Annotated in this window: 63 protein-coding genes (2 of these 63 cut by a window edge); 39 read left to right on the top strand and 24 right to left on the bottom strand. The window is 71.9% G+C overall.

Annotated elements, in window-relative coordinates:
- The 6 genes from ACFY0O_RS21910 to ACFY0O_RS21885 form a co-directional block, all read left to right on the top strand.
- Positions 1-829 carry the 3' portion of an acetoin utilization protein AcuC gene (locus ACFY0O_RS21910; protein WP_388948914.1) on the top strand. It extends 320 nt beyond the left edge of the window, so the window shows 829 of its 1,149 coding nt (coding positions 321-1,149); its start codon lies beyond the left edge, outside the window; its stop codon occupies positions 827-829.
- 92 nt (positions 830-921) lie between these two features.
- A complete protein-coding gene (locus tag ACFY0O_RS21905) occupies positions 922-1,752 on the top strand; it encodes a phosphatase (protein ID WP_388948859.1) in 831 nt (276 codons plus the stop codon).
- 116 nt (positions 1,753-1,868) lie between these two features.
- A complete protein-coding gene (locus ACFY0O_RS21900) occupies positions 1,869-2,078 on the top strand; it encodes a helix-turn-helix domain-containing protein (protein WP_162688852.1) in 210 nt (69 codons plus the stop codon).
- 133 nt (positions 2,079-2,211) lie between these two features.
- Positions 2,212-2,310 (top strand): 30S ribosomal protein bS22, encoded by a 99-nt coding sequence (locus ACFY0O_RS21895; RefSeq protein ID WP_003948845.1) that lies wholly within the window; start codon positions 2,212-2,214, stop codon positions 2,308-2,310.
- Between the two features lie 95 nt (positions 2,311-2,405).
- A complete protein-coding gene (locus ACFY0O_RS21890) occupies positions 2,406-3,455 on the top strand; it encodes an NAD-dependent epimerase/dehydratase family protein (RefSeq protein ID WP_358895568.1) in 1,050 nt (349 codons plus the stop codon).
- Complete coding sequence (locus ACFY0O_RS21885; RefSeq protein WP_388948855.1) at positions 3,455-4,480, top strand: lysophospholipid acyltransferase family protein; 1,026 nt, start codon at positions 3,455-3,457, stop codon at positions 4,478-4,480. Before ACFY0O_RS21890 ends, ACFY0O_RS21885 begins: the two co-directional genes overlap by 1 nt.
- Positions 4,481-4,535: 55 nt before the next feature.
- Here ACFY0O_RS21885 and ACFY0O_RS21880 read toward each other — a convergent pair whose 3' ends face one another.
- From ACFY0O_RS21880 to ACFY0O_RS21870, 3 genes are all read right to left on the bottom strand, one after another.
- On the bottom strand, positions 4,536-5,759 hold the full coding sequence (locus ACFY0O_RS21880) for a DUF5667 domain-containing protein (RefSeq protein WP_388948852.1): 1,224 nt from the start codon (positions 5,757-5,759) through the stop codon (positions 4,536-4,538).
- A 210-nt stretch (positions 5,760-5,969) separates the two neighbouring features.
- Positions 5,970-6,776, bottom strand: a complete 807-nt coding sequence (locus ACFY0O_RS21875; RefSeq protein ID WP_388948850.1) for an ECF subfamily RNA polymerase sigma factor, BldN family — start codon at positions 6,774-6,776, stop codon at positions 5,970-5,972.
- Positions 6,777-7,116: 340 nt separating this feature from the next.
- The gene (locus ACFY0O_RS21870) at positions 7,117-8,118 is read right to left on the bottom strand and encodes an HAD family hydrolase (protein WP_388948847.1); all 1,002 of its coding nucleotides are present in this window, start codon (positions 8,116-8,118) and stop codon (positions 7,117-7,119) included.
- Between the two features lie 99 nt (positions 8,119-8,217).
- Here ACFY0O_RS21870 and ACFY0O_RS21865 point away from each other — a divergent pair, with 99 nt between their 5' ends.
- From ACFY0O_RS21865 to ACFY0O_RS21825, 9 genes are all read left to right on the top strand, one after another.
- A complete protein-coding gene (locus tag ACFY0O_RS21865) occupies positions 8,218-8,496 on the top strand; it encodes a glutaredoxin family protein (RefSeq protein WP_358895573.1) in 279 nt (92 codons plus the stop codon).
- A 273-nt stretch (positions 8,497-8,769) separates the two neighbouring features.
- Positions 8,770-9,633 carry a redox-sensing transcriptional repressor Rex gene (locus ACFY0O_RS21860; protein ID WP_388948844.1) on the top strand — a complete coding sequence of 288 codons (864 nt, stop codon included), beginning with the start codon at positions 8,770-8,772 and terminating at the stop codon, positions 9,631-9,633.
- Positions 9,630-11,378, top strand: coding sequence for a glutamyl-tRNA reductase (locus ACFY0O_RS21855; RefSeq protein ID WP_388948842.1), 1,749 nt, complete (start codon positions 9,630-9,632; stop codon positions 11,376-11,378). The genes ACFY0O_RS21860 and ACFY0O_RS21855 overlap by 4 nt, the downstream gene beginning before the upstream one ends.
- The gene (gene hemC, locus ACFY0O_RS21850; RefSeq protein ID WP_388948839.1) at positions 11,375-12,331 is read left to right on the top strand and encodes a hydroxymethylbilane synthase; all 957 of its coding nucleotides are present in this window, start codon (positions 11,375-11,377) and stop codon (positions 12,329-12,331) included. The genes ACFY0O_RS21855 and hemC overlap by 4 nt, the downstream gene beginning before the upstream one ends.
- On the top strand, positions 12,328-13,998 hold the full coding sequence (locus ACFY0O_RS21845) for a uroporphyrinogen-III synthase (RefSeq protein WP_388948836.1): 1,671 nt from the start codon (positions 12,328-12,330) through the stop codon (positions 13,996-13,998). The genes hemC and ACFY0O_RS21845 overlap by 4 nt, the downstream gene beginning before the upstream one ends.
- A 164-nt stretch (positions 13,999-14,162) precedes the next feature.
- Positions 14,163-14,519 carry a hypothetical protein gene (locus ACFY0O_RS21840; protein WP_388948833.1) on the top strand — a complete coding sequence of 119 codons (357 nt, stop codon included), beginning with the start codon at positions 14,163-14,165 and terminating at the stop codon, positions 14,517-14,519.
- Between the two features lie 65 nt (positions 14,520-14,584).
- Positions 14,585-15,586, top strand: coding sequence for a porphobilinogen synthase (gene hemB / locus ACFY0O_RS21835; protein ID WP_388948830.1), 1,002 nt, complete (start codon positions 14,585-14,587; stop codon positions 15,584-15,586).
- 147 nt (positions 15,587-15,733) lie between these two features.
- Positions 15,734-16,219 (top strand): carboxymuconolactone decarboxylase family protein, encoded by a 486-nt coding sequence (locus tag ACFY0O_RS21830; protein WP_388948827.1) that lies wholly within the window; start codon positions 15,734-15,736, stop codon positions 16,217-16,219.
- 57 nt (positions 16,220-16,276) lie between these two features.
- Entirely contained in the window at positions 16,277-16,549 is a 273-nt protein-coding gene (locus ACFY0O_RS21825) for a DUF1876 domain-containing protein (protein ID WP_388948824.1), read from the top strand.
- Here ACFY0O_RS21825 and ACFY0O_RS21820 read toward each other — a convergent pair.
- Both ACFY0O_RS21820 and ACFY0O_RS21815 read right to left on the bottom strand, forming a co-directional pair.
- On the bottom strand, positions 16,539-16,778 hold the full coding sequence (locus tag ACFY0O_RS21820) for a DUF397 domain-containing protein (protein ID WP_388948821.1): 240 nt from the start codon (positions 16,776-16,778) through the stop codon (positions 16,539-16,541). The two genes, ACFY0O_RS21825 and ACFY0O_RS21820, sit on opposite strands and share 11 nt — an antisense overlap.
- Positions 16,775-17,599, bottom strand: coding sequence for a Scr1 family TA system antitoxin-like transcriptional regulator (locus ACFY0O_RS21815; protein ID WP_388948819.1), 825 nt, complete (start codon positions 17,597-17,599; stop codon positions 16,775-16,777). The genes ACFY0O_RS21820 and ACFY0O_RS21815 overlap by 4 nt, the downstream gene beginning before the upstream one ends.
- A 140-nt stretch (positions 17,600-17,739) precedes the next feature.
- Between ACFY0O_RS21815 and ACFY0O_RS21810 the strand changes: the two genes are divergently transcribed.
- Together ACFY0O_RS21810 and ACFY0O_RS21805 are read left to right on the top strand one after the other, a co-directional pair.
- Positions 17,740-18,123: an ATP-binding protein gene (locus tag ACFY0O_RS21810; protein WP_388948817.1), complete on the top strand. Its 384-nt coding sequence runs from the start codon at positions 17,740-17,742 to the stop codon at positions 18,121-18,123.
- The gene (locus ACFY0O_RS21805) at positions 18,120-18,569 is read left to right on the top strand and encodes a hypothetical protein (protein ID WP_388948814.1); all 450 of its coding nucleotides are present in this window, start codon (positions 18,120-18,122) and stop codon (positions 18,567-18,569) included. The genes ACFY0O_RS21810 and ACFY0O_RS21805 overlap by 4 nt, the downstream gene beginning before the upstream one ends.
- An 18-nt stretch (positions 18,570-18,587) precedes the next feature.
- Here the strand turns inward: ACFY0O_RS21805 and ACFY0O_RS21800 are convergent, their stop codons facing one another.
- From ACFY0O_RS21800 to ACFY0O_RS21785, 4 genes are all read right to left on the bottom strand, one after another.
- Entirely contained in the window at positions 18,588-19,385 is a 798-nt protein-coding gene (locus tag ACFY0O_RS21800) for a VOC family protein (protein ID WP_388948911.1), read from the bottom strand.
- A 253-nt stretch (positions 19,386-19,638) separates the two neighbouring features.
- The gene (locus ACFY0O_RS21795; protein WP_388948811.1) at positions 19,639-20,091 is read right to left on the bottom strand and encodes a hypothetical protein; all 453 of its coding nucleotides are present in this window, start codon (positions 20,089-20,091) and stop codon (positions 19,639-19,641) included.
- Positions 20,088-20,600 carry an RNA polymerase sigma factor gene (locus ACFY0O_RS21790; protein WP_388948808.1) on the bottom strand — a complete coding sequence of 171 codons (513 nt, stop codon included), beginning with the start codon at positions 20,598-20,600 and terminating at the stop codon, positions 20,088-20,090. The genes ACFY0O_RS21795 and ACFY0O_RS21790 overlap by 4 nt, the downstream gene beginning before the upstream one ends.
- Entirely contained in the window at positions 20,597-21,034 is a 438-nt protein-coding gene (locus ACFY0O_RS21785; protein ID WP_388948805.1) for a DUF3995 domain-containing protein, read from the bottom strand. The genes ACFY0O_RS21790 and ACFY0O_RS21785 overlap by 4 nt, the downstream gene beginning before the upstream one ends.
- Positions 21,035-21,195: 161 nt before the next feature.
- On the opposite strand from ACFY0O_RS21785, the gene ACFY0O_RS21780 reads away from it, so the two are divergent.
- On the top strand, positions 21,196-21,432 hold the full coding sequence (locus tag ACFY0O_RS21780; RefSeq protein ID WP_388948802.1) for a type II toxin-antitoxin system VapB family antitoxin: 237 nt from the start codon (positions 21,196-21,198) through the stop codon (positions 21,430-21,432).
- Positions 21,429-21,833: a PIN domain nuclease gene (locus ACFY0O_RS21775; RefSeq protein ID WP_388948799.1), complete on the top strand. Its 405-nt coding sequence runs from the start codon at positions 21,429-21,431 to the stop codon at positions 21,831-21,833. Before ACFY0O_RS21780 ends, ACFY0O_RS21775 begins: the two co-directional genes overlap by 4 nt.
- Before the next feature lie 20 nt (positions 21,834-21,853).
- Here the strand turns inward: ACFY0O_RS21775 and ACFY0O_RS21770 are convergent, their stop codons facing one another.
- The 5 genes from ACFY0O_RS21770 to argS all read right to left on the bottom strand — a co-directional run bounded on the left by ACFY0O_RS21770 (position 21,854) and on the right by argS (position 26,567).
- A complete protein-coding gene (locus ACFY0O_RS21770; protein WP_388948796.1) occupies positions 21,854-22,390 on the bottom strand; it encodes a hypothetical protein in 537 nt (178 codons plus the stop codon).
- Between the two features lie 73 nt (positions 22,391-22,463).
- Positions 22,464-24,008: an alkaline phosphatase gene (locus ACFY0O_RS21765; RefSeq protein WP_388948793.1), complete on the bottom strand. Its 1,545-nt coding sequence runs from the start codon at positions 24,006-24,008 to the stop codon at positions 22,464-22,466.
- A 151-nt stretch (positions 24,009-24,159) separates the two neighbouring features.
- Positions 24,160-24,354 carry a hypothetical protein gene (locus ACFY0O_RS21760; RefSeq protein WP_388948792.1) on the bottom strand — a complete coding sequence of 65 codons (195 nt, stop codon included), beginning with the start codon at positions 24,352-24,354 and terminating at the stop codon, positions 24,160-24,162.
- Positions 24,351-24,698: a DUF6247 family protein gene (locus ACFY0O_RS21755; RefSeq protein WP_388948789.1), complete on the bottom strand. Its 348-nt coding sequence runs from the start codon at positions 24,696-24,698 to the stop codon at positions 24,351-24,353. The genes ACFY0O_RS21760 and ACFY0O_RS21755 overlap by 4 nt, the downstream gene beginning before the upstream one ends.
- A gap of 96 nt (positions 24,699-24,794) precedes the next feature.
- On the bottom strand, positions 24,795-26,567 hold the full coding sequence (argS, locus tag ACFY0O_RS21750) for an arginine--tRNA ligase (protein ID WP_388948787.1): 1,773 nt from the start codon (positions 26,565-26,567) through the stop codon (positions 24,795-24,797).
- A gap of 190 nt (positions 26,568-26,757) precedes the next feature.
- On the opposite strand from argS, the gene lysS reads away from it, so the two are divergent.
- A complete protein-coding gene (gene lysS / locus ACFY0O_RS21745; protein ID WP_388948785.1) occupies positions 26,758-28,521 on the top strand; it encodes a lysine--tRNA ligase in 1,764 nt (587 codons plus the stop codon).
- Between the two features lie 74 nt (positions 28,522-28,595).
- On the opposite strand, the gene ACFY0O_RS21740 is transcribed toward lysS, so the two are convergent.
- The 3 genes from ACFY0O_RS21740 to ACFY0O_RS21730 form a co-directional block, all read right to left on the bottom strand.
- Positions 28,596-30,185 carry a DUF2637 domain-containing protein gene (locus ACFY0O_RS21740; protein WP_388948908.1) on the bottom strand — a complete coding sequence of 530 codons (1,590 nt, stop codon included), beginning with the start codon at positions 30,183-30,185 and terminating at the stop codon, positions 28,596-28,598.
- 86 nt (positions 30,186-30,271) lie between these two features.
- The gene (locus ACFY0O_RS21735; protein WP_388948783.1) at positions 30,272-31,084 is read right to left on the bottom strand and encodes a DUF3558 family protein; all 813 of its coding nucleotides are present in this window, start codon (positions 31,082-31,084) and stop codon (positions 30,272-30,274) included.
- A gap of 144 nt (positions 31,085-31,228) precedes the next feature.
- Positions 31,229-32,119 (bottom strand): DUF3558 domain-containing protein, encoded by an 891-nt coding sequence (locus ACFY0O_RS21730; RefSeq protein ID WP_388948905.1) that lies wholly within the window; start codon positions 32,117-32,119, stop codon positions 31,229-31,231.
- 190 nt (positions 32,120-32,309) lie between these two features.
- Between ACFY0O_RS21730 and ACFY0O_RS21725 the strand changes: the two genes are divergently transcribed.
- Both ACFY0O_RS21725 and ACFY0O_RS21720 read left to right on the top strand, forming a co-directional pair.
- Positions 32,310-33,503 (top strand): RtcB family protein, encoded by a 1,194-nt coding sequence (locus ACFY0O_RS21725; RefSeq protein ID WP_388948780.1) that lies wholly within the window; start codon positions 32,310-32,312, stop codon positions 33,501-33,503.
- A 130-nt stretch (positions 33,504-33,633) separates the two neighbouring features.
- Positions 33,634-34,305: a polysaccharide deacetylase family protein gene (locus ACFY0O_RS21720; RefSeq protein ID WP_388948777.1), complete on the top strand. Its 672-nt coding sequence runs from the start codon at positions 33,634-33,636 to the stop codon at positions 34,303-34,305.
- Here ACFY0O_RS21720 and ACFY0O_RS21715 read toward each other — a convergent pair.
- Complete coding sequence (locus tag ACFY0O_RS21715) at positions 34,302-35,069, bottom strand: SDR family oxidoreductase (protein ID WP_358895601.1); 768 nt, start codon at positions 35,067-35,069, stop codon at positions 34,302-34,304. The two genes, ACFY0O_RS21720 and ACFY0O_RS21715, sit on opposite strands and share 4 nt — an antisense overlap.
- Positions 35,070-35,281: 212 nt before the next feature.
- On the opposite strand from ACFY0O_RS21715, the gene ACFY0O_RS21710 reads away from it, so the two are divergent.
- Positions 35,282-35,749, top strand: a complete 468-nt coding sequence (locus ACFY0O_RS21710) for a hypothetical protein (protein ID WP_388948776.1) — start codon at positions 35,282-35,284, stop codon at positions 35,747-35,749.
- 4 nt (positions 35,750-35,753) lie between these two features.
- On the opposite strand, the gene ACFY0O_RS21705 is transcribed toward ACFY0O_RS21710, so the two are convergent.
- The gene (locus ACFY0O_RS21705; RefSeq protein WP_388948774.1) at positions 35,754-36,488 is read right to left on the bottom strand and encodes a Mut7-C RNAse domain-containing protein; all 735 of its coding nucleotides are present in this window, start codon (positions 36,486-36,488) and stop codon (positions 35,754-35,756) included.
- 41 nt (positions 36,489-36,529) lie between these two features.
- The gene (locus tag ACFY0O_RS21700; protein WP_388948771.1) at positions 36,530-36,937 is read right to left on the bottom strand and encodes a winged helix-turn-helix transcriptional regulator; all 408 of its coding nucleotides are present in this window, start codon (positions 36,935-36,937) and stop codon (positions 36,530-36,532) included.
- Between the two features lie 129 nt (positions 36,938-37,066).
- Here ACFY0O_RS21700 and ACFY0O_RS21695 point away from each other — a divergent pair, with 129 nt between their 5' ends.
- On the top strand, positions 37,067-37,966 hold the full coding sequence (locus ACFY0O_RS21695; RefSeq protein WP_388948903.1) for an NADP-dependent oxidoreductase: 900 nt from the start codon (positions 37,067-37,069) through the stop codon (positions 37,964-37,966).
- A gap of 243 nt (positions 37,967-38,209) precedes the next feature.
- Here ACFY0O_RS21695 and ACFY0O_RS21690 read toward each other — a convergent pair whose 3' ends face one another.
- Positions 38,210-38,647 carry a hypothetical protein gene (locus ACFY0O_RS21690; protein ID WP_045949392.1) on the bottom strand — a complete coding sequence of 146 codons (438 nt, stop codon included), beginning with the start codon at positions 38,645-38,647 and terminating at the stop codon, positions 38,210-38,212.
- A 424-nt stretch (positions 38,648-39,071) separates the two neighbouring features.
- Here ACFY0O_RS21690 and hemL point away from each other — a divergent pair, with 424 nt between their 5' ends.
- Genes hemL through ACFY0O_RS21655 form a run of 7 tightly spaced genes read left to right on the top strand, consistent with a single transcriptional unit; the run spans position 39,072 to position 45,850 of the window.
- A complete protein-coding gene (hemL, locus tag ACFY0O_RS21685; protein ID WP_388948769.1) occupies positions 39,072-40,394 on the top strand; it encodes a glutamate-1-semialdehyde 2,1-aminomutase in 1,323 nt (440 codons plus the stop codon).
- Positions 40,391-41,065 carry a histidine phosphatase family protein gene (locus ACFY0O_RS21680; protein WP_388948766.1) on the top strand — a complete coding sequence of 225 codons (675 nt, stop codon included), beginning with the start codon at positions 40,391-40,393 and terminating at the stop codon, positions 41,063-41,065. Before hemL ends, ACFY0O_RS21680 begins: the two co-directional genes overlap by 4 nt.
- Before the next feature lie 60 nt (positions 41,066-41,125).
- Positions 41,126-41,755 carry a TlpA disulfide reductase family protein gene (locus tag ACFY0O_RS21675; RefSeq protein ID WP_358895607.1) on the top strand — a complete coding sequence of 210 codons (630 nt, stop codon included), beginning with the start codon at positions 41,126-41,128 and terminating at the stop codon, positions 41,753-41,755.
- A 4-nt stretch (positions 41,756-41,759) separates the two neighbouring features.
- Positions 41,760-42,536 carry a cytochrome c biogenesis CcdA family protein gene (locus ACFY0O_RS21670; protein WP_388948763.1) on the top strand — a complete coding sequence of 259 codons (777 nt, stop codon included), beginning with the start codon at positions 41,760-41,762 and terminating at the stop codon, positions 42,534-42,536.
- A gap of 14 nt (positions 42,537-42,550) precedes the next feature.
- Complete coding sequence (locus tag ACFY0O_RS21665; protein ID WP_388948760.1) at positions 42,551-44,251, top strand: cytochrome c biogenesis protein ResB; 1,701 nt, start codon at positions 42,551-42,553, stop codon at positions 44,249-44,251.
- Positions 44,248-45,333, top strand: a complete 1,086-nt coding sequence (ccsB, locus tag ACFY0O_RS21660) for a c-type cytochrome biogenesis protein CcsB (RefSeq protein WP_388948757.1) — start codon at positions 44,248-44,250, stop codon at positions 45,331-45,333. Before ACFY0O_RS21665 ends, ccsB begins: the two co-directional genes overlap by 4 nt.
- Before the next feature lie 25 nt (positions 45,334-45,358).
- Entirely contained in the window at positions 45,359-45,850 is a 492-nt protein-coding gene (locus tag ACFY0O_RS21655) for an SRPBCC domain-containing protein (protein WP_358895611.1), read from the top strand.
- On the opposite strand, the gene ACFY0O_RS21650 is transcribed toward ACFY0O_RS21655, so the two are convergent.
- Positions 45,847-46,185, bottom strand: a complete 339-nt coding sequence (locus ACFY0O_RS21650) for a PLD nuclease N-terminal domain-containing protein (RefSeq protein ID WP_388948755.1) — start codon at positions 46,183-46,185, stop codon at positions 45,847-45,849. The genes ACFY0O_RS21655 and ACFY0O_RS21650 overlap by 4 nt on opposite strands.
- Before the next feature lie 90 nt (positions 46,186-46,275).
- On the opposite strand from ACFY0O_RS21650, the gene ACFY0O_RS21645 reads away from it, so the two are divergent.
- Genes ACFY0O_RS21645 through mqnP form a run of 3 tightly spaced genes read left to right on the top strand, consistent with a single transcriptional unit; the run spans position 46,276 to position 49,117 of the window.
- Positions 46,276-47,733, top strand: coding sequence for a menaquinone biosynthesis decarboxylase (locus ACFY0O_RS21645; protein WP_079427842.1), 1,458 nt, complete (start codon positions 46,276-46,278; stop codon positions 47,731-47,733).
- Positions 47,730-48,200 carry a hypothetical protein gene (locus ACFY0O_RS21640; protein ID WP_358895614.1) on the top strand — a complete coding sequence of 157 codons (471 nt, stop codon included), beginning with the start codon at positions 47,730-47,732 and terminating at the stop codon, positions 48,198-48,200. Before ACFY0O_RS21645 ends, ACFY0O_RS21640 begins: the two co-directional genes overlap by 4 nt.
- A complete protein-coding gene (mqnP, locus tag ACFY0O_RS21635) occupies positions 48,197-49,117 on the top strand; it encodes a menaquinone biosynthesis prenyltransferase MqnP (RefSeq protein ID WP_388948753.1) in 921 nt (306 codons plus the stop codon). Before ACFY0O_RS21640 ends, mqnP begins: the two co-directional genes overlap by 4 nt.
- Here mqnP and ACFY0O_RS21630 read toward each other — a convergent pair.
- Entirely contained in the window at positions 49,114-49,719 is a 606-nt protein-coding gene (locus ACFY0O_RS21630; protein ID WP_388948751.1) for a rhomboid family intramembrane serine protease, read from the bottom strand. The genes mqnP and ACFY0O_RS21630 overlap by 4 nt on opposite strands.
- Before the next feature lie 82 nt (positions 49,720-49,801).
- Here ACFY0O_RS21630 and ACFY0O_RS21625 point away from each other — a divergent pair, with 82 nt between their 5' ends.
- A complete protein-coding gene (locus ACFY0O_RS21625) occupies positions 49,802-50,473 on the top strand; it encodes a UbiX family flavin prenyltransferase (protein WP_362145683.1) in 672 nt (223 codons plus the stop codon).
- Here ACFY0O_RS21625 and ACFY0O_RS21620 read toward each other — a convergent pair.
- Entirely contained in the window at positions 50,470-50,604 is a 135-nt protein-coding gene (locus ACFY0O_RS21620; RefSeq protein ID WP_351882586.1) for a hypothetical protein, read from the bottom strand. The two genes, ACFY0O_RS21625 and ACFY0O_RS21620, sit on opposite strands and share 4 nt — an antisense overlap.
- A gap of 121 nt (positions 50,605-50,725) precedes the next feature.
- Between ACFY0O_RS21620 and ACFY0O_RS21615 the strand changes: the two genes are divergently transcribed.
- From ACFY0O_RS21615 to ACFY0O_RS21600, 4 genes are all read left to right on the top strand, one after another.
- Entirely contained in the window at positions 50,726-51,181 is a 456-nt protein-coding gene (locus ACFY0O_RS21615; protein WP_042811055.1) for an Lrp/AsnC family transcriptional regulator, read from the top strand.
- Positions 51,182-51,242: 61 nt separating this feature from the next.
- Positions 51,243-52,406, top strand: coding sequence for an aminofutalosine synthase MqnE (gene mqnE / locus ACFY0O_RS21610; RefSeq protein WP_358895619.1), 1,164 nt, complete (start codon positions 51,243-51,245; stop codon positions 52,404-52,406).
- Positions 52,407-52,512: 106 nt separating this feature from the next.
- Complete coding sequence (locus ACFY0O_RS21605; protein ID WP_388948747.1) at positions 52,513-53,037, top strand: GNAT family N-acetyltransferase; 525 nt, start codon at positions 52,513-52,515, stop codon at positions 53,035-53,037.
- 92 nt (positions 53,038-53,129) lie between these two features.
- Positions 53,130-53,295: the 5' portion of a DUF4229 domain-containing protein gene (locus tag ACFY0O_RS21600; protein ID WP_388948900.1), read on the top strand. The gene runs 143 nt beyond the window's last position; the window shows 166 of its 309 coding nt (coding positions 1-166); it begins with the start codon at positions 53,130-53,132; its stop codon lies off the right edge, out of view.

Raw genomic sequence — 53,295 nt, 5'->3', positions numbered from 1 at the left:
CGTGTGGCGGGGCGAGGCCGGTCATGCGGTGAACTTCGCGGGCGGGCTGCACCACGCGATGCCGGGCGGGGCGGCCGGGTTCTGCGTGTACAACGACGCGGCGCTGGCGATCGCGCGGCTGTTGGAGCTGGGGGCGGAGCGGGTCGCCTACGTGGATGTGGACGTGCACCACGGGGACGGGGTGCAGGCGGCGTTCTGGGACGACCCGCGGGTGTTGACGGTGTCGCTGCACGAGCATCCGCGGACGCTGTTCCCGCAGACGGGCTGGCCGCAGGAGACGGGCGGGCCGAACGCCGAGGGGAGCGCGGTGAACGTGGCGCTGCCGGCCGGGACCGGGGACGAGGGGTGGCTGCGGGCCTTCCACGCGACGGTGCCGGAGCTGCTGGCGGACTTCCGGCCGCAGGTGCTGGTGACGCAGCACGGGGCGGACACGCACTTCGAGGACCCGCTCGCGCACCTGGCGGTGTCGCTGGACGCGCAGCGGGCGGTGCAGGAGGCATGTCACGCGTTGGCGCACGAGTACGCGGGCGGGCGGTGGCTGGCGCTGGGCGGTGGCGGGTACGCGGTGGTGGACGTCGTGCCGCGGTCGTGGACGCATCTGGTGGGGATCGCGGCTCACCGGCCGGTGGATCCGGCGGCGGCGGTGCCGCAGGAGTGGCGGGACGAGGTGTACGCGCGGACGCGGCAGCGGGGGCCGGCCCGGATGACGGACGGGCGTGAGGTCGCGTGGCGGGCTTGGGACGCGGGGTACGACCCGGCGGACCGTACGGATCAGGCCGTTCTGGCGACGCGTCGGGCGGTGTTCCCGTTGCGTGGGATGCTGATGTGACGGAGGGTCAGAGTGGGGGTCTCGTTACGCCAACTGTGCGGCGCTTACCGATAACTGATGATCCGGCAGGTGTGGTGCGGCAGCATCGGAGGGTGTTGAGCGAGGGCGCGCTGCGCGCGCATCTGCTGGCGGCCCGGCTGGCCGGGCCGGTCGCCACCACGCGGGAGGAGAGCCTGCGCAGCTACCGGCTGTTCGCGGCGCGGGATCCGCGGGTGCTGCTGGGGCTGGATCCCGATGACCGCTGGGACGAGGGTGCGCTGCTGGGGCTGATGGCGGACCGGTGCGGGGTGTCGGCGGATCCGGCGCAGGTCGGCGGGTGTGACGTGATCGATCCGGGGCGGACGGTCGCGGCGCTGGGGGTGTTCGCGGAGCGGCTGCGGGAGGCGGCCGGGGCGCGGTCGCCGGTGCTGTTGGGTACGGGGCACCCGCATCGGCTGCTGGGGTTCTACGCCGGTTTGGCGGGGGCGTTGTCGGCGGCGGGATGTGTTGTCCTCACCCCGGCGCAGGGGGTCCATGTCGACATGGCGACCCGGTTCGGCGTACGCGGGCACCGGATCGATTACGTACGGGGAGTCGCACTGGTGCGGGAACCCGGCGCGCGGGGGGCGGCGAGTGCCACCGGCGCACACACCCATTCGCCGCTGCCGGTTCGGGTCGCGCTCGAGGCGCTGGCCCGGTCCGGGGGGCCGTTGCCGGAGCTGGTCGTGGGTGATCACGGGTGGGTCTGCGGTGCAGGTCAGCTGGGTGTGGAGGCGATCGGGCTGGCTGATACGGACGATCCCGCGCTGTTCGTGGGCGAGGCCGAGGGGCGGGTGGCGGCGGTGGTTCCGCTTGATGACGGGGTGCGTTCGGCGGCCTATGGGCCGCTCGCGCGCTTCGTGGTGCAGCGGGCGGGGCTGCCGGTGCGTCAGGAGTGGCCGTAGCTCCTCTTCCCCAGCCGTATCACGCGCCCCTACTCTGGGGAGTGAGCGTGCGACGACGAGGAGTAACCGGAGGGGAAGCCGGTGCCCGTCATGCGCGGAAGGTCAAGGTGGGTGTCATGGCTGCTGGCGAGAGGCCTCTCAGTGAGGTTCAGTTCCTGACCGTGGCGGAGGTCGCCTCGGTGATGCGAGTGTCGAAGATGACCGTGTACCGCCTGGTGCACAACGGTCATCTGCCCGCGATCCGGGTGGGCCGGTCCTTCCGGGTCCCCGAGAACGCGGTCCACGAGTACCTCCGGGAGTCGTTCGTGGGGGTGGAGTCGGCCTGAGAATGAGGCTCGGGCAACGCCTGCGGAAGCCTCGGATTACAAGCTCGGAGCTCGGGCGGGTAGGCTAGGCCGACGTAGGTCGTGTGGGCCCAGACGCCCCGCACCGAGTGAAGAGAAGTGAGCGAGGGTAGTCGTGGGCTCTGTTATCAAGAAGCGGCGTAAGCGGATGGCCAAGAAGAAGCACCGCAAGCTGCTCAAGCGCACCCGCGTCCAGCGCCGTAACAAGAAGTAAACGGCAGCTGTACGTGTTTTCCGCAGCCCCTCCACCATTCTGGTGGGGGGGCTGCGGTGCAGCCGGGGGTACTTCTCGAGGGAGGCGCTGAGCTCGTGGGGAAGGTCGTGCTCGTCACCGGGGCTGCCCGGCAGCTGGGAGGCCGCTTCGTGCGCCGCGTCCAGCGCGACCCGGAGGTGGAGCGGGTCATCGCGGTCGATGCCGTGCCCCCGCCGCACCGGCTCGGCTCGGCCGAGTTCGTGCACGCGGACATCAGACAGTCTTCGATCGCCCGGGTGCTCGCCGAGCACGCGGTGGACACGGTGGTCCATCTGGCGGTCACCGGGGGCGCTCCCGGCGTGCCGGGCGGGCGCAGCGCCGTCAAGGAGACGAACGTCATCGGGACGATGCAGCTCCTGGGCGCCTGCCAGAAGTCCCCGACGGTGCGGCGGCTCGTGGTGAAGTCGAGCACCAGCGTGTACGGGGGCACGGCGCGCGATCCCGCCGTCTTCACGGAGACCACGCAGCCCAAGTCGCTGCCGTCGGCCGGTTTCGCGAAGGAGGCCGCGGAGGTCGAGGGGTACGTGCGGGGGTTCGCGCGCCGGCGGCCGGACGTGGCGGTGTGCGTGCTGCGCTTCGCGAACATCCTGGGGCCGTTCGCGGACTCGGCGCTGGCGGAGTACTTCTCGATGCCGGTGATGCCGACGGTCCTCGGCTACGACCCGCGGCTGCAGTTCGTGCACGAGGACGACGTGGTGGACGTGCTGCGGCTGGCGGCCGGGGAGCCGCGGCGGGGGACCCTGAACAGCGGGACGTTCAACATCGCGGGGGACGGGGTGCTGCTGCTGTCGCAGTGCGCGCGGCGGCTGGGCCGTCCGGCGGTGCCCCTGCTGCTGCCGGCGGTGACGTGGGTGGGGCAGGCGCTGCGGGCGGTGGGGGCGACGGACTTCTCGCCGGAGCAGATTCGGCTGCTGACGCACGGGCGGGTCGTGGAGACCGCGCAGATGCGCGAGGTCCTGGGGTTCCGGCCGCGGTACACGACGGCGGAGACCTTCGCGGACTTCGCGCGGAGCCGGGGGAACGGGCTGCTGCCGCCGGAGCGGGTGGGGCGGGCCGTTGACCGGGTGGCGGGGCTGTTGAAGGTGGACGAGGGAGTGGAGCGGTAGTGGCGGACGCCAAGGTCATTCCGTTCGGCGAGGACCGGCCGCGCAGGCGCGGCGGTGGTGCGCGCGGTGCGCGGGCGGTGGACGCGGTGGCGGCCCCCGCGCGGCCGCCGGAGTCCGGGCCGCAGGCCGCCCCGGTGGAGCCGCTCGCGCCCGTGGAGGCGTCCGCGGTGCGGGCGGGCGGTGCGGGGGAGTGGGACCGGCGGATCGCGGGCGGGCTGGCGTTCCTGCGGCGGCGGATCACGGGCGAGTACGAGGTCGACGAGTTCGGCTACGACAAGGAGCTGACGGACCAGGTCCTGATGTCCTTGATGCGGCCTTTGTTCGACAGGTACTTCCGGGTCGAGGTCAAGGGTGTGGAGAACATCCCCAAGGAGGGCGGGGCGCTGATCGTGGCGAACCACTCGGGGACGCTCCCGCTGGACGGGTTGATGCTCCAGGTCGCGGTGCACGACCACCATCCGGCGGAGCGGCACCTGCGGCTGCTGGCGGCGGACCTGGTGTTCATGCTGCCGGGGGTCAACGAGCTGGCGCGCAAGGCCGGTCACACGCTGGCGTGCGCGGAGGACGCGCAGCGGCTGCTGGAGGCCGGTGAGCTCGTCGGGGTGATGCCGGAGGGCTTCAAGGGGATAGGGAAGCCGTTCGGTGAGCGGTACAAGCTCCAGCGGTTCGGGCGGGGCGGGTTCGTCTCGACGGCGCTGCGGGCGGGGACGCCGATCGTGCCGTGCTCGATCGTGGGGGCGGAGGAGATCTACCCCATGATCGGGAACGCGAAGACACTGGCGCGGCTGCTGGGGCTGCCGTACTTCCCGCTCACGCCGACGTTTCCGTGGCTGGGGCCGCTGGGGGCGGTGCCGCTGCCGACGAAGTGGACGATCCAGTTCGGGGAGCCGATCCCGACGGACGGGTACGCGCCGGAGGCGGCCGAGGATCCGATGCTGATGTTCAACCTGACGGACGAGGTGCGGGAGCGGATCCAGCACACGCTGTACAAGCTGCTGGTGCAGCGGAGGTCCGTGTTCTTCTGAGGGCATGACGTAGGGGGGCGGGACCACGCGGTGGTCCCGCCCCCCTACGCACGTCCTACTCGGCGTCTTCCGCCTTGATGCCCAACCCCGGGAGGAGGTTGGGGAGGAGGGGCGGGATGGTGATGTCCGGCTGGGGGAGGCCGGGGGCCACCGGGGGGGCCGGGGTGGACCGGCCGCCCTGGGACGGCGGGTGGAGCAGGTCGCCCGTGCCGCCGAGGAGGCCGGTGCCGGGCGCGGGGGCCTGGCTGCCCTGGGAGCTGGGGGCCGCGGGGGTGGAGGGCTGGGCGGGGGCGCCCGACGCGGTGCCGGGCGGCTGGTGCTTGCCCGGTGCCGTGGGGGTGTCCGCCGTGGACGGGCCGGAGCCCGGCCCGCCGCGGTTCTGCTCCGGGGGCTTCGGCAGCAGGCCCTGGAGCGGCTCCACGTCTTCGTCTATGGCCTGGAAGACCGAGGTCACCTGGTCGCCGACGTCGTGGAGCTGGGGCGGCAGGTTGGAGCGGAGCCGGCCCCACGCGTCGCGGTGGGAGCGGGAGAACGAGGACAGCGTCTGGATCGGGCCGAGCGAGCCGTCCCGTTCGTAGGCCGCCTGGAGGAGCCGGTGGCCCTCCGCCGCGTCGTGCTGCATGCCCGCCAGGGCACGCCGGATCTCGCCCAGGACCTCGTGGTCCAAGGGGCCGGAGCGGCCGCGCTCCATCAGCCGGCGCGCTTCCGACAGGCGGTTGGAGGCCTGGTCGAGGTAGAGCTCGCCCCGGTCCGCGTCCTCGTCGGCCAGGCCCAGCTTGAGGTCCTCCATGCCCAGTTTGACCGGGTAGAGGGAGTCACCGGGCAGGGCGTCGGTGCTGGCAGCGGCCACTCCGCTGAAGGCCCCGGCGGCCACACCCACGGTGAGGCCACCCGCCGCGATGCCCTTGGACCAGCGGGAGCGGGGCCGCAATTTCCGGAGCGAGGTCGCCCGGTGGGCGCCGCGGCCGGTCCGCTGCTCGGGCACCTGAGGGTCCGCGGCGGCACCGCCCCCGGCCCTCTCCTCCATCACCATGGCCTCCATGGCGGCCACGAGCTGTGCTCGTTGCACCACTTTGACCTCGGGGTCCAGCACCGGGCGCGGCATTCTTTCGCCGAGCACGCTCGCCAGGGCCAACAACCGGTCGTGGTCGGCAGATTCGGCAGGTGCCTCGGACTGCTCGGCCGCCGGTTCCGGTTCCGAAAGGTCGGAAGGGGTCCGATCTTCCAAGGCCTGGGCGAAGGCGTTCGCCCGCCGGTGCGGGGTCACGTTCGCGATCACTGGCGGCACCTCCTCTCGTCATGACGATCGACTCCCCCAGGTGTCCGGAAGGTTGCCTTCCTTGAGCACATCCACACTTTCGAGTGAGCGGCTTCGGGCAGGGCGTGTCCACAGGGAGCCTGCATTCCGCACAACGAGCGTCGCGGCACTTGGGTTACGGACGAAGGATGATCGGACCACAGCGTCATCGAGGGGTCACCGGGTGTGAGGTCAGCGGGCGTCGTCGGGGAGCAGGCGGGCCAGGGTGCGGACCGCCCGGTACTGGAGCGTTTTGATCGCGCCCTCGTTCTTCCCCATGACCCGGGCGGTCTCCGCGACCGAGAGGCCCTGGAGGAAGCGCAGGGTCACGCACTCCTGCTGCTGCGGGTTGAGCTTGCGCACGGCTTCGAGCAGCGCCGCGTTGGACAGGGACTCCAGGACGGAGTCCTCGGGGCTGCGCTCCACCTCGTTGGCGTCGAGCATCTCGCCGGTGGTGACCTCCAGGCGGAAGCGGCTGGACTTGAAGTGGTCCGCCACCAGGTTCCGCGCGATGGTCACCAGCCAGGCGCCGAAGTCGCGCCCCTGCCAGGTGAAGGTGGAGATGCGGCGCAGCGCGCGCAGGAAGGTCTCACTGGTGAGGTCCTCCGCGGTCGCCTTGCCGCCGACGCGGTAGTAGATGTAGCGGTACACCGTGTCGCTGTACTGGTCGTAGAGGCGGCCGAAGGCCTCGGCCTCGCCCGCCTGGGCGCGTTCGACCAGGTCCATCATGCGGGCCTGGTCGCTGTCCGCCGTGGGGCGGCGGGCGGTGGGCGCGCTCGTCCCGCCGCCGGCGGCGGGCGCCGCGCCGCGACCGCGTCTGCCCACCGTCGCTCCGCCGTCGGTGAGGGCGTAGCACGGGCCGGCCGGGCCGAGGCCGGCAGGGACGGCGGCGAGGGCGGGGACGGCGTACGCGGTGGGGACGAAGCCGCGCAGGTGGTCGAGGACCGTTGCGCGCAGCGTAGCCAGGCCCGAGGCGTCAACCCCGACAGGTGGGTACACGGGACTCCCAGAGGCAGAGCTTCCATCACGTGCAGTGCGGGACCGTTCACCCGTCGTGGCGACAGGCGGGCGGCGGCATGCGTTTGAGGAGAATAACGCTTCGTACAGGCAGCGCTACACCCAGTTGCTGAAATCACCGGTTCCGACACTTCCGTTGCGTGTCGAGGGCATATTCAGTCCTGGTTGGTGATCGATTACTGATCATTTGGGTGCGCGGAATGGACGCTTCCAGGGTGTCCCGCGACCGAGTCGGGCAGCCCGGAGTGCCGCGCCGACGGCGCGGGTAGAGGGGAGCGAATGGCCGCCGCCCCGCCGCCGGCGGGGGCGGGGCCCGGAGTTGCTACTTGCGGCGGCGGTGCAGGGCGATCGCGGCGGCCGCGCCGCCCGCGATCGCGCCGACGCCGGCGGCCGCCGGGACGCCGACCTTCACGGCCTTGCGGCCGGTCCGATAGTCGCGCAGCCGCCAGTCGTGTGCACGGGCATGCTTGCGCAGTTTTGTGTCGGGATTGATCGCGTACGGATGCCCGACCAGCGACAGCATCGGGATGTCGTTGTGCGAATCGCTGTACGCGGCGCAGCGCGCGAGGTCCAGGTCCTCGGCGGCGGCCAGGGCGCGCACCGCCTCGGCCTTGGCGGGGCCGTGCAGGGGCTCGCCGACCAGGCGGCCGGTGTAGACGCCGTCGACGGACTCGGCGACGGTGCCCAGGGCGCCGGTCAGGCCGAGGCGGCGGGCGATGATCGTGGCGGTCTCGACGGGGGCGGCGGTGACCAGCCAGACCTTCTGGCCGGCGTCGAGGTGGGCCTGGGCCAGGGCGCGGGTGCCCGGCCAGATCCGCTCGGCCATGTACTCGTCGTAGATCTCCTCGCCGATCGACATCAGTTCGGAGACCTTGTGGCCCTTGACGATCGACAGGGCGCTGTCGCGGGCGTCCTGCATGTGCTCGGGGTCCTCGACCCCGGCGAGCCGGAACCAGGCCTGCTGCCAGGCGAAGCGGGCCAGTTCGCGGCGGCGGAAGAACTCGCGCTTGTAGAGGCCGCGGCCGAAGTGGAAGATCGCGGCGCCCTGCATGACGGTGTTGTCGAGGTCGAAGAAGGCGGCGGCGAGGTCGTCGCCGGGGACGGGGAACTCGGGCTCGGGCTCGGCCGCCGCGGCGGCGGCGGTTCCGGTTCCGCTCGCGGTCCCGGGGGCCTGCTGCGGCGCCGGCGCGGTGTGCGGCTCGGCGTGCGGTGGGGCGTCGGGCCGCGCGCTCTTGCGGGCGGCCTCGGCCGAGGCCTCGCCTGCCAGCACGCTCCGCGCTGTCGCGGAGCGTCTACGGGGGGTGAGCCATCCCAGAGCGGCCATGACGCGAGCATAGCCATTGTGTTCGGGAGTTCCCGAACCGCCGGGAAACGGGGCGGTTAACTCTTCGGGCAGGTGGGCCCGGCGCGGGACAATGGCGGCATGAGCCCTTTGCTGCGACGTAAGGAAAAGAAGAGTCCCGGGGAGCGGATGGTGACGCTCATCGGGAAGCCGGGGTGCCATCTCTGCGACGACGCCCAGGAAGTGATCGAGAAGGTGTGCGCCGAGACGGGTGCGCGGTGGGAGAAGAAGGACATCTCGCAGGACGAGGAGCTCTACCGCCGGCACTGGGAGCAGATTCCGGTCGTGCTGGTGGACGGCGAGCAGCACACCTTCTGGAGGGTGAACCCGGACCGTCTCCGACGGGCGTTGGGAGCCTGACCCTCCGGGCCGTTACCATCATGGGCGATTTATGGGGTCTCGGGGGCGTATCGATGAGGAGTGTGTACCGTTTTGCCCCCCTCGGGAATTGAACGGGTTCGGCCCGTTCCCGGGTCAGGCCCCGTACGCCCAGCCCGCGTGACCCCGGTCACTTTGCTCGGACAAAGCGGACACAATCTTTGTGCACGCGTTCACAAAGACATAGCCTGCTTCCGACGGGGCGGTCCTGGGACACGAGGCCGCCTGCAGCCCCGCTCATCCCGCAGGAGCATCGTGGCAACTGGCCGAACTCACCGACCGGCGACCCGCAGCCGAGGTATTCCCGAGGCCACTGTCGCCCGGCTTCCGCTGTACCTGCGCGCGCTCACCGCGCTCTCCGAGCGCTCGGTGCCCACGGTCTCCTCCGAGGAGCTCGCGGCCGCCGCCGGAGTCAACTCCGCGAAGCTGCGCAAGGACTTCTCCTACCTCGGCTCCTACGGCACCCGTGGTGTGGGCTACGACGTCGAGTACCTCGTCTACCAGATCTCCCGCGAGCTCGGGCTGACCCAGGACTGGCCCGTCGTCATCGTCGGCATCGGCAACCTCGGCGCCGCCCTGGCCAACTACGGCGGTTTCGCCTCCCGCGGCTTCCGCGTGGCCGCGCTGATCGACGCCGACCCGGCCATGGCCGGCAAGCCGGTGGCCGGCATGCCCGTGCAGCACACCGACGACCTCGAGAAGATCATCGAGGAGAACGGCGTCTCCATCGGGGTCATCGCGACCCCGGCGGGCGCCGCGCAGCAGGTCAGCGAGCGGCTGATCGCGGCCGGGGTCACCTCCATCCTGAACTTCGCGCCCACCGTGCTGTCCGTGCCGGACGGGGTGGACGTGCGGAAGGTCGACCTGTCGATCGAGCTGCAGATCCTCGCCTTCCACGAGCAGCGCAAGGCCGGCGAGGAGACCGGGGCCGCGGCCGAGGGCGCGGGTGCGTCCGCCGAGGGTGCCGCGGGTTCCGGCGCGGGTGCCGGTGTCGCTGCCGGTGCCGGTGGGACCGGGGCCGCTCCGGCCGCCGCCGTCGAGCCGCCGGCCGGGCGGGGCGCGGCCGCCTCGCGCAAGGGCGGGCCCGAGGGTGACGTTCCGGCGGTGATGCCGGCATGAGTCTGCTCGTCGTTGGCCTGAGCCACCGCAGCGCGCCGGTGAGCGTGCTGGAGCGGGCCTCGCTGTCCGTCGACGCCAAGGTCAAGCTGCTGCACGACACCCTGGCCGCCGAGCCGGCGGCCGAGGCGACCGTGCTCGTCACCTGCAACCGGATCGAGCTGTACGCCGACGTGGACAAGTTCCACGCCGGTGTCGCCGAGCTGTCCACGCTGCTGGCCCAGCACAGCGGGGTCGCGCTGGAGGAGCTCACCCCCTACCTGTACGTCCACTACGAGGACCGGGCGGTGCACCACCTGTTCTCGGTGGCGTGCGGGCTGGACTCGATGGTCGTCGGCGAGGGCCAGATCCTCGGGCAGATCAAGGACGCCCTGGCGCTGGGGCAGGAGCTCCACACCGCCGGGCGGCTGATCAACGACCTCTTCCAGCAGGCGCTGCGGGTCGGCAAGCGGGCGCACTCCGAGACCGGGATCGACCGGGCCGGGCAGTCGCTGGTGACCTTCGGTCTGGAGCAGCTGGCCGTGCGGGAGCCGGTCGCGGACTGGGCCGCCGGGAAGCGGGCGCTGGTGATCGGCGCCGGGTCGATGTCCTCGCTGGCCGCCGCCACGCTCGCGCGGGTGGGGGTCGCGGAGATCGCCGTGGCGAACCGGACCGCGGAGCGGGCGGAGCGTCTCGCGGAGATTCTGGTTGCCTCGGGCACCGGTGTGGTGGCGCGGGCGGTGCCGATGTCCGCCGTCGGCGATGAGCTGGCGGTCGCGGACGTGGTGGTGTCCTGTACCGGGGCCACGGGGCTGGTGCTGACCGGTGACGACGTCGCGGCCGCGGTGTCGGGCCCTGCGGGGCATTCCCCCACCCCGCCCCTTCCCGAAACCGGGGCTGCGCCCCGGACCCCCTCCCAGGGCTCGGCCCCGGCCGTCTGGGGGCTCCGCCCCCAGACCCCCGCGCCTCAATCGCCGGCGGGGCTTGAATTGGCCGATGCCGATGTTCTGGCGCGGCTCGTCGCGGCTGCTGAAGGCGGGCAGCGGCGGCTCGCCGACGCCGGGGCGGCTCGGACCATCGCTCCCGCGGCTCTCGCCGAAGACGTCTGTCCCGTCGGCGACGGGCGGTCCGCGCTCGCCGGGGTGGACGCCGGGTCGCTGGAGCTGCACGGGGCCTGGGCCGATCAGGGGGAGGCCGCCGCGCAGCGGCAGCCGCGCCGGGTGGTCCGGAGCCAGGGGGACGGGGCCGTTCCCGTGCGGCTGGCCCTGCTCGACCTGGCCATGCCGCGGGACATCGACGCCGCCGTGCACCGCATCCCGGGCGTGCGGCTCGTCGACATCGAGAGCCTGGCGGAGGCGTCCGCGGACGCGCCCATGGCCGCCGACGTCGACGCCGTGAAGGGGATCGTGGCCGAGGAGGTGGCCGCGTTCGGGGCCGCCCAGCGGGCCGCGCACATCACCCCGACCGTGGTCGCCCTGCGGGCGATGGCCGCCGAGGTCGTCGCCATGGAGGTGGCACGCCTCGACGGGCGGGTACCCGACCTCGACGAACGCCAGCGCGCGGAGGTCACCCAGACCGTGCGCCGCGTCGTCGACAAGCTCCTGCACGCGCCGACCGTGCGCGTGAAGCAGCTCGCGAGCGAGCCCGGCGGCGCCGGGTACGCCGAGGCGCTGCGTGAACTCTTCGACCTCGACCCTCAGACGGTGGCATCCGTCAGCCGGGCGGACGCGGCCGATCCGAAGAACGACGACCCAGGACGGGCATCATGAACTCACGTCCCGACCAGCCCCTCCGGCTTGGCACGCGGCGCAGCAAGCTGGCCATGTCCCAGTCCGGGCACGTCGCCGAGGCGGTCCGGGCGGTCACCGGCCGGCCCGTGGAGCTCGTGGAGATCACGACGTACGGCGACGTGTCCCGTGAGAACCTCGCGCAGATCGGCGGCACCGGTGTGTTCGTCACCGCGCTGCGCGACGCCCTGGTGCGCGGCGAGGTCGACTTCGCCGTGCACTCGCTGAAGGACCTGCCGACCACCCAGCCCGACGAGCTGGTCATCGCGGCCATGCCGAAGCGGGAGGACCCGCGTGACGCCCTCGTGGCGCGCGACGGGCTGACCTTCGAGCAGCTGCCGGACGGGGCCCGGGTCGGTACCGGCTCGCCGCGCCGGATGGCGCAGCTGAACGCGTACGCGAGGAACCTCGGGAAGAGCGTCGAGTGCGTGGCCATCCGCGGCAACGTCGACACCCGGATCCAGTTCGTGCGTGACGGGGAGCTCGACGCGGTCGTGCTCGCCGCCGCCGGGCTGAACCGCATCGGCCGCGGTGACGAGGCGACCGACCTGCTGTCGGTCGACAACGTGCTGCCCGCGCCCGGTCAGGGAGCCCTGGCCGTGGAGTGCCTGGCGTCCGACACGGAGCTGATCGCCGCGCTCGGTCAGCTGGACGACCCGTACACCCGGGCCGCCGTGACCGCCGAGCGTGCCCTGCTCGCGGCCCTGGAGGCCGGCTGCAGCGCGCCCGTGGGCGCCCTCGCCGACGGCCAGATTGTCAATGAAATGCGCCTGCGTGGTGTCGTCGGGACCCTCGACGGTTCCACGCTGGTGCAGCTGTCCACCACCGGTCCCGTGCCCCAGTCGTACGACGAGGCCATGGCGCTCGGCCGCGAACTCGCGGACGAGATGCTGGCCAAGGGCGCGGCCGGTCTGATGGGGGAGCGATCCCTTTGAACCCCTCAAGCCCCACCCCCTCCGCATTCCCGGCCGTCGCGGTCCAAGGGCTCGTCACCTTCCTGGGTGCCGGCCCCGGCGACCCGGGTCTGCTGACGCTGCGCGCCGTGGAGGCGCTCGCGGCCGCGGACGTGCTGATCGCCGAGCCCGAGGTGCTCGACGTCGTACGGACCCACGCGCGTGCGGGCGTCGACACGCCGCAGCTGACGGTGGCTGACGAGAAGTCAGCCGCCGCCGGGGTCCCGGTGATCCGCGACGCCGCCAATCTTGTCATGGAGGCCGCGCGCTCCGGCAGGCGGGTCGTCCGTGCCGTCACCGGCGACCCGGGGCTCGACGGGAACGCGGCCGCCGAGATGCTGGCGTGCGCCAACGAGGGCATCCCCTTCGAGGTCGTCCCGGGTGTCGCGACCGCCGTCGGCGTGCCCGCGTACGCGGGTGTGCCGCTGCGCGGCGACAAGGGCGCGGACGTGCGCTTCGTGGACGCCAGGCACGCCTCGCCGCGCTGCTGGGCCGAGGTGGGTGCCAGCGAGGGCAGCGTGGTGGTCGTCTCGGCCACGCTGGAGACGGTCGCCGCCGCGGCCGCCGAGCTGGTGTCGGCCGGGCGCAAGCCGGAGACCCCGCTGACGGTGACCGTGGGCGGTACGACGACCCGGCAGCGGACCTGGACCGCGACGCTGGGCACGATCGCCCAGGTGTTCAAGCAGGGCAAGGTGCTCCCCTCCCCCGAGGGCTCCCGTCCTGTGATAGCCGTGGTCGGCGAGCAGGGCGCCGCCGCGCGCCGCGAGGAGCTGGCCTGGTTCGAGTCGAAGCCGCTGTTCGGCTGGCGGGTGCTCGTGCCGCGCACCAAGGAGCAGGCCGCTTCGCTCTCCGACCAGCTGCGTTCGTACGGCGCGGTGCCGCACGAGGTGCCGACCATCGCCGTGGAGCCGCCGCGCACCCCGCAGCAGATGGAGCGGGCGGTCAAGGGTCTGGTCACCGGCCGCTACGAGTGGATCGCCTTCACCTCGGTGAACGCGGTCAAGGCGGTGCGGGAGAAGTTCGAGGAGTACGGCCTCGACGCGCGCGCCTTCGCCGGGATCAAGGTCGCCGCGGTCGGCGAGCAGACCGCCGCCGCGCTGGTCGAGTTCGGTGTGAAGCCGGACCTGGTGCCCAGCGGTGAGCAGTCGGCCGCCGGTCTGCTGGAGGACTGGCCGCCGTACGACCCGGTCTTCGACCCGATCGACCGCGTGTTCCTGCCGCGCGCCGACATCGCCACCGAGACGCTGGTGGCCGGGCTGATAGAGCTGGGCTGGGAGGTGGACGACGTCACCGCCTACCGGACCGTGCGCGCCTCGCCGCCGCCGGCGGACACCCGTGAGGCGATCAAGGGCGGCGGCTTCGACGCCGTTCTCTTCACGTCGTCGAGCACCGTGCGGAACCTGGTGGGTATCGCGGGCAAGCCGCACAACGTGACCGTCATCGCCTGTATCGGGCCGGCGACGGCCAAGACGGCGGAGGAGCACGGCCTGCGCGTGGACGTGCTGTCGCCGGAGCCGAGCGTGGGCAAGCTGGCGGAGGCGCTGGCCGCGTACGGGGAGGCCCGGCGCGAGGCGGCCAAGGAGGCCGGCGAGGCAGTGGCCCGGCCCAGCGAGCGCCGGCCGGGCGCGCGGCGCCGTCGCACGACGTGAGTGCCTTAGCGGCGCCGGCCGCTTTAGGGACGGGAGGGGCCCGGGTGCGCAGAGCACCCGGGCCCCTTCGGCGTATCCGGGGGCGGGCGTCGGTGCGGGGCTGAGTAGCGGGTTGAGTAGGTGTGCGGATTCCGGTGAGGGGCCGGGCGGGGTTGGCTGGGGGCATGACCGAGAACCTGTCCGCCGGTGACGCTCCGGCCCGGCGGGCCTTCGTGGCCCCGCTGGTCTCCACCCTGTTGACTCTGCCGATGGCGCTGGTGGCGCTGTTCTACGCCGGGATCTCGCCGATGGCCTGCGACTCCTGCGACACCGAGGCCGCGCACGCCTTCGACGCCGGCTTCCGGATCGCCTGGCCGGTGTTCACGGCGGGGCTGGTGGGGGTCCTGGTGCTGCTGGTGTGCTGCTGGGCGCTGCCGTGGCGGGTGCGCAACACGGCCCGGCGGGTGGGGCTGGCGTTCGCCGCGCCGGGACTGGTCGTGCTGGACACGGTCGTCTTCACGGCGCTGGTCGACTGGCCGTGAGGGCGGGGGCCCCACCCCCTAGGCTTGGGGCGACTGCTGTCGATGCTCGAAGAGGCGACTAGAAGATGAGCGCGTACGGATCCTTCCCCGGCTCGCGGCCCCGCCGGCTGCGCACCACCCCGGCGATGCGGCGGATGGTCGCGGAGTACCGGCTGCACCCCTCGGACCTGATCCTGCCGGCGTTCGTCCGGGAGGGCATCAGCGAGCCGCTGCCGATCTCGGCGATGCCGGGCGTGGTCCAGCACACCCGGGACACGCTGCGGAAGGCCGCCGTCGAGGCCGTCGAGGCGGGCGTGGCCGGCATCATGCTCTTCGGCGTCCCGGCGGACGAGAACAAGGACGCGCTGGGCACGGCGGGCACCGAGCCGGACGGCATCCTCCAGCTGGCGATCCGCGACGTGAAGGCCGAGGTCGGCGACGACCTGGTGATCATGTCGGACCTGTGCCTGGACGAGTACACCGACCACGGCCACTGCGGCGTCCTGGACGCCGACGGCCGCGTGGACAACGACGCGACGCTGGAGCGGTACGCGGAGATGGCCCAGGTCCAGGCCGACGCGGGCGTCCACGTGGTGGGCCCGAGCGGCATGATGGACGGCCAGGTCGGCGTGATCCGCGACGCGCTGGACGAGACGGGCCACGAGGACGTGGCGGTCCTCGCCTACACCGCCAAGTACTCCTCCGCCTTCTACGGCCCCTTCCGCGAGGCCGTCGCCTCCTCCCTCCAGGGCGACCGCAAGACCTACCAGCAGGACCCGGCGAACGCCCGCGAGTCCCTGCGGGAGCTGGCGCTGGACCTGGAGGAGGGCGCCGACATGGTGATGGTCAAGCCGGCCGGCCCCTACCTGGACATCCTGCACCGGGTCGCGGAGGCCGTGGACGTGCCGGTGGCGGCGTACCAGATCAGCGGCGAGTACGCGATGATCGAGGCCGCCGCGGAGAAGGGCTGGATCGAGCGCGACCGCGCCATCCTGGAGACCCTGCTCGGCATCAAGCGGGCGGGCGCCGACACGATCCTGACGTACTGGGCGACCGAGGTCGCGGGCTGGCTGCGCCGCGAGCGGTGACCTCCGGTGGTCGAGGGGGGCCGGTCAGGCGGGCCGGCCCCCCTCGGCCCCGGGGACATTTTTCGCCCGGGCTGTCACATCCGCCTCGCGAGACGGGTCAGTGCAGTGAGAACCACACCCTGACACCGACTTGAGAAGAGGCCGATCATGACCGAGACCCCCCGCTCCCGCATGTCCAACCCCGTCAAGACGCTGCCCGACCTGGGCGCGCTGACCGGGATGCTGTTCAAGGTGATCGGCAACGGCACGGTCCCGCAGTCCACGATCTCCCTGGTGCACCTGCGGGCGGGCCAGATCGTCGCCAACACCTACCTGACGACGATGCACACCGACGCCCTGCGCGCCGCCGGCGAGAGCGAGGAGCGCATCACCGCCGTCTCCTCCTGGGTGGACGCCCTGTGCTTCACGGCGGCCGAGCGGGCGGCGCTGGCCCTGGTCGAGTCCGTCCTGACGGCCCCGCCGGCCGGCACCGAGCGGGTCTCGGACGCGGTGTTCGCGGCGGCGGCCGAGCACTACGACGAGAAGGCGCTGACGACCCTCGTCCTCGCGATCAGCCAGGTCAACTTCTTCATCCCGCTGGCACTGATCGGCAAGCCGCTGCCGGGCCAGGCCGCCTCCAAGCAGTGGACCTGATGCGCGGGCGGGCCGCCGGGTGCACCCTGGAATTCAGCGGCCACGGAGGTGATCGCCATGAAGGATGCCGTCGGATGGCATGTGGAGATGGAGTTCCAGGAGGACAACAAGCGCACCCGGGCGGCGGCCCTGGTCCGGCTCCCGGACGGTAACGAGGTCCGCGGGCACGGGTACGCCAGCCGTCACCCCAGTGACGGTAATCAGGCCCGGGTGGGCGAGGAGATCGCGGCGGCCCGCGCGCTGAACGATCTGAAGGAACAGTTGCTCAGCAAGGCGCACGACGAGATCGACGACGCGTCGGGCCGCACGTCGTACCCGATCACCCGCTGACCCAGCCGGTGAGCGCCGCCCAGCTGGCGGGGGCGAGGTCGAGGACGGGACCGTCCTCGACCTTGCTGTCCCGGACGTGGATGGCGGTGGGGGTGGTGGCCACTTCGATGCAGTCGCCGCCGTCGCTGCCGCTGTAGCTGGACTTACGCCAGGTGACGGCGACTTCGAGGCATTGGCCGCCCTCGCTGCCGCTGTAGCTGGACTTGAACCACATGAGTTCGGTGCTCATAGCTCTCCTAGCAGGCGGTCCAACAGCCCTCGCGTCTGCTGTGTGTTGAGTGCCTGCGTCCGCAGCATCGCATACTTGCGCGCCAGGATGCTGACCTCGTCCTGGTCGGTGACGAGATGGCTGCCTCGCTGGCTCTCGGTGTAGCCAATGTGCTGGTGGTCGGCGGTTTCCAGGAGGGTGAAGGGGCCATCGAGGGCCGCGTGCATGGGTTGGTCGAGTGGCATCACCTGGATGGAAACGTCGGGGAGTTCCGCGCAGGCGAGTAGGTAGCGCAGCAGTTCCTCGTGCACCCTGCGGCCACCGATGCGGTGGCGGATGACGGGCTCCCAGATGACGAAGCTCAACGTCGGAGCGGTCGAGCGGTGCAGTATCTTCTGGCGGTCCAGCCGGTCGGCGGTCAGTGCGTCGATCTTCTCCTGGTGGTAGGCCGGGACGCGGCAGGCGAAGACGGCACGGGCGTAGCACTCGGGCTGGAGCAGACCAGGGATGACCTGGTTGTCGTACCAGGACAGAGCGATGGCCCGCTTCTCCAGCTCCATGTACTCCTCCGCCCAGGGCGGGATCACGTCCACGGCAGGCATCTCGTTGGCCGCGACGGTCAGCGTGCCGGGCAGGCCCAGATGGAGGTCCAGCAGTTCAGCGACGTGCGGCATGAGCGCCCGTCGGCCCTGTTCGATGGAGCCGATGCTCTCCTCATCGACGCTGATCAGGTCGGCGAGCTGCTTCTGGGTCAGGTTCTTCGCGATCCTTGCAGCGGCCACCTGGCGGCCGACCATCTTCATGGTCGTCGCGTTGGGGCGCGGGCGCTTCTTGGCTGGCATGGCGATGAACTCCCCGCCTTCGGACGTGGAATATCCCCTGACCGCCCGTACTCGTTGCAGAGTACGGGTCGGCGCTCTGTCGCAGGCTAGTCACGCCACGCGACCCTCGTCCCGTGGATCTAAATACTCAACCCGGGCTGATGCGCGAGCGGTTGTTCCCCCGGGCCTATCAAACGGTCTCCGCGGCGCGGGATTTCGTTCGGGAGACGCTCGATGCGTGGGGGCTGGCGGATCGGCGGGACGACGTCGTGCTCTGTGTCAGTGAGCTGGCGGCCAACGCCCTGCGGTACGGGGTGCCGCGCGGCCGGTCGTACCGGGTGCGGCTGCTGAGCTTCGGGTGCTGCCTGCGCGTCGAGGTGCACGACAGCGGCCCCGGGCGGTCGCGGATGCTGGGGCGGGCCCCGGGGAACGGGCTGCGGATCGTGGAGGGCGTCTCCGACGTGTGGGGGGTGCTGCCCCGGTCGCCGGGGAAGGTCGTCTGGGCGGAGTTCCGCTGCGACGGCCGTGACACGATCGGGTCGTGACGTGCGACGTGTGTGGGCGCGAGATGCGGGCGTGGCCCGTGAGGGAACCGGTCGAGGCGTGGCAGCTGCCCGTGAGGGAGCGGTGGTTCTGCGGCTGGTGTTACGCGTGGACCGAGCTGGGGCACGACCCCCGCGAGGCCTCGCGGCCGCAGTACGCGCCCGTGGACGAGCGGTGGGAGCGGGCGGAGTCGCCCCGGCTGCCCGAGGGCGTGGCCCACGCCTACGACCTGGCCTACGCCTACACGGGTTCCGGCGCGACCCTGTGCGGAATTCGGCACGAGGGCCTCTCGGCCTCCCCGTATCCGTGGATGCCAGGGTGGGACAGTGCCTGCGGTGCCTGCAAGGAGGCAGCGGCCGTCATCGACCGGCGCTGGCCGCCGCACATGCGCGACGGTCAGCGGGAGAACCCGACGCCTCCGCCGGGCTCTCCCTGGCCCCCCTTCTGAGGCCGGGCCGGGGGTCGGTCAGGCCGGCTGTTCCTGCATGGAGGCCGTGATGACGGAGAACGCTCCGCCCTGGGGGTCGGCCAGGACGGCCATGCGGCCCGCCGCCATGTCGAAGGCCGGGGCCAGGACCGTGCCGCCGGCGCGGACGGCTGCCGCCTGGATGTCGTCCACGCTGTCCACGTGGAAGTACGGCTGCCAGTGCGGCGGAACGCCCGGCGGGAGCTTGCTCAGGTCCATCATCCCGCCCACGGCGCGGCCGGCGACCTGGAACTCGAGGTAGTCCTCGGCACCGGGCAGCTCGGAGCGGGCCGTGGAGACGGGCAGGATCGAGGAGTAGAACGCGGACGCGCCCGGCAGGTCGGGGGTGGTCAGCTCGTTCCAGATCAGGGCGCCGTGCTCGTTGACGATGGCCGCGCCGTCGAAGGTGCCGGGCTGCCAGAGGCCGACGACGGCGCCGGCCGGGTCGGCGATCACGGCCATGCGGCCGAGGTCCATGACGTCCACCGGGCCCATCATGACCGTGCCGCCGGCGTCGGTGACGGACTTGAGGGTGGAGTCGATGCCGTCCGTGGAGAGGTAGGTGGTCCACACGGTGGGGGGCATGGGGTCCGGGGTGGTGCCGTCCGGGTTCATGGCCTTCATGATCCCCGCGACCGGCTTGCCCTTGAGGGTGCAGACGGAGTAGCCGCCCTGCTCGGGCGGGCCCACCTCGCCCTGCCAGCCGAAGAGGTCGCAGTAGAAGTCGAGGGCGGCCTGCTGGTCGGGGACCATCAGGTCGATCCAGCAGGGGGTGCCGGGCTTGTAGGGGCCGTTCATGTCGGGCACGGGGGCCTCCGGGGTGGGGCGGGGGTGGACGGGGCGTCCCCTACCCGTCCCTGCGGGGCGGAACCGGGCCGTCCGGGTGAACCCGTCGCCTCCCGGCGGGCCAGGCTAGGGCGTCTCTTTCGGATCTTGCCGGTCAAGCCCGCGTTGTCCGGTGCCGTGCATCGGCGCCTTGGCGGGGCGCCGCCGTACTGGACGTACTTGGTGCCCTGCCAAGGCGGCGAGGTGCGGTGCCGGGCGGCGCGGGTCAGGCAAGATCCGGAAGAGACGGCCTAGGGGCCAGCCGGGACTCCAGGCGGCGGGCGGCCGCGGCCAGTTCCGGCTGGGTGCCGAAGGGGAGGACCGCCGCCCGGGTGGGGACGCGGACTCCGCCCGTCAGGGCGATCCGGGTGCCCTCCGGGACGGGGGCGGCGGCCAGGCCCACCAGGAGGAAGCGGCTCTGGAGCCAGCACCAGCCCGGCCGGCGGTAGCCGCGCAGGCGGGCGCGGAAGCCGTACTTGCTGCGGGCCAGGAGTTCGATCCGGTCGCCCTCGGTGTGGAGGAGGCGGGTGTGGTGCAGGTCGGGGAGGAAGTCCAGGGCGGACATGAGCGGCCAGACCTCCTCGAAGGGGGCGGGGAGGGTCCGTTCCACGACCGTCGCGCCGCGTACGCCCGCCGCCATGATGCGGAGGCGGTGGATGTCGTCGATCTCGCGGCTCATGCGGACCACGCCTTTCGGAAGCTGGAACGGGCCCGGTGGAGGCGGGACTTGGCGGTGCCGGGCGGGACGTTCAGGACGGCGGCCGCGGCCTCCTCGTCCAGGCCCTCCACGTCCCGCAGGACGAGTACCGCCCGGTGGGCGGGGGAGAGGCGGGCCAGGACGTCTTCGATGTCCGAGGCCAGGTGGGGGTCGCCCTTGGCCGGGACGTCGGTGAGGTCGGGCGTGGGGCGGGCGCGGGAGCCGCGCTGGGCCGTGCGGACGGCCTCGCGGACCGCGATGGCCCGCACCCACCCGTACAGCGCCTCGGGGTCGCGCAGCGCGCGCAGGGCGGTGAAGACGGCCAGCAGCGCCTCCTGGGCGGCGTCCGGGCCGTCCGCGAGGGCGATGGGGGCGCAGATCCGGGTGACGTAGGGGGTGAGGTGGTCGAGGAGGTCGTGGAGCGCGAGGGTGTTCCCGGCGCGGGCGGCGCGGGCGAGGGCGATGCCGCGTTCGCGGTCGGCCGGGGTCATCTGGCGCGCGCCAGCCGTGCGGCCGCCCAGCCGAAGCCGAGGCAGGCGGGGGTGTAGAGGGCGAGGTTGAGGGTGTGGAAGGGGCTGTCGGGCGGGCTGGGCAGGAGCCCGGCGGCCCAGGCCAGGCCCGCGAGGCCGCGTACGGTCAGGCCCGCCGCCACCGCGCCGGTGACGGCCCGTGCGGCCCGGCCGCCGCGGCGGCGGGAGTGGGCGAGGACGGCGGCGCCGGCGGTGAGGGTGAGCGCGGCCAGCGGGAGGACGACGGGCGGGGCGAAGGAGACCTCCGTGCCCAGGACCGCCAGGGAGAGGGCGCGTTCGTCGGGGGCGGGCCAGGTGGCGCCGGTGGCCCAGTACAGGTGCGCCAGCCCGTCGGCGGCGAGCAGCGCGGCCAGTGCGGTTCCGGTCCTGCGGCGTGTGGTGTCGTCCGTGTGCATGCGGGTCCCCCTTGGTGTGTGCGTTGCCGACACATCGAGGAGGCGGCGGCCCGGGGGAAGGTTCCCTGTGACTCGCGTCACGTGACGGGCGCGAGGGTATATCCTTTTTGGGAATCGGATATACGCGCAGTCGGCACCGTACCCGTCACCTGGAGGCGTCCATGTCCAGAACCGTGATCGACCTGGATGACGAGGCTCTGGCCGAGGCGGCCCGTCACCTCGGCACGACGACCAAGAAGGACACCGTCAACGCCGCACTGCGGGAGGTCGCGGACCGCCGCCGCCGCGCCGCCGCCGTGGAGCGCATGCGGCAGATGGTCTCCGACGGCGAGATCGACTTCGGGGCGATCGGCTACGGGGCAGAGCCTGACGGCGGCAAGGAGCAGTCGGCTGCGTGAGTGAGAGCTTCCTCATCGATACGAGCGCGCTCGTGCGCTTCTACCGGGGCCAGGCGGATCCCGAGTGGGACGGCGCGGTCGCGGCGGGGCTGGTCGGGCTCTGTGAGCCCGTGCGCCAGGAGTTCCTGCGGGCGGTGGGCGGCCGTCCCGCGTACTACGAGGCCGACGGCCTCCTGAAGGAGACCTTCCCGTACTGGGTGGCGCGCGATTCCGTCTGGGAGGACACGGCCACCCTCCAGCGCGAACTCGCCGACGCGGGGGCGCACCAGTGCGCCAGTCCGGTCGACCTGCTGGTCGCCGTCATCGCCCGGCAGCACGGACTCACGGTCCTCCACCAGGACGCCGACTTCGAGACGATCGCCCGCATCACCGGTCAGCCGGTCAGACGCGTCCTCGACTGACCGGCGGGGTCCCGCGGCGGCTACTCGTTCACCAGGACCGGGATCGTCAGGACCGCGCTCGCCGGGGTGCCCGTGAGGTGGTCGGCGGGGACGGTGAAGTCGACGCCGTCGCCGGCCGCGCGGGGGCCGTCGTGGTGTTCCTGGGCGTGCGAGTCCTCGCCCTCCTCCTGGTAGCGGAAGCTGCCGGTGCCCAGCAGGCGGCCCTGGGCGTCGTAGTAGGCGGCCGTGATCTCCAGGGCCAGGGTGTCGCTGACGTCCGAGCTGATGGCGATGTGGCCGGTGACGGACGGGGTCCCGGTCAGCTTCAGGTCCGTCAGCTTCACCCGGTCCGTGAACGGGCCCTGCTCGGTGCGGACTTCGCCCGCGGCGGGCGCGGGGGTGAGGACGGCGGCCGGGGCCGGCGCGCTGCGCGGGGCGGGCAGGGACACCGGGGCGGCGGCCGGGGCGGGGTCCTTGGCGGCGGGGGCTGCGGCGCCCGAGCAGCCGGTGGCCAGCGCGAGGAGGGCGGCCACGGCGGTGGCGGCGGCGGCCGCGCGGGGGAGGTACGTCAGCGACATCGGGGGTGCTCCTGGGGGAAAAGCGGGCGGCCGGGGCCGGGGTAGTGCGCCCCCGGCCCCGGCCGCCCGGGGATCAGTGCTGCTGCGGGGAGCGGCCGAACAGCGAGCGGTACATCTTGCCGTACAGCTCGGTGTTGATCTGGCTCGCGGCGAAGGCGTTGCCGCCCGGGCCGTAGGCGAAGATCGGCACGTCCGCGCCGGTGTGGTTGCCGGACAGGTAGGTCAGCCACAGGCTGGCCTCGGGGCTGCCGTCCTTGACGTCCTTCGGGTCGTCCGGGGTGCGGAAGGTCGCCGGGGCGAAGTTCTTCGTGTCACCGGCACCCGCGCCGTTGACGATGCCGCTGGAGCGGGCCGGGTCCTTGGCGCCCGAGGAGGAACGCGAGGGCACGCTGTTGTTGGCGGGGTTGCCGGCGTCCGTGTTGGCCGGGGGCGCGACGGCCTCGGCGTTGGTGTACGTGCCCTTCTCGATGATGTTGAAGCCGGCGCACTCGTGGTCCGCCGTGACGATCACGAGGGTGTGGCCGTCCTTCTTCGCGAACTCGTACGCGGCCTTGACCGCGTCGTCGAACGCCTTGATCTCGTCGAGCGTCTGCGCGGCGTCGTTCGCGTGCGAGCGCTTGTCGATCTGGGCGCCCTCGACCTGGAGGAAGAAGCCCTTCTTCGACTTGCCGCGGTCGTACGAGCCGCCCTTGCGGTCGGTCAGCAGCTGGATCGACTTGCGGGTCATGTCCGCGAGCGAGGGCTCCTGCTTCTGCGCGGCGTCGGCCGGCAGGGCCGCCTTGTTGTGCTCCACGGTCAGGTTGCCGCGGTTGAACAGGCCGATGACCTTCTTGCCGTTGGCCTTGTCCAGGTCGGCCTTGGTGGCGACCTTCTGGCTGGCGGCCGTCTGCGCGGGCAGCTTGGGGTCGCCGAAGCTGCCGAGGACCTGGTAGCCCTGCGCCTGGAGGGCCTTCTGGTCGTCCGGCTCGAAGCGGGCCAGGCCGCCGCCGAGGATGACGTCGGCGGTGCCGTTGCGGGCGATCTGCTCGGCGATCGGGGTGACCAGCGTCTTGTCGGCCGGGGCGGCCTCGTAGCTGCCGTCGTCCTTCTTGGGCAGGCAGGCGGCGTCGGAGTACGTCGGGCCCTGGCAGCCGCGCAGCAGCGCGTGGCTGAACTGGGCGGCCGGGGTCGCGTCGGTGATCTCGGCGGTGGAGACGTTGCCCGTGGCGAAGCCGGCCGCGTGGGCCTGCTCCATCAGCGTGCCGACCTTCTTCTCGTACGCGTCCACGCCGATGGCCGCGTTGTAGGTCTTCACACCGGAAGCCCAGGCGGTCGCGGAGCTGGCCGAGTCGGTGACCAGGGCCGGCTTGGCGCTGTTCTTCTCGACGGCGTAGGTGGCGACCGCGCCCGTGTTGGGGAGGGTCTCCATGGTGAGCTTGCCGCCGGCGCCCATGAACCGGTCGCGGGCGGCCGTCACGTGGGTGCGGCCCATTCCGTCACCGAGGAGGTAGATGACGTTCCGGATGTCCTGGTGCGAGTCGCTCTGCTGGGGCGCGGAGTTCGCGGTGACGGCGGTGCCGGCGGCCACGGCGCTGGCTATGGCCAGGACGGTGAGCGTCTTCAACGGTCTGCGGCGCATGTGCGGGAGATTCCCCTCGGGTGTTCGGCACGGTCGCGCCGAACGTAGGAGGGCCGTGTGAACGGGCGGCTACCGCTTGATGTTGCCCGGCCGAACAAACGCGCGACCCCCCGGCGAGGGCGCCGTCGACCGCCGGGCGTCACGGCGCCGGCTACTGCCAGAACTCCTCGACCACGATCGCGCCCGGTTCGACGTTCTCCCCGCGGTACGGGTGGCGTGCGGTCAGCAGCTCGAAGAGGGCCTCACGGCACGCCTCCCGGGGTTCGTCGGGCAGGCTGATCCGGTACTTCTCGGCGTCCTGGGTGTAGTCAACTGCCCACGGCGGCCCGGTGAACTCCTCGCTCACTCGCCGGGCTCCAGGGCACGCAGCCGGTAGCGGATGCGGGAAGCCGCGTCGAGGAGCTCACGGGCCGCGTCGGCGTCCGTGGCTTCGGCGGCACGGGCTTCCAGGCCCGCCACGTGCCGGTCGAGCCCGGGATCGCGCGCGAGGGCGTATTCGCCCCACCAGCGGGCCATGAACGCCGGGACCGGACCGATGTCGTAGGCGTCGCAGATCTGGCGCCGCCAAGCGGAGTCGAAGTCCGGCAGCAGGGCCGGGGCGTGAGCCGCTATGGCGGCGCGCAGGGCCTTCGGCGTGTACTCCGGCATCGGCGGTACGGATCCACCCGGCGCAGGCGTCGCGGTCGTCATTCCCGGCTCCTCCTCGGATCGGACGCCTTCCACGATAGAGCGCGACGGCCCCCGGCGCGGGGTGGTTTGCGCCGGGGGCCGTCGTGGGGCGGTGCGTCAGAGCTTCTCGGGGGTGCGGATGCCCAGGAGGGACATGCCCTTGCTCAGGGTGCGGGCGGTCAGCTCGCACAGGAACAGGCGGTTCTCGGCGACGACGAGCTCCGGCTCCGGCTTGATCACCGGGCACTGGTCGTAGAACGTCGTGAACAGCGAGGACAGCTGGTACAGGTACGCCGCCACCTTGTGCGGCGCGTACTCCTGCGCCGCCTCCGCGACCAGCGTGCCGAACCCGTCCAGGTGCAGGCCCAGCGCGCGCTCGGCCGGGGCCAGCTCCAGCTCCGGGTGCGCGGCCGGCCGGCGCTCGCCCGCCTTGCGCAGGATGGAGCGGATCCGGGCGTACGCGTACTGGAGGTAGACGGAGGTGTCGCCGTTCAGCGAGACCATCTGGTCCAGGTCGAACTTGTAGTCGCGGGACGCGGACGTCGACAGGTCGGCGTACTTCACCGCGCCGATGCCCACGTACTGGCCGTTCTCGACGATCTCCGCCTCGGTCAGGCCCACCTTCTCGGCCTTCTCGCGCACGACGGACGTCGCCCGCTCCACCGCCTCGTCCAGCAGGTCGACCAGTCGGACCGTCTCGCCCTCACGGGTCTTGAACGGCTTGCCGTCCTTGCCCAGGACCGTGCCGAAGGCCAGCTGGACGGCCTTGACGTCCTCGTTCAGCCAGCCGGCGCGGCGGGCCGTCTCGAAGACCATCTTGAAGTGCAGCGACTGCCGCGCGTCCACCACGTAGATCAGCGTGTCCGCCTTCAGGTTCCCCACGCGGTCGCGGATCGCCGACAGGTCGGTCGCCGCGTAGCCGAAGCCGCCGTCCGACTTCTGGACGATCAGCGGCGTCGGGTTGCCGTCCGGGCCCTTGTACTCGTCGAAGAACACGCACAGCGCACCGTTGGAACGGACGGCCACGCCCGACTCCTCCAGCAGCTTGCAGGTCTCCACCAGCATGTCGTTGTAGCCCGACTCGCCGACCACGTCCGGGTCCTGGATGTCCATGTCCAGCTTGTTGAAGACCGAGTAGAAGTAGATCTTCGACTCGTCCACGAACCGCTGCCACAGCGCGAGGGTCTCCTCGTCGCCCGCCTGGAGGTCCACCACCCGCGCCCGGGCCCGCGTCTTGAACTCCTCGTCCGAGTCGAAGAGCGCGCGCGAGGCCTTGTACAGGCGGTTGAGGTTGGACATGGCCTCCTCGCCGGACGCCTCGCCCTCCCCGTCCTTGTGGTCCAGCTCGTGCGGGTGCTCCAGCAGGTACTGGATCAGCATGCCGAACTGGGTGCCCCAGTCGCCGATGTGGTGGCGGCGGACCACCTTCTCGCCCGTGAACTCCAGGATCTCCACCATCGCCGCGCCGATCACGGCCGACCGCAGGTGGCCGACGTGCATCTCCTTGGCCACGTTCGGCTGGGCGTAGTCGATCACCGTGGTGCCCGCGGTCGGGGACAGCGGCACGCCGAGGCGGTCGTCGGCGGCGCGCGCCGCGAGGGTCCGGACGATCGCCTCGTCCGAGACGGTGATGTTGAGGAACCCGGGGCCCGAGACCTCGATCTCCTTGATCAGGTCACCCGTCGGGATGGCCTCGACCACGGTCGTCGCCAGCTCCCGCGGGTTGGCCTTGGCCTTCTTCGCGAGCGCCAGGATGCCGTTGGCCTGGAAGTCGGCCCGGTCGCTTCGTCGCAGCAGCGGGTCGGCCGCACCGGCCTCCGGCAGGGCGGAGGCGAGGGCGTCCGAGACGCGCTGTTCGACGGAGGAAGCGAGGGAAGGGACCGAGGCCATGAGCTGCCGTTCCTGTGAGGTTGTGCCCGAGCGTGTACTTGGGTGTTCCGACAAGTGCCGAGTATCCCACGCGGAGGCTCCCCGCTTCCCGGCATATCGGCGCCGTATCACCAGACGGAAGCAACCCCGGAGCGGCCCCGTCCGTCTGGGAGAATGGCCGAAGCCAGCATTCGAGATAGAAGGACGTGTCGTGGCTCAGAGCGCGCAGAGCAGCACAGAGACCGACTGGGTCTCCCGTTTCGCGGACGAGGTCATCGCCGAGGCGGAGCGCCGAGCCCCCGGCGCGAAAACATCAGTCGCTGGCGCTCCGGTGATCGTCGTCGCGTCCGGCCTCTCCCCGTCGGGCCCGATCCACCTGGGCAACCTGCGCGAGGTCATGACCCCGCACCTGGTCGCGGACGAGATCCGCCGCCGGGGCCACGAGGTCCGCCACCTCATCTCCTGGGACGACTACGACCGCTACCGCAAGGTCCCCAAGGGCATCCCCGGCGTCACCGAGGAGTCGCACGCCCAGCACATCGGCCGCCCGCTGACCTCGGTGCCCGCCCCCGAGGGCTCCTCGTACCCGAACTGGGCGGAGCACTTCAAGGCCGCCATGGTCGATGCCCTGGCCGAGCTGGGCGTCGAGTACGACCCCATCAGCCAGACCGAGCAGTACACCTCCGGCGCCTACCGCGACCAGGTCCTGTTCGCGATGAAGCACCGCGCCGACATCGACGCCGTCCTCGACCAGTACCGCACCAAGCAGAAGCCGGGCGGCAAGAAGCCCCAGCAGAAGCCCCTCGACGAGGCCGAGATCGAGGCCGCCGAGGGCTCCGGCGCGGCCAGCGAGGACGACGGCAGCGCCGAGGGCGCCGAGTACTTCCCGTACAAGCCGTACTGCGGCCAGTGCGACAAGGACTTCACCAAGGTCACCGCGTACGACGACGAGACCACCGAACTGACCTACGTCTGCACCGAGGACCAGTTCACCGAGACCGTCAAGCTGTCCGAGTTCAACCGCGGCAAGCTGGTCTGGAAGGTCGACTGGCCCATGCGCTGGGCCTACGAGGGCGTGATCTTCGAGCCCTCGGGCGTCGACCACTCCTCCCCGGGTTCCTCCTTCCAGGTCGGCGGCCAGATCGTCGGCCTCTTCGGCGGCGAGCAGCCCATCGGCCCGATGTACGCCTTCGTCGGCATCAGCGGCATGGCCAAGATGTCCTCCAGCAAGGGCGGGGTCCCCACCCCGGCCGACGCGCTGAAGATCATGGAGCCGCAGCTGCTGCGCTGGCTGTACGCCCGCCGCCGCCCCAACCAGTCGTTCAAGATCGCCTTCGACCAGGAGATCCAGCGGCTCTACGACGAGTGGGACAAGCTGGAGGGCAAGGTCGCCGACGGCTCCGTGCTGCCGGCCGACGCCGCCGCGTACTCGCGCGCCGTCCGCGTGGCCTCGCACGAGCTGCCCCGCACCCCGCGCCCGATGCCGTACCGCACCCTCGCGTCGGTCGTCGACATCACCGCCGGACACGACGAGCAGACCCTGCGCATCCTCTCCGACCTCGACCCGGAGAAGCCGCTGACCTCCCTCGACGAGGTCCGCCCGCGCCTGGACCGCGCCGAGAACTGGATCACCACCCAGGTTCCGGCCGACCAGCGCACCCTCGTCCGCGAGGAGCCCGACGCCGAGCTGCTCGCCTCCCTCGACGAGGAGGGCCGCCGCTCCCTGGCCATGCTGCTGGAGGGCCTCGACACCCACTGGTCGCTCGACGGGCTCACCACCCTCGTCTACGGCGTCCCGAAGGTCATGGCGGGCCTGGAGCCCGACGCCAAGCCGACCCCCGAGCTCAAGGTCGCCCAGCGCGAGTTCTTCGCCCTGCTCTACCGCCTGCTCGTCACCCGCGAGACCGGCCCCCGCCTGCCCACGCTGCTCCTCGCGGTCGGCGCGGACCGGGTGCGGACGCTGCTCGCCGGCTGAGACGGCCGCTGAACGGGAAAGGGCCCGCACCCCGGTGATCCGGGGTGCGGGCCCTTCCGCGCGGGCGGCTCAGCTCAGATGAACTTGTTCTCCAGGTGGCGCTGGTAGCGCTGCTTCAGCGTCGGCAGCATGGCGTCGATCACCGAGACGCTGTCCGGGTGGGAGAACCCGTAGCTCGCGGCGAGTTCCTGGTCCAGCTGCTGGGCGGTCGGGTGGGCGCGGTTGGCCTCCACGTGGGCGTGGTACGCCTCGTACGCCGCCTCCTCGAACTTCTCCTGGTCGAGGATGTCGTGCGCCTCGTCGGACTCGTCGGCTCCCGCCGCTTCGGGGCCGGCCGGGGGCATCACCGGGGTCGGCTCCAGACCCTCCACGTACTGCGGGTTGTAGCCGCCCTCGTACATCGCCTGCGGAGCCTTCGGCCCGGCGAACCAGGCACTGTCGTGCGGGGCCGGCATGGCCTCCGGAGCGACCGCGAACGGCGTCGGCGCCTGGGCGAGCTTCGCCTGCCCCAGCCGCGCGGCGGCCCGGTCCAGCCCCTCCCACTGCTCGGGACCGTCCGACTCCTCGGGCCCGGCGGGCTCCACGGCCGCCCCGGGCTCCATGGCCGCCCCGGGCTGCACTGCCTGCACGGCCGCCCCGGCCGGCACGGGCTGCGCTGCCCCCTCGGGCCCCATCGGACCCCCGGGCCCCTGCTGCCCCGCGGCCCCGGCGGCCTGCGGAACCTCCGCCAGGGCCGGAACCGGCCCCGCGGCCCGGGCGGCCGGCACCGCCGCGGCGACACCCTGCCCGGCCCCGGGCGCCACCGGCAGGGCCGGGGCGGCCGCCGCCTCCGGACCCGCAGCCGGGGCACCCGCCACAGCCGGACCGGCCACAGCCGCAGCCGCCACCGGGGCACCCGCCACAGCCGGACCCGCCGCCACAGCCGCAGCCGCCGGCCCCGCCGCCACCGCCGGAGCCCTCACGACCGCCGGAGGCAGCAGCACCGGGTCGATGCCCGCCGCCGCCAGCCCCTCCGGCGCCGTCTGCGCCAGCGGCACGCCGATCCGCGCCAGCCGCAGCGGCATCAGCGCCTCCACCGGCGCCTTCCGCCGCCACGCACGCCCGAACCGGGCCTGGAGCCGAGCCTGGTAGATCAGCCGGTCCTGCTCCATCCCGACCGCCTGCTCGTACGAACGCAGCTCCCACAGCTTCATCCGGCGCCACAGCTTGAACGTCGGCACCGGCGACAGCAGCCAGCGGGTGATCCGCACCCCCTCCATGTGCCGGTCCGCGGTGATGTCCGCGATCCGGCCCACGGCGTGCCGCGCCGCCTCCACCGTCACGACGAACAGCACCGGGATCACCGCGTGCATGCCCACGCCCAGCGGGTCCGGCCAGGCCGCCGCACCGTTGAACGCGATCGTCGCCGCGGTCAGCAGCCAGGCCGTCTGCCGCAGCAGGGGGAACGGGATCCGGATCCAGGTCAGCAGCAGGTCCAGCGCGAGCAGCACGCAGATACCCGCGTCGATACCGATCGGGAACACCAGCGAGAAGCTGCCGAAGCCTTTCTTCAACGCCAGCGCACGGACCGCGGCGTACGAACCCGCGAAACCGATCCCCGCGATGACGAGGGCTCCGGCGACCACGAGACCGATCAGAATCCGGTGCGTACGAGTCAGCTGCATCGCGGCCACTCGCGATCCCCTCCCCTTGCGAAGCTACAGGCAGGCACAGCGTACGGGTGACCCTGCGTCACCCGCGCCGCAGACCCCTACTGCTTCGGCGAGGCCGACCCCGACGGGGAGGCGGAAGCCGAAGCGGAAGCCGACGGGGACTCCGCACCGGAAGGCGCCTGGTCGTTGCCGCCGTTGGCCACCGAGGTCACGACCTCCTTGGCCGCGGCGATCGCGTCCTGGAGCATCTTGCCCTGGTCCGGCGCGCCCGCGCCCTCGTAGGCGGCACCGTTGAAGTCGAGGGTCACCACGACGTTCTGGGTGCGGGCCACGATGGTGGTGTTGAAGAAGTCGACGTCCTTCTTGACCCCGTAGACCACGGACGTGCCCTGGTCCCCGACCCCGTCGGTCTTCTCGACCTTGACGTCGTGCGCGTCCTTGGTGGTCTTCGCGAGCTCGATCTGCTTGTTGTACTGATCCTCCGCGCGCTTGTTGCCGCTGCCGAGGGAGGCGTGCGAGTCGTAGCGCACCAGGGACACGGACAGCCAGCGGTACTGCGAGCCCTTCGTGCCGTCCGTCTCCAGACCGTTCCAGGAGCAGCTGGCGCGGTTGGCGAGGTCGTTCGACTTGGCGGCCGTGCCGTTCTTGTCCTTCGCGTCGTGGACGAGGGACTCGATCGTCTTGGCGGAGACCGCCTTGCAGGGGTCCGGCAGCTTCTCGTACGCGACCTTCTCCAGCGCGGTCGAGCCCTTCGTGCCCGGCTTGGACGAGGAGGACGAGGAGGACTTCTTGCCGGAGTCCGAGCCCGACGAGGACTTCCCCGAGTCGGAGGAGCAGCCGGCGACGGTGAGGATCACCGGGACGGCTGCGCAGGCGAGAACGCGGGTGAGGCGCGAGGCTGATCGGTGCATGGTTCCTTCAGACGTTGGGGACATCTCGGTGCTTCAGGGTCGTGCTTCAGGGGTGTGGGACCCCCGCAACGGTAGCCCGATCCGGAGCGAGCCTGCTGTGCGCGCCGTCACGCGGGCGGTGCACGCCCCCCGGGAGCGGCGCGCTCACTCGCTGAAGCGCTCCGCGAGGGCCTCGGCCAACTGACGGGTCTTGTCCTGCGTTTCCGCGGCAGGGGGGACCTTCCCCGGAGCGGACGGCTGGACGCTGTACTCGACGGTGACGATCACATTCGAGGTCCGGAACACGATCCGCACGGTGCGGGCCTGCGCGGCGGTGGCCCCGGCCGCCCCCAGCTTGTCCTCCAGGAACCCCTCGCTCCCGAGCCCCTCCAGCACCCGCGAACCGAGCTCGGGGGAGCCGGTGGGGGAAGGGGAAGAGGTGGGGGCGCCGGTGGCGGGCGGCGACTGCGGGGCCCCGCCGGTAGGCCCGGAACCGGGGCTCGGGCTGGATGCGGGGCCGGATCCGGGGCTCGGGCTGGACGCGGGGCCGGATCCGGGGCTGGGGCTCGCGGACGGGCTGGGGAAGGACAGGTGCGCGTCCGTCAGCCGCCGCAGGTACACCTGGCGGGCCTTGTCGTCGTCGCTCGCGGCGGCGCGGTCGTACGAGACCACCCGCTCGAAGGTGACCGACAGCAGCAGGGCCGCCTCGGGCGTCTGGGTGTTCCAGCGGCAGCCGACGTGCCGGTCGGCGTCGTACGAGGGCTCGGCCGTCCCGGCGTAGAGCTGCTCCCGCTGCTCGGTGGTGAGGGAGTCGGTGGCCGGGAGCAGGGCCCGCAGCCGCTTCCCGTCGACGGCCTTGCAGGGCTGGGGGAGGCTGCGGTACTTGCCGGGCTGCGCGGGGGCGGCGCTGCTGCCGCCGTTCTTCTGGTCGCCGATGCCGCCGATGCCGTCGCCGCCGGTGCACGCGGTCGCGCCGGCGACGAGCGCGGTGAGCACCGCGATGCCCGGCAGGAATCGACGGCGTACCCGCGTCCGCGTGCGCTCCACGTCACCCATCGGCTTCACTCGCTCCCCTGACTTCCTTGGCGTCCTCGGGAAAATCCGTTGCCGCGACTCGGACACGGATGGACACAATGTCTATCGCACACGCTGGTGCCGGCGCCGGTTCCCTGTCTGGTTTGGGGGTATGAGCGCGGCTTTTCGCGTACTCCTACCTTTCTGATGATTTCCGGGGGATTGTTCTGTTATGTCGTATGTAGAGGTGCCCGGGGCGAAGGTCCCGATCAGGATGTGGACGGACCCGGCTTCGGTCGAGGACAGCGCCATGCGGCAGCTGCAGAACACCGCCGGCCTCCCGTGGATCAAGGGTCTGGCCGTCATGCCGGACGTCCATTACGGCAAGGGCGCGACGGTCGGCTCGGTGATCGCGATGAAGGACGCGGTGTGCCCGGCGGCGGTGGGCGTGGACATCGGCTGCGGCATGTCCGCGGTCAAGACCTCTCTCACGGCGAACGACCTCCCGGGCGACCTGTCGAAGCTGCGCTCCCGCATCGAGCAGGCGATCCCGGTGGGGGCGGGGATGCACCGGGAGGCGGTGGATCCGGCGAGGCTGTACGGGTTCTCGGAGACCGGGTACGCGGACCTCTGGAAGCGGTTCGACTACATCGCCGACGCGGTCAAATTCCGTCAGGATCGTGCCGTAAAGCAGATCGGAACGCTCGGATCCGGAAACCACTTCATCGAGTTCTGTCTTGACGAGTCGGGTTCGGTCTGGCTGATGCTGCACTCCGGCTCGCGCGGCATCGGCAACGAACTCGCCGCGCACCACATCGGCGTGGCCCGGGGCCTCGCGCACAACCAGAACCTGGTCGATCGGGACCTGGCCGTCTTCCTCGCCGCGACCCCGGAGATGGAGGCGTACCGCAACGACCTCTTCTGGGCGCAGGAGTACGCCAAGTACAACCGGGCGGCGATGATGAGCCTGTTCAAGGAGGTCGTCCGGCGGGAGTTCCGCCAGGCGAAGGTCTCCTTCGAGCAGGAGATCAGCTGCCACCACAACTACGTGGCGGAGGAGCGGTACGACGGCATGGACCTGCTGGTCACCCGCAAGGGCGCGATCCGTGCCGGCAGCGGGGAGTACGGGATCATCCCCGGCTCGATGGGCACGGGCTCGTACATCGTGAAGGGCCTCGGGAACGAGAAGTCCTTCAACTCCGCCTCGCACGGCGCGGGCCGCAAGATGAGCCGCACGGCGGCGAAGAAGCGGTTCTCCGCGAGGGACCTGGCGGAGCAGACGCGGGGTGTGGAGTGCCGCAAGGACTCGGGCGTCGTGGACGAGATCCCGGGGGCCTACAAGTCGATCGAGCAGGTCATCGACCAGCAGACCGACCTGGTGAAGGTCGTGGCGAAGCTGAAGCAGGTCATCTGCGTCAAGGGCTGACGGGGGCCGACGGGGGCGTACGGGGTCCGGACCGACTGCGGTCCGGGCCCCTTCATCGCTTGCGGCGGGTCGACTTCCACTTGTGGTGCGGGGGTTGACCGTGGTGGTTGGTCTAGACCAGGGTGGCGGCATGGGGAGAACTCGTGTGCTCGTCGCCGCTCTCGCGGTGTTGTCGCTGGGGGTCGGGGGCGCTGGGTCGGCGCAGGCCGCCGTGGGGTTGCCGCCCGTCGTGGCGCATGTGCCGACGTCGGAGAAGGTCGTGTTCATCACGATCGACGACGGGTGGACTCATGATGCCGACGCCGCCCGGATGCTGCGGGAGCGGCGGGTGCCGGCTTCCTTGTTCCTGCTGCCGGGGGCCACGGCCTATGACACGCAGTACTTCACCGATCTCGTCGACGGGGGGCGGGTGACGGTGGAGAACCACACCGTCAACCATCCCGATCTGACCACGCTGGACGCCGCCGGGAAGGACGCCGAGGTGTGCGGGGCCGGGGAGCGGCTGGACGAGACGTTCGGGAAGGCGCCGAAGCTGCTGCGGCCGCCGTTCGGGGCCGTCAACGACGACGTCCGGCTGGCGGCCAAGGCGTGCGGGGTGAAGGCCCTGGTCACCTGGACGTACGACTTCACCACCTGGAGCCAGACGCCCCCGACCCCGCAGCTGAAGGGCGGGGACATCGTGCTGCTGCACTTCACGCCGACGCTCGCGGCGGACCTGGACCGGGCGCTGGCCGCGGCCAGGGCCGCGGGGTTGAAGCCCGCGCCCCTGATGCCGTACCTGAGGGGTGCCGGGCTGGTCTAGAGCTCGCGGTGGACCTTCGTGTTCGAGGCCTGGGCGCGGGGGCGGACCACGAGGAGGTCGATGTTGACGTGGCTGGGGCGGGTCACCGCCCAGGTGATGGTGTCGGCCACGTCGTCGGCGGAGAGGGGGTGCGCGACGCCCGCGTACACCTTCTCCGCCTTCTCGGTGTCGCCGCGGAAGCGGGTGGTGGCGAACTCCTCGGTCTTGACCATGCCGGGGGCGATCTCGATCACGCGGACCGGCTGGCCGACGATCTCCAGGCGGAGGGTCTCGGCGAGGACGCGGGCGCCGTTCTTGGCGGCGACGTAGCCGGCGCCGCCCTCGTAGGTGGCGTGGCCGGCGGTGGAGGAGAGGACGACGACCGTGCCGTCGCCGCTCGCGGTGAGGGCGGGCAGGAGCGCCTGGGTGAGGTTGAGGGTGCCGATGACGTTGACCTCGTACATCGTGCGCCAGTCGGCCGGGTCGCCGGTGGCCACGGGCTCGGCGCCGATGGCGCCGCCGGCGTTGTTGACGAGCACGTCGCAGCGCTGGAGGGAGGCGGCGAAGGCGTCGACGGCGGGGCGGTCGGTGACGTCGAGGGCGTGGGCGGTGGCCTCGTGCCCGGCGGCGGTGAGCTCGGCGGCGAGGGCCTCGATGCGGTCCTTGCGGCGGGCCGTGAGGACGACGTGGTAGCCGGCGGCGGCGAGCTGACGGGCGGTGGCCGCGCCGATTCCGCTGCTCGCGCCGGTGACTACGGCGGTTCGGGTGGCCGTGCGCGTGCTCATGGGCGGGGCTCCTCGTGGGGTCGCTCGCGATGTGCGGTCGCGGTTCGTTCGTTCGTGCCGGTTGCGGGTGAACGTTCGCCAGCATAGGCCGGGGGGCTGACGGGGCGCGTGCGGGAGCGGTGGCGAATGGGGGTGGGCTCGCCCTCGTTCGTGTGATGGTCCGATCGGCGGTTCGCCGGGGTGGCTACCGTCCGCGCGAGGAGGTGGTGGCGGTGCGCCGTGGTGCCGTGCGGAGTGTGGTGGTGGCGGGTCTGCTGGTGCTGGCGGGGGCGGGGTCGGCGGGTGCGTCGGCCGGGCCGGAGGCGGACGTCTCCTACCACGGGCGGGTGTGGCTGAACCGGGGGCAGCTGAGGGTGTGGATGGTGCCGCAGACCGAGGGGCCGTCGGCGCTGGCGAACGCGACGGTGCGGGTGCGGCTGTCGGCGGACCTGGCGGACGCGCAGGAGCTGGCCGCCGGGTGTGCGCGGGCGGGGGAGCGCGAGGTGGTGTGCGAGACGGGGCCGCTGCCCGAGCACGGCCGGGGGCGGCACATCGGGCTGGTGCTGGGGCTGCGGGCGCGGCCGGCGGAGGTGGCCGTGCGGATCGACACCTGGTGGAACGGCGGGGCGGCGGACCGCAACCACGGCAACGACGAGCACGTGGTGCTGGCGCTGGACACCGGGGACGCCTACGCGTTCTGAGGCGTCAGCTCCCGTCGGCGCCGAATTCGGCGAGGGCCTCGTCGACGATCCGCTCCAGGCGGGAGTGGTGGGCACCGCGCCAGTAGACGCGTTCGCAGTCGCCGCACTGGGCGAAGACGTCGTACGAGCGCTGCGTGCCGTGCTCCAGCCGGTCGCCCACGCTGTCCTTGTCGGCCTCGTGGAGCGGTCCGTTGCAGGCGGTGCAGCGGGTCCAGGGGGCGAGGGCGGGGGCGAACCGGCCGAGGACGTCGCGGAGTTGCTCGTCGGGGTTGTCGCTGTAGACGTAGGCGCCGGCGAAGATCTCGCGGCGGCGCAGCAGGCCGCGGTCGCGGGAGAGCAGGACGCGGTTCTCGGCGGCGGACCGGGCGGCGAGGGCGGGGTCGCCGGGGTCCTCGTTGTCGTAGGCGGCGTCGACGCCGAGGAGGCGCAGGCGGCGGGCGAGGGTGCCGAGGTGGACGTCGAGGAGGAAGCGCAGCGGGGCGCCGGGGACCTGCTGGGGGCGGTCGACGCCGAACACCTCGACGGACTGGCCGGCCCGGGGCACGTAGGAGACGGGCACCTGGCGCCCGTCGACGAGGAGGCGGCCGACCTCGGTGAGCGGGACTCCGGCGGATTCGACGACGTGTCCGAGGCTGGAGGCGCCGTCGGTGGCGGTCGGTACGCGGTCGAGGCGCCGGCTGGGCGGGGCGAAGAGGCGCAGTTCGGGGGCGAGGGTGAGTTCGATTCCGGGACCGTTCACGGTCCCAGCATGCCATCCGGGGTGGGGGTGGCGCGGCTGAATTAACGACCTTCGTCGTAGGCCTGGCGGTGGGCGCTGACCTCGTCGAAGTGGTTCTCGGCCCAGAGTTTGACGGAGGAGAGGAGGCAGCCGAGGCTGCCGCCGAGTTCGGTCAGGCGGTAGTCGACGCGGACGGGGACGGAGGCGGTGACGGAGCGGGTGACGATGCCGTCGCGTTCGAGGGAGCGGAGGGTCTGGGTGAGCATCTTCTGGCTGACGCCGGGGATCTTGCGGCCGAGCTCGCTGTAGCGCAGGGAGCCGTGCTCGGCGGAGCCGAGGGCGCTGAGGACGAGGCCGACCCATTTGTCGCTGATGCGGGCCAGGAGCTGGGAGGTGGGGCACTCCTTGAGGAAGGCGTCGTAGGCGGCGCGGGCGTCCTCGCGGCGGGCGGCGGCGGTCTGGGTGGCCATGGGTCCCCCACTTCCGGGTCGGGTACGCACCTTCGAGTGCGTACTTACGGAAAGAGAGTACCTCTCCTTAGGTTAGTGGTCATCGGAACGAGTGAACGGGGAGAGACGATGACCGAGATGACCAGGACGATGCGGGCCGTGGTGGTCGACGGGTTCGGCGGGCCGGAGCAGGTGCGGGTGGCCGAGGTGGAGGTGCCGCGGCCGGGGGCCGGGCAGGTCCGGGTACGGGTCCGGGCCGCCGGGGTGAACCCGGTGGACGGGGCGGTGCGCGCGGGTGTCTTCGGCGGGGCCGGGCAGCGGATCGGGCTCGGCTGGGACGTGGCGGGGGAGATCGACGAGGTCGGCCCCGGGGTGGAGGGCTGGACGGTCGGACGCCGGGTGGTCGGGCTGCACTACGGCAAGGTCAAGCCGCTCGGTACGCACGCGGAGTACGTGGTGCTCGACGCTTCTGCGGTGGCCCCCGCGCCGGAGTCGGTGGACGCGGCCGTGGCGGCGGCCCTGCCGCTGAGCGGGCTCACGGCCGCGCGGGCGCTGGACCTGCTGGGGCTGGCCGAGGGGGACTCGGTGCTGATCACCGGCGCGGCCGGGTCGGTGGGCGGCATCGCCGTCCAGCTGGCGGCGCGGGCCGGGCTGGTGGTGACGGCCCTCGCGGGGGAGGGGGACGAGGAGCTCGTACGGTCCCTGGGCGCGAAGGAGTTCGTCCCGCGCGGGTCGGCTCCCGCCGGGCGGGTCGACGGGGTGCTGGACGCGGCGGTGCTGGGGGCGCCGGCCCTGGCGTTCGTCCGTGACGGGGGCGCCTACGTCGGGCTGATCCCCCCGGCGGCGCCGGAGGCCGAGCGGGGGGTGCGGGTGGCGGTGCAGGAGGTCGCGGCGGACGGGGTCCGTCTCGGGGAGCTGTCCGCGCTGGTGGACGCGGGTGAGCTGACGCTGCGGGTCGCGCGGACGTTCGGCCTCGCGGAGGCGGCCGACGCGCATGCGGTGCTGGCTGCGGGGGGTGTCCGGGGGCGCGTGGTCCTCACGGTCTCCTGACCGGGGCCGGCTGGGGCCGGGGGCGTGCCGCTGCGCGGAGCCGCCGGCTGGGGCCGGGGGCGTGCCGCTGCGCGGAGCGGTCCCCTACCCGCCCCTCTCCCGCTCACTGGGGGCTCCGCCCCCAGACCCCAGCGCCTCAAACGCCGGCGGGGCTATAGATAGCCCGCGCGGCCCGGGGAACGGTGGAAGGGCGGGTAGGGGACCGCCCCGCGCAGCGGCGGGCCGCTCCCCCGCCCGGGAGGGTCACGGCCAGACGAGGCAGTACGCCTGGTGGCCGTTCTCGTGGAGGCGGTGGGAGAAGTCCTGCCACTCGTGCAGCAGCTGGTAGACGTTGAAGGCGTCGCGCGGGCCGCCCCGGTCGGGGACCGTCGACCAGATGAAGGCGGCCGCGCCGACCGACTCCTCGCCGACGTCGCGCAGCGGGTCGACCACCGTCATCGGCAGCTTGACCACCGCGTAGTCCGGGTGCAGGACGACCAGCTCCAGCGGCGGCACCTTGTGCAGCGGTATGCCCTCGATGCCGGTGAGGACCATCGCGGCCATCGTCTCCGGCTTGATCTTGGTGAACATGCCGCCCATGCCGAGTTCGTCGCCGCCGAGCTCCTCGGGCCGCATCGTCACCGGCACCCGTGCGGCGGTCGCGCCGTCCGGGGCGCCGAAGTACTTGTAGGTCACCCCCATGCCACGGCCGCCCTTGGGGGTGCCGTCCGGGTCCGCGTCCGCGGCGTCGGGGGAGCCGGCGGCGCCGGCCGTGCGCTCCGTGCGCTCCGGGGCGTCGCGGCGGACCGGCTCGTCGTGGAGGTCGCGGTCCTCAGGGGTGTCGCAGGCGTCAGGGGTGCGGGCGGGGCCGGGGGCGGCGGACGTCTCCGCGGCTTCCGCGGTGCGGCGGTGCTTGCCTCGGCGGCGGGCCTCGCGGGCGCGCTGCGGGTCCAGGCCGTCCGTACCCTCGCCCGGTCCACCACCGCGTTGCATATCTCCACCCGACTGGTATTTCCTGCCCCGGCTTCGCGGCCCCCGCCACGCAGCCTGATCATCATGGCAGTGACCTCCCCCGAGGCGGCGCGGTGAAACGCCCCTCCGCAAGTCTGTCGCGGCCTCTGAGACCATGGCTGGTGTGAGCTACCCGTACCCGTATGAAGCCCCAGTTTCGCAGACGCTCTTCGAGCGCGCGTCCCTCGTGACCCCCGGCGGCGTGAACTCCCCCGTCCGCGCCTTCCGTGCCGTGGGCGGTACGCCCCGGTTCATGGTGTCCGGTACCGGTCCCTATCTGACCGATGCCGACGGGCGCGAGTACGTCGACCTGGTCTGCTCGTGGGGGCCGATGATCCTCGGCCACTCCCACCCCGAGGTGATCGAGGCCGTCCAGGCCGCCGTCGCCCGCGGCACGTCCTTCGGCACGCCCGGCGAGGGCGAGGTCGCCCTCGCCGAGGAGATCGTCGCCCGGATCGAGCCCGTCGAGCAGGTGCGCCTGGTGTCCTCCGGCACCGAGGCGACCATGTCGGCGATCCGGCTGGCCCGCGGCTTCACCGGCCGCGCCAAGGTCGTCAAGTTCGCCGGCTGCTACCACGGCCATGTCGACGCGCTGCTGGCCGCCGCCGGTTCCGGCCTGGCGACCTTCGCCCTGCCCGACACCCCCGGTGTGACGGGCGCGCAGGCCGGCGACACGATCGTGCTCCCCTACAACGACCTCGAAGCGGTGCGGGCGGCGTTCGCCGCGCACCCCGGTGAGATCGCCTGCGTGATCACCGAGGCCGCCCCCGGCAACATGGGCGTGGTCACCCCGCTGGAGGGCTTCAACCAGGGTCTCGCCGACCTCTGCCGCGAGAACGGCGCGCTGTACATCTCCGACGAGGTGATGACCGGATTCCGTACCTCGCGGGCCGGCTGGTACGGGGTCGACGGGGTCAAGCCCGACCTGATGACCTTCGGCAAGGTCATGGGCGGCGGCTTCCCGGCGGCGGCGTTCGGCGGCCGCGCCGACGTCATGGGCCACCTGGCCCCGGCCGGCCCGGTCTACCAGGCGGGCACGCTCTCCGGTAACCCGGTCGCCACCGCCGCCGGTCTGGCGCAGCTGCGGCTGCTGGACGACGCCGCGTACGTGAAGGTCGACGCCGTGTCCCGGGAGATCCAGGGCCTGGTGACGGCGGCGCTGGCCAAGGAGGGCGTGGCGCACCGGCTGCAGACGGCCTCCAACATGTTCTCCGTCTTCTTCACCCCGGACGAGGTCCGCGACTACGACGACGCGAAGAAGCAGGACGGCTTCCGCTTCAACGCGTTCTTCCACTCGATGCTGGCGCAGGGCGTCTACCTGCCGCCGTCGGCGTTCGAGTCCTGGTTCGTCTCCACCGCCCACGACGAGCGCGCCGTCGAGCGCGTCGCGGCCGCGCTGCCCGCCGCCGCCCGAGCCGCCGCGGAGGCGACCGCATGAGCGACATCACCGTCGTCCACGTGATGCGGCACGGCGAGGTCCACAACCCCGACGGGGTGCTGTACGGCCGCCGGGCCGGCTACCACCTCTCGGACCTGGGCCGGCAGATGGCCGACCGGGTCGCCGAGCACCTCCAGGACCGGGACGTCACCTACGTGGTGGCCTCCCCGCTGGAGCGCGCTCAGGAGACGGCCGCGCCGATCGCGAAGACGCACGGCCTGGAGCTGGCCACCGACGGCCGGCTGATCGAGGCGGGCAACGTCTTCGAGGGCAAGACCTTCGGCGTCGGTGACGGGGCGCTGCGCAAGCCCGGGAACTGGAAGCACCTGACGAACCCGTTCAAGCCGTCGTGGGGCGAGCCGTACGTCGAGCAGGTCGTGCGGATGATGAGCGCGATCGAGGCGGCGCGGGACGCGGCGCGCGGGCACGAGGCGGTGGCGGTCAGCCACCAGCTGCCGATCTGGATCGTGCGGAGCTTCGCGGAGCGGCGGCGGCTGTGGCACGACCCGCGGCGCCGGCAGTGCACGCTGGCCTCGCTGACCTCGTTCACGTACCAGGACGACAGGCTGGTGTCGGTGGGCTACAGCGAGCCGGCGCGGGACCTGGTCCCGGCGCACCTGCTGGCCGGTGCGAAGCCGGTGAAGGGGAAGTCGAAGGCGTTCGGGGCCTAGGTCGCGGTCGGCGGCGGGGGGTGCCGAAGATCGGCAAATCGCTCATGCGAAACTTTTCACATGAGCCTTAGCCGCGCCCCCCGCCGCAGCCGCTCGATCAGCGGCCGCGCCCTCCTGCCGACTGCGGTGACCCTCGCGAGCGCCCTGATCCTGACGGCGTGCAGCGACGGCGGCAGCCCGTCGGCCGGGTCCGCCGGCGGCAACTACGTCACGGGCCCCAGCGGTATCTCGACCGTCGCCACGGGCGAACGGACCGAGGCGCCGAAGCTGGACGGCCCCACCGTCGACGGCAAGACGCTGGACACCACCACCCTCAAGGGCAAGGTCGTCGTCCTCAACGTGTGGGGCTCCTGGTGCCCACCCTGCCGGGCCGAGGCCCCGTACTTCGCGAAGGTGTCCAAGGAGCTGGGCGACGCCGGCAAGGACGTGGCGTTCGTCGGGATCAACACCCGCGACAACAGCACGCAGAACGCGGCCGCCTTCGAGCAGAACTTCGGGATCACCTACCCGAGCCTGTACGACCCGGACGGCAAGCTGATGCTGCGCTTCCCCAAGGGCACGCTGAACGCGCAGTCGATCCCCTCCACGATCGTCCTCGACAAGCAGGGCAGGATCGCCGCCCGCACGCTGGCCGCGGTCAACGAGGAGCAGCTGCGTTCGATGATCGACCCGCTCCTCGCGGAGCAGTGACCTCGTGGTCGTAGAGCACCTCCTCGCCGCCGAGTCGACCGGAGTGAACGGCACCGTCCTCAACGGCGCCCTGCTGCTGGCCCTGCCGCTGGCCCTGCTGGCCGGGCTGGTCTCCTTCTTCTCCCCCTGCGTCCTGCCGCTGGTCCCCGGCTACCTGTCCTATGTGACGGGGGTCGGCGGGGCCGACCTCGCCGAGGCCCGGCGGGGGCGGATGCTGGCGGGCGCGAGCCTGTTCGTCCTCGGTTTCACGGCCGTCTTCGCCTCCACCGGCGCGCTCTTCGGCTACTTCGGGGACTCCCTCGCCGCCAACCGGGAGGTCATCTCCCGGGTGCTGGGCGGGGTGGTGATCCTCATGGGCTTCTTCTTCATGGGGTGGATCCCGGGCCTGACGATGCGGGAGTTCCGCTTCCACAAGAAGCCGGCCGCCGGCCTGGTCGGGGCGCCGCTGCTCGGCGTGCTCTTCGGCGTCGGCTGGAGCCCCTGCATGGGGCCGACGCTCGCGGCGGTCAACACGCTTTCCATCCAGCAGGCGACCGCGGGCCGCGGGGCCCTGCTCACCGTCGTGTTCTGCCTCGGACTGGGCCTGCCGTTCATCTTCACGGCGCTGGCCTTCCGCAAGGCGCTCGGCGCGTTCGGGTGGGTCAAGCGGCACTACGCCTGGGTGATGCGGATCGGCGGAGGCATGCTGATCCTGACCGGTCTGCTGCTCGTCACAGGAATGTGGGCCAGCATCGTGGACGACATGCGGAGCTGGACCGACGGCTTCACGGTGGGGATCTGAGGGACTACACGCACATGAGTACGACCGACAAGGCGCCCGCCGAGGCGCCGAACGAGGACGAGGCCGCCCGCGCGCAGCTGTCCACGGCCCCCGTCGAGGACGCCGCCACCGCCCCCGTCGGCATCGGGGCCGTCGGCTGGGCCCGCTGGTTCTGGCGGCAGCTCACCTCCATGCGGGTGGCGCTGATCCTGCTGTTCCTGCTGTCCCTCGGCTCCATCCCCGGCTCCCTCATCCCGCAGACCCAGGTCGACGCGATGAAGGTCGCGGAGTGGAAGAAGACCCACGCGTTCTGGGTGCCGGTCGCCGAGAAGCTCCAGCTGTTCGACGTCTACAGCTCGGTGTGGTTCTCCGCGATCTACATCCTGCTGTTCGTGTCGCTGATCGGCTGCATCGTGCCGCGCACCTGGCAGTTCGTCGGCCAGCTCACCGGCCGCCCGCCGGGTGCGCCGCGCCGTCTGGACCGGCTGCCCGCGTACGTGACGTGGCGTACGGACCGGGCCCCGGAGGAGGTCCTCGCGTCCGCGAAGGGGCTGCTCGGCGGGCGCCGCTTCCGTACCGAGGCCTCCGGGGGCGCGGTCGCCGCCGAGAAGGGCTACCTGCGCGAGGCCGGGAACCTGGCCTTCCACATCGCCCTGATCGTGATGCTGGTGGCCTTCGCCTGCGGGCAGCTGTTCAAGTCCGAGGGCGGCAAGCTCGTGCTGCGCGGCAAGGGCTTCTCGAACACGCTGACCCAGTACGACGACTTCAAGTCCGGCAGCCTCTTCTCCGCCGACGACCTCGCGCCGTTCTCGTTCACCCTGGACAAGTTCGACGCCACCTACGAGAAGAGCGGCCCGCAGAAGGGCACCGCCCGCGACTTCAAGGCGTACGTCACCTACCGGGAGGGCGCCGACGGCACGCCCAAGAAGACCGAGATCGAGGTCAACAAGCCGCTGGAGGTCGACGGCTCGAAGGTCTACCTGCTCGGCCACGGCTACGCCCCGGTCCTCTCGGTGACCGACCCCAGCGGCAAGGTCGTCTACCGCGACGCCGTCCCGATGCTGCCCTTCGACGGCAACCTCAGCTCGTCGGGCGCCGTGAAGGTCCCGGACGGCTACCACAACAAGAACGGCGACAAGGAACAGCTCGGCTTCAACGCCATGTTCGTGCCGACGTTCGCGGGCGCCGGCAAGGGCACGATGCTCTCCCAGTTCCCGGACCTGGACTTCCCGGTCCTCGCCCTCAGCGCCTACCACGGCAGCCTGGGCATGGACGCGGGCCTGCCGCAGAACGTGTACCAGCTGAACACCTCCAAGATGCAGGAGTTCAAGGACCCCCAGGGGCAGCTGTTCAAGCAGCGGCTGCTCCCCGGCGAGACGATGACCCTCCCCGACGGCGCCGGCACGGTGAAGTTCGAGGGCATCGAGCGCTGGGCCACCTTCTCCGTCACCCACCAGCCGGCCTCCGGGCTGGCCCTGGGGGGCGCCGTGATCGCCATCGGCGGTCTGGCCGCGTCCCTGTTCATCCAGCGCCGCCGGATCTGGGTCCGCGCGGTGCGCGGCGCGGACGGCGTGACCGTCGTCGAGATGGCGGGCCTGGGCCGCAGCGAGTCCGCGAAGCTCCCCGAGGAGCTCTCGGTGCTCTCCGCCGCCCTCTACGAGACGGCGCCGAGCCCGGCTGAGGCCGGGCCGGCGGAAGCCGACACCACAACAGAAGAAGAAGGGGAGCGCGCATGACGCTGCTCGCGGCGGCCACGAACGAGAGCCTCGCCGATCTCAGCAACAAGCTGGTCTACGCGTCGATGGCGGTCTACATGCTCGCCTTCTTCGCGCACATCACGGAGTGGGTGTTCGGCAGCCGCAGCAAGGTCGGCCGTACGGCCGCCGCGCTGACCCCGGCCGCCGCGGCCGCCCCGGCGCCCGCCGTGCAGGTGCGGACCAAGGGCGGCGGCACGGCCGTCCTGGACAAGCCGAAGGTCGTCACCCGCGCCGCCTCCGGCGCCCGCGACGTCCCGGACGGCCCCGGCGCGGCCGGCGGCTCCGAGAAGGGCGACCTGTACGGGCGCATCGCGGTGTCGCTGACCGTCCTCGGCTTCCTCATCGAGGCCTCGGGCGTGGTCTCGCGCGCGATGTCGGTGGAGCGTGCCCCCTGGGGCAACATGTACGAGTTCAACCTGACCTTCTCCACGGTCGCGGTCGGCGCCTACCTGCTGCTGCTGGCGCTGAAGAAGAACGTCCGCTGGCTCGGCCTGATCCTGGTCACCTCGATCCTGCTGGACCTGGGCATCGCCACCACCTGGCTGTACACCGCCAGTGACCAGCTGGTCCCGGCCCTGCACTCGTACTGGCTGTGGATCCACGTCTCCACCGCCATCTTCTGCGGCGCCGTCTTCTACATCGGCGCGGCCGGCGCGGTCCTCTACCTGTTCCGCGACAGCTACGAGAGCCACCTGGAGGCCGGGCGCACCCCGGGCCGTTTCCGCACCTCGGTGCTGGAGCGGATGCCGTCGGCGGCCTCCCTCGACAAGTTCTCGTACCGGATCAACGCGGCCGTCTTCCCGCTGTGGACGTTCACCATCGTCGCGGGCGCGATCTGGGCCGGCGACGCCTGGGGCCGCTACTGGGGCTGGGACCCCAAGGAGGTCTGGTCGTTCGTGACCTGGGTGGCGTACGCCTGCTACCTGCACGCGCGGGCCACCGCCGGCTGGAAGGGCCGCAAGGCCGCCTACCTGGCGCTCTTCGCCTTCGCCTGCTGGATCTGGAACTACTACGGCGTGAACATCCTGCTCAGCGGCAAGCACTCCTACGCGGGCGTCTGACCCCGGTCGGTGGGACGCTGGTGGTATGTCTCCTGTGAGCCATGCCACCAGCGAGCCGCGCGGCCCCGGCCGCTGGCTGCTGCGCTTCGAGCTGCACGTGCCGTACGCCTACGAGGCCCTGTGGCCCGTACTGACCACCGGTGACGGGCTGCGCACCTGGCTGGCCGCCGCCGACGTGCTGGAACGCCGTCTCGGCGGGGCCGTCACCCTGCGCTGGCTGAACTCCGGCACCACGGTGTCGGGGGAGGTCACGGCCTGGGACACCGATCGGGTCGTGGAGTACACGGTCACCGAGCACGGCCGGATCCGCTTCCACCTGGAGCCCGTCGGCACCGACTCGACGGTGATCCGCTTCCTCAACGAGCGCGAGGGCTCCGACGCCGACCGGCTGGACTGCCTGGCCGGCTGGCACGACCACTTCGAACTGCTGGAGGCCGCCCTCGCCGGGCACCCGGCGGACTGGCCCTCCTGGACCGACGCCCGCTGGGCCGAGCTGAGGGCCTCGTACGCGTCCTAGCCCTGGCCGTCCTTGCCCTCGTCGGGGTCCTTGTCCTCGTCCTTGCGCAGCGAGCGCAGGAACTCGGGGTTGTCGTCGGGCGCCACCCACTGCGTACGGCGCGCCCGGCCGCCCCCGCCGAAGCCGCCGCCGAACCCGGCCGCGCCGCCGGCCGCCGTCCGCTTCTTGCCGGCGAACAGCCACACCACCGGGCCCACGATCGAGAACAGCAGGATGATCATCACCCACACCCCCTTCGGGAGGCTCTTGACCTCCTCCTCCGGGGTGTTCAGGCAGTCGATGAAGGCGTAGATGGTCAGCGCGATGATCAGCAGGAACGGCAGATAGCGCAGCACGGTGTGGGACCGACTCCCGGGCAGTGGCGGCGGGCCCGCACGGGGCCCCGGTGACGTCCCCAGGGTATTCGGTGACGGATACTGGGGCCCATGGCTTACGACGATCTCCGCTCGCTGCTCCGGGCCCTGGAGCGGGAGGGCGACCTCAAGCGCATCAAGGCCGAAGTCGACCCGTACCTGGAGGTCGGGGAGATCGTCGACAGAGTCAACAAGGCGGGCGGCCCCGCGCTGTTGTTCGAGAACGTCAAGGGCTCGGCCATGCCGCTGGCCATGAACGTCTTCGGCACCGACCGCCGCCTCCTGAAGGCCCTCGGCCTCAAGTCGTACGGCGAGATCAGCGAGAAGATCGGCGGCCTGCTCAAGCCCGAGCTGCCGCAGGGCTTCATCGGCGTCCGCGAGGCCTTCGGCAAGCTCGGCTCGATGGTGCACGTGCCGCCGAAGAAGGTGAAGGGCGAGTCCGCGCCCGTCCAGGAGGTCGTCCTCACCGGTGACGACGTGGACCTGGACGCCCTCCCGGCCCTCTTCACCTGGCCCAAGGACGGCGGCTCCTTCTTCAACCTGGGCCTGACCCACACCAAGCACCCCGAGACCGGGGTCCGCAACCTGGGCCTCTACCGCCTCCAGCGGCACGACAAGCGCACCATCGGCATGCACTGGCAGATCCACAAGGACAGCCGCAACCACTACGCCGTCGCCGCCGCGCGCGGCGAGCGGCTGCCGGTCGCGATCGCCTTCGGCTGCCCGCCGGCCGTCACCTACGCCTCCACCGCGCCGCTGCCGGGCGACATCGACGAGTACCTGTTCGCCGGGTTCGTGGCGGGCAAGCGGATCGAGATGGTCGACTGCAAGACGGTCCCGCTCCAGGTCCCGGCCAACGCCGAGGTCGTGATCGAGGGCTGGCTGGAGCCGGGGGAGATGCTGCCGGAGGGGCCGTTCGGCGACCACACCGGCTTCTACACCCCGCAGGAGCCGTTCCCCGCGCTGAAGATCGACTGCGTGACGATGCGGAAGCGGCCGCTGCTCCAGTCGATCGTCGTCGGCCGGCCGCCGACGGAGGACGGCCCGCTGGGGCGTGCGACGGAACGCTTCTTCCTGCCGCTGCTGAAGATCATCGTCCCGGACATCGTGGACTACCACCTGCCCGAGTCCGGCGGCTTCCACAACTGCGCGATCGTCTCGATCGACAAGAAGTACCCCAAGCACGCCCAGAAGGTGATGCACGCCATCTGGGGCGCGCACATGATGTCGCTGACCAAGCTGATCATCGTGGTGGACAAGGACTGCGACGTCCACGACCTGCACGAGGTGTCCTGGCGGGCCCTCGGCAACACCGACTACTCCCGCGACCTCACCGTGGTCGAGGGGCCGGTGGACCACCTGGACCACGCCTCCTACCAGCAGTTCTGGGGAGGCAAGGCGGGCATCGACGCGACCAAGAAGCTGCCGGAGGAGGGCTACACCCGCGACGGCGGCTGGCCCGACATGGTCGAGTCCGACCCGGCGACGGCGGCCCTGGTGGACCGCCGCTGGAAGGAGTACGGCCTGTGAGCACGGCGATGGGCGGCCCCGCCCTCTTCATCGGCACCGACGAGACCTACGTGGCGCTCGTGCGCCCGCGCCTGGACCCGGCGGACCCGGAGGTCCGGGAGGCGGCGGAGCAGGCGGGCGTGAGCCCCGAGGAGTTCGCCGGCCCCGGCACGGTCTGGGCACTGATGTGGGAGCAGGACGGGGTGGACGGCGGCGGCTTCGAGCTGCCGGGCCTGCGGGACGCGGAGGCCGAGGACTTCGCCGACCGGCTGCTGGCCGAGCTGTCCTTCGAGTCCGGGCCGTTCACCGTCGAGGCGGGCGAGGTGCTCCGCATCCAGGCCTACCCGGCCGGTGAGGCCTGCCGCTTCGTCTCCGTGATCACCCCGCCGGAGGGCGAGGAGCTCGCCCCGCTGACCCTGGAGGTCCCGGAAGTGGACGCCGACGCGCTCCGCGCCGACCTCGAAGACTTCCGCAGGAGCCTGGCATGAGCACCGTTGACGGCGTCATCGGCCGCGGACCCGCGCCGCAGGCACCCGGCAGGGTCAAGGCGTTCCTGCGGCTGGTGATGATCGAGCACTCGGTCTTCGCGCTGCCGTTCGCCTACATCGCCGCGCTCACCGCCATGTTCCGGCTGGACGGGCGGATGCACTGGCGGGAGCTGCTGCTGGTCACGGTGTGCATGGTGGGTCTGCGGACCTTCGCGATGGCCGCGAACCGGATCATCGACCGCGAGCTCGACGCCCGCAACCCGCGCACCGCCGGCCGCGAGCTGGTCACCGGCGCGGTGTCCGTGCGCTCGGCGTGGACGGGCGCCGGGATAGCGCTCGTCGTCTTCCTCGGCGCGGCCGCCCTCCTCAACCCGCTGTGCCTGGCGCTGGCGCCCGTGGCGGTGGTGCCGATGGTGGTCTACCCGTACGGCAAGCGGTTCACGAACTTCCCGCAGGCCATCCTGGGCCTGGCCCAGGCGATGGGCCCGGTCGGCGCCTGGCTGGCGGTGACGGGGGAGTGGTCCTGGGAGGCCGTCGTCCTCGGTCTGGCCATCGGTGTGTGGATCGGCGGCTTCGACCTGATCTACGCCTGCCAGGACGTGGAGTCCGACCGCGCCGAGGGCGTGAAGTCGGTCCCGTCCCGCTTCGGCGTCCCGGGCGCCCTGTGGGGCGCCCGCGCCTGCCACGCCGTCACCACGGCCCTGCTGGCCTGGTACGCGCTCCTCACCGACGGCGGCGCGTTCCTGTGGCTGGGCCTGCTGATCGTCGCGGCGGCGTTCCTGTACGAGCACACGATCGTCAAGCCGCACGACCTGTCCCGCCTGAACCGGGCGTTCTTCACGGTCAACGGCTTCATCGGGATCGCGCTGTTCGTGTGCGCCCTGGCCGACCTGCTGGTGCGGGGCCTGACGCTCTAGGCGGCGCGGGCCGGGGGGCTGAACCAGAGGGCTGCGGCGATGCCCGTGGCCAGGCCGCAGAGGTGGGCCTGCCAGCTGACCGCCGTGTTGGTGGGGAGGACGCCCACGAGGATGGTGGTGCCCCAGACGGCGGCCACGCCCAGGGACACGGCGACGCCCAGCACCTTCCGTTCGACGAAGCCGCGTATCAGCAGGTAGCCGAAGAGTCCGAAGACGATGCCCGAGGCGCCCAGGGTGAGGGCGTTCGACGGGGAGATCAGCCAGGTCCCGATCCCGTCGCCGAGCAGGATCAGACCGGACACCGCGAGGAAGCGGCGGACGCCGGACAGCGCGGTGATGAAGCCGAGCACCAGCAGCGGGACGCTGTTGGAGGCGACGTGGCCGAACCCGAAGTGCAGGAAGGCCGCGGGGACGACGTGCCACAGCGTGCCGACGTCGCGGGAGACGATCCCGTACTGGTCCAGCGCGTGCCCCGTCGCGTAGTCGACGGCCTCCAGGGCCCACAGGAGGGCCACCCAGCACAGCATCAGCTTCGCGGCGGCGAGGGCGCGTTCCTTCCGGCTCCAGTCGGGGACCGTCGTGGCCGGTGTGTTCGTACTCATGTGCTGGGTCCCCCGGGGCGTGTCGTGCGTCCGGCACACCTTAACGAGTGGGCTCCGGGCGTGGCCGGATAGTCTCGGAGGTATGACTGAGCGCAAGCGCACCCCCTGGGTGGTGGGGGTTTCCGGGGCGTCCGGGACGCCGTACGCGGCCTCGGTGGTCCGAGGGCTGCTCGCGGCGGGCGAGGCGGTGGACCTGGTGGTCAGCCGGGCCTCGCGGCTCACTCTGCTGGACGAGACCGGGATCGCCTTCCGGGACGCGCACTGGCGGGACGACCTGGCCGAGTGGCTGGCGCGGGGCGCCGACGGGAAGCCGGGGACCTTCGAGGTGTCCGGGCTGGACGACGTGCGGTACTGGGCGGCCGGGGACCTGGCGGCCGGGCCGAGCTCGGGTTCGTACCCGGTCAAGGGGATGCTGATCGTGCCCGCGTCCACGGCCTGTGTGGCCGGCGTGGCGCTCGGGCTGTCGAAGGACCTGCTCCAGCGGGTCGCGAGCGTGACGCTGAAGGAGCGGCGCAGGCTGGTGGTCGCGGTGCGGGAGACCCCGCTGAACGGACAGACGCTGAGGCATCTGGTGGCGCTGGACGAGGCGGGCGCGGTCGTGCTGCCCGCCTCTCCGGCGTTCTACGCGGGGGCGACGCACATCCAGGACCTCGTGGACTTCGTCGCCGGGCGGGTGCTCGACGCGGCGGGTGTCCCGCACGGTCTGTACCGCCGTTGGGAGGGGGAGCTTGGCAGCGCCCGCTCCCGTGACTAGCGCTTCTTGGCGCGCAGCGGCCTGCGGGCCTTGTCGTTGCGGTGGGCGGCGGCGGGCTGGTCGGTGCGGGATCGGTTGGCCAGCTCCTGGAGCTGTCGCATGTGCGCGTAGGCCATCTCGATCGTGTACACGGTGAACCACTCCTGAAGATCGTCTTTGATCTGTTGAAAGATTCACAGGGTGTTGACCCTGCGTGCCTTTGATTCTATACCTAAACTTGCAGGATCGCCGAATAATGGAAGGCTCCACGTAATGGACACGGTGGACAGGCAGCTCATCCAGGCGCTTCGGGAGAACGGCCGCGCCTCGTACGCGGAGCTGGGCCGTCTCGTGGGCCTCTCCGGCCCCAGCGTCACCGACCGGATCAACCGTCTGGAGACGGCCGGCGTCATCACCGGTTACCGCGCGACCGTCGCCGCCGCCGAGCTCGGCCTCGGCGTCACCGCGCTGATCGGCATCTCCCTCTCCGACGCCGCCGACCACGAGGACGTGGCCCGCCGACTGCGCGACCTCGCCGAGATCGAGGACTGCTGGTTCATCGCCGGCGACGACTCCTTCATGCTCAAGGTCCGCGCCAGCGACGTGGACGGCCTGGAGAAGATCATCCGCAAGCTCTCCGGCACCAAGGGCGTCTCGCGCACCCGCACCACGATCGTGCTCTCCACCAAGTGGGAGAACCGGGTCGGCGAGCTGCCCGAGGACGCCTGAGAGTACGGTGGGTGGCGGTTGCACACAGGCTGGGACAGGGAAAAGACAGGGAGACACCGGCATGGACGCTGGGCTCAAGCGCGAGCTGGAGGAGAAGGTCCGCTCCGGCGAGCGGCTGACGCGGGAGGACGGCATCGCCCTCTACGAGTCGGACGACCTGGCGTGGCTGGGCGGTCTCGCCCACGAGGTGCGCACCCGTAAGAACGGCGACGTCGTCCACTTCAACGTCAACCGCCACCTCAACATGACGAACGTGTGCACCGCCTCCTGCGCGTACTGCTCGTTCCAGCGCAAGCCGGGCGAGAAGGACGCGTACACGATGCGCATCGAGGAGGCCGTCCGCCTGGCCAAGGCCATGGAGAACGAGAACCTCACCGAGCTGCACATCGTCAACGGCCTGCACCCCTCCCTCCCGTGGCGCTACTACCCGCGCTCGCTCTCCGCCCTCAAGGAGGCGCTGCCGAGCGTCTCGCTGAAGGCGTTCACGGCGACGGAGATCCACCACTTCGAGACCATCTCGGGCCTGTCGGCCTCCGAGATCCTCGACGAGCTGATCGAGGCGGGGCTGGAGTCCCTGACCGGCGGCGGTGCGGAGATCTTCGACTGGGAGGTCCGCCGGCACATCGTCGACCACCGCACCCACTGGGAGGACTGGTCGCGCATCCACCGCCTGGCGCACGAGAAGGGGCTCAAGACCCCGAGCACCATGCTCTACGGGCACATCGAGGAGCCGCGCCACCGCGTGGACCACGTGCTGCGGCTGCGCGAGCTCCAGGACGAGACCGGAGGCTTCCAGGTCTTCATCCCGCTGCGCTACCAGCACGACTTCGTGGACATGAAGGACGGCAAGGTCCGCAACAAGCTCCAGGCGCGCACGACGATGGCGACGGGCGCCGAGGCGCTCAAGACCTTCGCGGTCTCCCGCCTCCTCTTCGACAACGTGCCGCACGTCAAGGTCTTCTGGGTGATGCACGGCGTGCAGACCGCCCAGCTCGCGCTCCAGCACGGCGCGGACGACATGGACGGCTCGGTGGTCGAGTACAAGATCACGCACGACGCGGACAACTACGGCACCCCGAACAAGCTGACCCGCGACGACCTCCTCGAACTGATCCGCGAGGCGGGCTTCCGCCCCGTAGAGCGCAACACGCGCTACGAGATCATCCGCGAGTACCCCGGCCCGGACGCCTCGCTGCGCGAGACCCCGCAGGCGATGCGCGTCTGACGCCCCGCGCCCGGCCCCGCGAAGGCCCCGGTCCCCTCCGGACCGGGGCCTGCCGCATGCCGGAAACCCGTTGCCGGGCGGGGTGGGTAATGGATAGTTTTGAGTTGTGACCCTTACCTTCACCTTTGACCCCGTCGTCGACCCCGCCCTCCGCGACGGCCTCGCGGAGCTGTGGACCGAGGTCTCCAACGCCGGCGGCGCCGTCGGCTTCGTCCCGCCCGTCACCCTCGACGACATCCGGCCCGCCCTCGTCAAGCACCTCGTCGCGATGGCCGAGGGCCGCCACCGGCTGCTGGTCGGGCGCGACGAGGACGGGACCGTGGCCGCCGCGGGCTTCCTCGCCTTCAACCCGCACCGCCTGATGGGGCACTGGGTCTACGCGTACACGGTCATGGTCCGCCCCTCCCTCCAGGGCCGCGGCGCCGGCCGCGCCCTGATGGCCGCCCTCGCCGACGCGGCCCGCACGCTGGACGGCATCGAGGCCGTCGTCCTGGAGTGCCGGGGCGGCATGGGCCTGGAGCACTTCTACGCGGCCTGCGGCTACAAGGAGGTCGGCCGCATCCCCGGCGCCATCCGCGTGGCCCCCGGCGACGACCGCGACGGCATCACGATGCTGCTCCCCCTGCGCTGAGGACCCCGACAGCCCTGCGCCCGGGCCCGGCGTGCTTCACTGGACGGGTACGTGCCGACGTGTCCGACGTTTCCGATGAGAAAGAAGGGGTCATCGTGTCCCTCAAGCCGAGTGCGACGATCCGCTACACCGCGATGCGCCTGGGCATCTTCGTCGGATGCCTGGTCTTCGTCGCCCTCCTGGTCCACTTCGGCGTCGTGCCCAAGGGTCTGGGCTCCGCCAACCCGGCCTGGATCGTGCTGCTCGCGCTGGTGCTCT

Source organism: Streptomyces sp. NPDC001594, assembly GCF_042893675.1.
GTDB lineage: Bacteria > Actinomycetota > Actinomycetes > Streptomycetales > Streptomycetaceae > Streptomyces.
The sequence above is the reverse complement of the archived record's forward strand: the minus strand, read 5'-3'. Positions and strand labels throughout refer to the sequence as shown.

Coding starts and splice junctions, on each gene's coding strand:
- ACFY0O_RS21730 (WP_388948905.1), bottom strand. CDS start 32,119: ATGGGTGACGTGGAGCGCACGCGGACGCGGGTACGCCGTCGATTCCTG.
- ACFY0O_RS21770 (WP_388948796.1), bottom strand. CDS start 22,390: ATGTCGCTGACGTACCTCCCCCGCGCGGCCGCCGCCGCCACCGCCGTG.
- ACFY0O_RS21695 (WP_388948903.1), top strand. CDS start 37,067: ATGCGGGCCGTGGTGGTCGACGGGTTCGGCGGGCCGGAGCAGGTGCGG.
- ACFY0O_RS21810 (WP_388948817.1), top strand. CDS start 17,740: ATGCGCGAGCGGTTGTTCCCCCGGGCCTATCAAACGGTCTCCGCGGCG.
- ACFY0O_RS21815 (WP_388948819.1), bottom strand. CDS start 17,599: ATGCCAGCCAAGAAGCGCCCGCGCCCCAACGCGACGACCATGAAGATG.
- mqnP (WP_388948753.1), top strand. CDS start 48,197: ATGAGCACCGTTGACGGCGTCATCGGCCGCGGACCCGCGCCGCAGGCA.
- ACFY0O_RS21725 (WP_388948780.1), top strand. CDS start 32,310: ATGTCGTATGTAGAGGTGCCCGGGGCGAAGGTCCCGATCAGGATGTGG.
- ACFY0O_RS21630 (WP_388948751.1), bottom strand. CDS start 49,719: ATGAGTACGAACACACCGGCCACGACGGTCCCCGACTGGAGCCGGAAG.
- ACFY0O_RS21700 (WP_388948771.1), bottom strand. CDS start 36,937: ATGGCCACCCAGACCGCCGCCGCCCGCCGCGAGGACGCCCGCGCCGCC.
- ACFY0O_RS21735 (WP_388948783.1), bottom strand. CDS start 31,084: ATGCACCGATCAGCCTCGCGCCTCACCCGCGTTCTCGCCTGCGCAGCC.
- ACFY0O_RS21900 (WP_162688852.1), top strand. CDS start 1,869: ATGGCTGCTGGCGAGAGGCCTCTCAGTGAGGTTCAGTTCCTGACCGTG.
- ACFY0O_RS21855 (WP_388948842.1), top strand. CDS start 9,630: ATGAGTCTGCTCGTCGTTGGCCTGAGCCACCGCAGCGCGCCGGTGAGC.
- ACFY0O_RS21870 (WP_388948847.1), bottom strand. CDS start 8,118: ATGGCCGCTCTGGGATGGCTCACCCCCCGTAGACGCTCCGCGACAGCG.
- ACFY0O_RS21645 (WP_079427842.1), top strand. CDS start 46,276: ATGGCTTACGACGATCTCCGCTCGCTGCTCCGGGCCCTGGAGCGGGAG.
- ACFY0O_RS21655 (WP_358895611.1), top strand. CDS start 45,359: ATGTCTCCTGTGAGCCATGCCACCAGCGAGCCGCGCGGCCCCGGCCGC.
- ACFY0O_RS21680 (WP_388948766.1), top strand. CDS start 40,391: ATGAGCGACATCACCGTCGTCCACGTGATGCGGCACGGCGAGGTCCAC.
- ACFY0O_RS21840 (WP_388948833.1), top strand. CDS start 14,163: ATGACCGAGAACCTGTCCGCCGGTGACGCTCCGGCCCGGCGGGCCTTC.
- ACFY0O_RS21715 (WP_358895601.1), bottom strand. CDS start 35,069: ATGAGCACGCGCACGGCCACCCGAACCGCCGTAGTCACCGGCGCGAGC.
- ACFY0O_RS21690 (WP_045949392.1), bottom strand. CDS start 38,647: ATGGGGGTGACCTACAAGTACTTCGGCGCCCCGGACGGCGCGACCGCC.
- argS (WP_388948787.1), bottom strand. CDS start 26,567: ATGGCCTCGGTCCCTTCCCTCGCTTCCTCCGTCGAACAGCGCGTCTCG.
- ACFY0O_RS21785 (WP_388948805.1), bottom strand. CDS start 21,034: ATGCACACGGACGACACCACACGCCGCAGGACCGGAACCGCACTGGCC.
- ACFY0O_RS21795 (WP_388948811.1), bottom strand. CDS start 20,091: ATGAGCCGCGAGATCGACGACATCCACCGCCTCCGCATCATGGCGGCG.
- ACFY0O_RS21740 (WP_388948908.1), bottom strand. CDS start 30,185: ATGCAGCTGACTCGTACGCACCGGATTCTGATCGGTCTCGTGGTCGCC.
- ACFY0O_RS21625 (WP_362145683.1), top strand. CDS start 49,802: ATGACTGAGCGCAAGCGCACCCCCTGGGTGGTGGGGGTTTCCGGGGCG.
- ACFY0O_RS21790 (WP_388948808.1), bottom strand. CDS start 20,600: ATGACCCCGGCCGACCGCGAACGCGGCATCGCCCTCGCCCGCGCCGCC.
- ACFY0O_RS21755 (WP_388948789.1), bottom strand. CDS start 24,698: ATGACGACCGCGACGCCTGCGCCGGGTGGATCCGTACCGCCGATGCCG.
- ACFY0O_RS21825 (WP_388948824.1), top strand. CDS start 16,277: ATGAAGGATGCCGTCGGATGGCATGTGGAGATGGAGTTCCAGGAGGAC.
- ACFY0O_RS21800 (WP_388948911.1), bottom strand. CDS start 19,385: ATGAACGGCCCCTACAAGCCCGGCACCCCCTGCTGGATCGACCTGATG.
- hemB (WP_388948830.1), top strand. CDS start 14,585: ATGAGCGCGTACGGATCCTTCCCCGGCTCGCGGCCCCGCCGGCTGCGC.
- ACFY0O_RS21615 (WP_042811055.1), top strand. CDS start 50,726: ATGGACACGGTGGACAGGCAGCTCATCCAGGCGCTTCGGGAGAACGGC.
- ACFY0O_RS21820 (WP_388948821.1), bottom strand. CDS start 16,778: ATGAGCACCGAACTCATGTGGTTCAAGTCCAGCTACAGCGGCAGCGAG.
- hemC (WP_388948839.1), top strand. CDS start 11,375: ATGAACTCACGTCCCGACCAGCCCCTCCGGCTTGGCACGCGGCGCAGC.
- hemL (WP_388948769.1), top strand. CDS start 39,072: ATGGCTGGTGTGAGCTACCCGTACCCGTATGAAGCCCCAGTTTCGCAG.
- ACFY0O_RS21765 (WP_388948793.1), bottom strand. CDS start 24,008: ATGCGCCGCAGACCGTTGAAGACGCTCACCGTCCTGGCCATAGCCAGC.
- ACFY0O_RS21780 (WP_388948802.1), top strand. CDS start 21,196: ATGTCCAGAACCGTGATCGACCTGGATGACGAGGCTCTGGCCGAGGCG.
- ACFY0O_RS21720 (WP_388948777.1), top strand. CDS start 33,634: ATGGGGAGAACTCGTGTGCTCGTCGCCGCTCTCGCGGTGTTGTCGCTG.
- mqnE (WP_358895619.1), top strand. CDS start 51,243: ATGGACGCTGGGCTCAAGCGCGAGCTGGAGGAGAAGGTCCGCTCCGGC.
- ACFY0O_RS21865 (WP_358895573.1), top strand. CDS start 8,218: ATGAGCCCTTTGCTGCGACGTAAGGAAAAGAAGAGTCCCGGGGAGCGG.
- ccsB (WP_388948757.1), top strand. CDS start 44,248: ATGACGCTGCTCGCGGCGGCCACGAACGAGAGCCTCGCCGATCTCAGC.
- ACFY0O_RS21675 (WP_358895607.1), top strand. CDS start 41,126: ATGAGCCTTAGCCGCGCCCCCCGCCGCAGCCGCTCGATCAGCGGCCGC.
- ACFY0O_RS21665 (WP_388948760.1), top strand. CDS start 42,551: ATGAGTACGACCGACAAGGCGCCCGCCGAGGCGCCGAACGAGGACGAG.
- ACFY0O_RS21830 (WP_388948827.1), top strand. CDS start 15,734: ATGACCGAGACCCCCCGCTCCCGCATGTCCAACCCCGTCAAGACGCTG.